The 57,671-nt window shown below is 43.9% G+C and carries 44 protein-coding genes; 31 read left to right on the top strand and 13 right to left on the bottom strand.

Annotated features, from left to right (window positions below; translation table 11 throughout):
- Positions 1 to 114: 114 nt before the first annotated feature.
- Positions 115 to 918 (bottom strand): M23 family metallopeptidase, encoded by an 804-nt coding sequence (locus tag Q0110_RS10000; protein ID WP_297906007.1) that lies wholly within the window; start codon positions 916 to 918, stop codon positions 115 to 117.
- Positions 919 to 1,341: 423 nt separating this feature from the next.
- On the opposite strand from Q0110_RS10000, the gene Q0110_RS10005 reads away from it, so the two are divergent.
- From Q0110_RS10005 to Q0110_RS10020, 4 genes are all read left to right on the top strand, one after another.
- Positions 1,342 to 1,668, top strand: coding sequence for a helix-turn-helix domain-containing protein (locus Q0110_RS10005; protein ID WP_297906008.1), 327 nt, complete (start codon positions 1,342 to 1,344; stop codon positions 1,666 to 1,668).
- A gap of 227 nt (positions 1,669 to 1,895) precedes the next feature.
- A complete protein-coding gene (locus Q0110_RS10010; RefSeq protein WP_297906009.1) occupies positions 1,896 to 2,891 on the top strand; it encodes a TRAP transporter substrate-binding protein in 996 nt (331 codons plus the stop codon).
- On the top strand, positions 2,875 to 3,345 hold the full coding sequence (locus Q0110_RS10015; RefSeq protein WP_297906010.1) for a TRAP transporter small permease: 471 nt from the start codon (positions 2,875 to 2,877) through the stop codon (positions 3,343 to 3,345). The genes Q0110_RS10010 and Q0110_RS10015 overlap by 17 nt, the downstream gene beginning before the upstream one ends.
- A 12-nt stretch (positions 3,346 to 3,357) precedes the next feature.
- Positions 3,358 to 4,656: a TRAP transporter large permease gene (locus Q0110_RS10020; protein WP_297906011.1), complete on the top strand. Its 1,299-nt coding sequence runs from the start codon at positions 3,358 to 3,360 to the stop codon at positions 4,654 to 4,656.
- A gap of 178 nt (positions 4,657 to 4,834) precedes the next feature.
- Here Q0110_RS10020 and uxuA read toward each other — a convergent pair whose 3' ends face one another.
- Genes uxuA through Q0110_RS10040 form a run of 4 tightly spaced genes read right to left on the bottom strand, consistent with a single transcriptional unit; the run spans position 4,835 to position 8,585 of the window.
- Entirely contained in the window at positions 4,835 to 6,013 is a 1,179-nt protein-coding gene (gene uxuA, locus Q0110_RS10025; protein ID WP_297906012.1) for a mannonate dehydratase, read from the bottom strand.
- 37 nt (positions 6,014 to 6,050) lie between these two features.
- Positions 6,051 to 6,863, bottom strand: a complete 813-nt coding sequence (locus tag Q0110_RS10030) for an SDR family oxidoreductase (protein WP_297906013.1) — start codon at positions 6,861 to 6,863, stop codon at positions 6,051 to 6,053.
- Positions 6,863 to 7,924 carry a LacI family DNA-binding transcriptional regulator gene (locus Q0110_RS10035; protein WP_297906014.1) on the bottom strand — a complete coding sequence of 354 codons (1,062 nt, stop codon included), beginning with the start codon at positions 7,922 to 7,924 and terminating at the stop codon, positions 6,863 to 6,865. Before Q0110_RS10035 ends, Q0110_RS10030 begins: the two co-directional genes overlap by 1 nt.
- A 34-nt stretch (positions 7,925 to 7,958) precedes the next feature.
- On the bottom strand, positions 7,959 to 8,585 hold the full coding sequence (locus tag Q0110_RS10040) for a hypothetical protein (protein ID WP_297906015.1): 627 nt from the start codon (positions 8,583 to 8,585) through the stop codon (positions 7,959 to 7,961).
- 295 nt (positions 8,586 to 8,880) lie between these two features.
- Between Q0110_RS10040 and Q0110_RS10045 the strand changes: the two genes are divergently transcribed.
- The 7 genes from Q0110_RS10045 (at position 8,881) to deoC (ending at position 17,853) form a co-directional block, all read left to right on the top strand.
- On the top strand, positions 8,881 to 10,092 hold the full coding sequence (locus Q0110_RS10045) for an efflux RND transporter periplasmic adaptor subunit (protein WP_297906016.1): 1,212 nt from the start codon (positions 8,881 to 8,883) through the stop codon (positions 10,090 to 10,092).
- Positions 10,093 to 10,124: 32 nt separating this feature from the next.
- Complete coding sequence (locus tag Q0110_RS10050) at positions 10,125 to 13,364, top strand: efflux RND transporter permease subunit (protein WP_297906017.1); 3,240 nt, start codon at positions 10,125 to 10,127, stop codon at positions 13,362 to 13,364.
- Positions 13,361 to 14,752: a TolC family protein gene (locus Q0110_RS10055; RefSeq protein WP_297906018.1), complete on the top strand. Its 1,392-nt coding sequence runs from the start codon at positions 13,361 to 13,363 to the stop codon at positions 14,750 to 14,752. Before Q0110_RS10050 ends, Q0110_RS10055 begins: the two co-directional genes overlap by 4 nt.
- Before the next feature lie 19 nt (positions 14,753 to 14,771).
- Positions 14,772 to 15,536: an acyl-ACP--UDP-N-acetylglucosamine O-acyltransferase gene (gene lpxA / locus Q0110_RS10060; RefSeq protein ID WP_297906019.1), complete on the top strand. Its 765-nt coding sequence runs from the start codon at positions 14,772 to 14,774 to the stop codon at positions 15,534 to 15,536.
- Between the two features lie 204 nt (positions 15,537 to 15,740).
- Positions 15,741 to 16,172, top strand: a complete 432-nt coding sequence (locus tag Q0110_RS10065; protein WP_297906020.1) for a hypothetical protein — start codon at positions 15,741 to 15,743, stop codon at positions 16,170 to 16,172.
- Between the two features lie 39 nt (positions 16,173 to 16,211).
- Positions 16,212 to 16,922 (top strand): GntR family transcriptional regulator, encoded by a 711-nt coding sequence (locus Q0110_RS10070; protein WP_297906021.1) that lies wholly within the window; start codon positions 16,212 to 16,214, stop codon positions 16,920 to 16,922.
- Between the two features lie 223 nt (positions 16,923 to 17,145).
- Positions 17,146 to 17,853, top strand: a complete 708-nt coding sequence (gene deoC / locus Q0110_RS10075; RefSeq protein WP_297906022.1) for a deoxyribose-phosphate aldolase — start codon at positions 17,146 to 17,148, stop codon at positions 17,851 to 17,853.
- Between the two features lie 98 nt (positions 17,854 to 17,951).
- On the opposite strand, the gene mdh is transcribed toward deoC, so the two are convergent.
- The gene (mdh, locus tag Q0110_RS10080; protein ID WP_297906023.1) at positions 17,952 to 18,893 is read right to left on the bottom strand and encodes a malate dehydrogenase; all 942 of its coding nucleotides are present in this window, start codon (positions 18,891 to 18,893) and stop codon (positions 17,952 to 17,954) included.
- Between the two features lie 269 nt (positions 18,894 to 19,162).
- On the opposite strand from mdh, the gene Q0110_RS10085 reads away from it, so the two are divergent.
- Complete coding sequence (locus tag Q0110_RS10085) at positions 19,163 to 21,940, top strand: SusC/RagA family TonB-linked outer membrane protein (RefSeq protein WP_297906024.1); 2,778 nt, start codon at positions 19,163 to 19,165, stop codon at positions 21,938 to 21,940.
- A 12-nt stretch (positions 21,941 to 21,952) separates the two neighbouring features.
- Positions 21,953 to 23,578: a RagB/SusD family nutrient uptake outer membrane protein gene (locus tag Q0110_RS10090; protein WP_297906025.1), complete on the top strand. Its 1,626-nt coding sequence runs from the start codon at positions 21,953 to 21,955 to the stop codon at positions 23,576 to 23,578.
- A 53-nt stretch (positions 23,579 to 23,631) separates the two neighbouring features.
- Here Q0110_RS10090 and Q0110_RS10095 read toward each other — a convergent pair whose 3' ends face one another.
- From Q0110_RS10095 to Q0110_RS10105, 3 genes are read right to left on the bottom strand one after another with little or no spacing between them, the layout of a single operon-like run.
- Complete coding sequence (locus tag Q0110_RS10095) at positions 23,632 to 24,816, bottom strand: class I SAM-dependent rRNA methyltransferase (protein ID WP_297906026.1); 1,185 nt, start codon at positions 24,814 to 24,816, stop codon at positions 23,632 to 23,634.
- A complete protein-coding gene (locus tag Q0110_RS10100) occupies positions 24,817 to 25,398 on the bottom strand; it encodes a 3'-5' exonuclease (RefSeq protein WP_297906027.1) in 582 nt (193 codons plus the stop codon). It abuts the gene before it with no gap.
- Positions 25,395 to 25,943: a DUF5063 domain-containing protein gene (locus Q0110_RS10105; RefSeq protein WP_297906028.1), complete on the bottom strand. Its 549-nt coding sequence runs from the start codon at positions 25,941 to 25,943 to the stop codon at positions 25,395 to 25,397. The genes Q0110_RS10100 and Q0110_RS10105 overlap by 4 nt, the downstream gene beginning before the upstream one ends.
- A 412-nt stretch (positions 25,944 to 26,355) precedes the next feature.
- Here Q0110_RS10105 and Q0110_RS10110 point away from each other — a divergent pair, with 412 nt between their 5' ends.
- The 18 genes from Q0110_RS10110 (at position 26,356) to metH (ending at position 48,634) form a co-directional block, all read left to right on the top strand.
- Complete coding sequence (locus Q0110_RS10110; protein ID WP_297906029.1) at positions 26,356 to 27,741, top strand: aldo/keto reductase; 1,386 nt, start codon at positions 26,356 to 26,358, stop codon at positions 27,739 to 27,741.
- A 21-nt stretch (positions 27,742 to 27,762) separates the two neighbouring features.
- Positions 27,763 to 29,283, top strand: a complete 1,521-nt coding sequence (locus Q0110_RS10115) for a 4Fe-4S binding protein (protein ID WP_297906030.1) — start codon at positions 27,763 to 27,765, stop codon at positions 29,281 to 29,283.
- 156 nt (positions 29,284 to 29,439) lie between these two features.
- Complete coding sequence (locus Q0110_RS10120; protein WP_297906031.1) at positions 29,440 to 32,001, top strand: DNA translocase FtsK; 2,562 nt, start codon at positions 29,440 to 29,442, stop codon at positions 31,999 to 32,001.
- A 2-nt stretch (positions 32,002 to 32,003) separates the two neighbouring features.
- Positions 32,004 to 32,678: a LolA-like putative outer membrane lipoprotein chaperone gene (locus Q0110_RS10125; protein WP_297906032.1), complete on the top strand. Its 675-nt coding sequence runs from the start codon at positions 32,004 to 32,006 to the stop codon at positions 32,676 to 32,678.
- 43 nt (positions 32,679 to 32,721) lie between these two features.
- Positions 32,722 to 33,675: a thioredoxin-disulfide reductase gene (gene trxB, locus Q0110_RS10130; protein WP_297906033.1), complete on the top strand. Its 954-nt coding sequence runs from the start codon at positions 32,722 to 32,724 to the stop codon at positions 33,673 to 33,675.
- 161 nt (positions 33,676 to 33,836) lie between these two features.
- Positions 33,837 to 34,613, top strand: coding sequence for a glycerophosphodiester phosphodiesterase family protein (locus tag Q0110_RS10135; protein WP_297906034.1), 777 nt, complete (start codon positions 33,837 to 33,839; stop codon positions 34,611 to 34,613).
- Positions 34,614 to 34,627: 14 nt separating this feature from the next.
- The gene (locus tag Q0110_RS10140; RefSeq protein ID WP_297906086.1) at positions 34,628 to 36,115 is read left to right on the top strand and encodes a family 10 glycosylhydrolase; all 1,488 of its coding nucleotides are present in this window, start codon (positions 34,628 to 34,630) and stop codon (positions 36,113 to 36,115) included.
- Positions 36,116 to 36,163: 48 nt separating this feature from the next.
- Positions 36,164 to 36,592 carry a hypothetical protein gene (locus Q0110_RS10145; protein WP_297906035.1) on the top strand — a complete coding sequence of 143 codons (429 nt, stop codon included), beginning with the start codon at positions 36,164 to 36,166 and terminating at the stop codon, positions 36,590 to 36,592.
- Between the two features lie 117 nt (positions 36,593 to 36,709).
- Positions 36,710 to 38,947: a TonB-dependent receptor gene (locus Q0110_RS10150; RefSeq protein ID WP_297906036.1), complete on the top strand. Its 2,238-nt coding sequence runs from the start codon at positions 36,710 to 36,712 to the stop codon at positions 38,945 to 38,947.
- Positions 38,948 to 39,038: 91 nt separating this feature from the next.
- Positions 39,039 to 39,371: a heavy-metal-associated domain-containing protein gene (locus tag Q0110_RS10155; RefSeq protein ID WP_297906037.1), complete on the top strand. Its 333-nt coding sequence runs from the start codon at positions 39,039 to 39,041 to the stop codon at positions 39,369 to 39,371.
- Positions 39,372 to 39,559: 188 nt separating this feature from the next.
- On the top strand, positions 39,560 to 40,087 hold the full coding sequence (locus tag Q0110_RS10160; RefSeq protein ID WP_297906038.1) for a sigma-70 family RNA polymerase sigma factor: 528 nt from the start codon (positions 39,560 to 39,562) through the stop codon (positions 40,085 to 40,087).
- A 6-nt stretch (positions 40,088 to 40,093) separates the two neighbouring features.
- Entirely contained in the window at positions 40,094 to 41,359 is a 1,266-nt protein-coding gene (locus Q0110_RS10165) for a porin family protein (RefSeq protein ID WP_297906039.1), read from the top strand.
- A 60-nt stretch (positions 41,360 to 41,419) separates the two neighbouring features.
- Positions 41,420 to 42,178 (top strand): hypothetical protein, encoded by a 759-nt coding sequence (locus Q0110_RS10170; protein ID WP_297906040.1) that lies wholly within the window; start codon positions 41,420 to 41,422, stop codon positions 42,176 to 42,178.
- A gap of 126 nt (positions 42,179 to 42,304) precedes the next feature.
- A complete protein-coding gene (locus Q0110_RS10175; RefSeq protein ID WP_297906041.1) occupies positions 42,305 to 43,066 on the top strand; it encodes a hypothetical protein in 762 nt (253 codons plus the stop codon).
- 5 nt (positions 43,067 to 43,071) lie between these two features.
- The gene (locus Q0110_RS10180; RefSeq protein ID WP_297906042.1) at positions 43,072 to 43,824 is read left to right on the top strand and encodes a hypothetical protein; all 753 of its coding nucleotides are present in this window, start codon (positions 43,072 to 43,074) and stop codon (positions 43,822 to 43,824) included.
- 33 nt (positions 43,825 to 43,857) lie between these two features.
- Positions 43,858 to 44,424, top strand: a complete 567-nt coding sequence (locus tag Q0110_RS10185) for a YIP1 family protein (RefSeq protein ID WP_297906043.1) — start codon at positions 43,858 to 43,860, stop codon at positions 44,422 to 44,424.
- Between the two features lie 14 nt (positions 44,425 to 44,438).
- The gene (gene smpB, locus Q0110_RS10190; RefSeq protein ID WP_297906044.1) at positions 44,439 to 44,900 is read left to right on the top strand and encodes an SsrA-binding protein SmpB; all 462 of its coding nucleotides are present in this window, start codon (positions 44,439 to 44,441) and stop codon (positions 44,898 to 44,900) included.
- A gap of 38 nt (positions 44,901 to 44,938) precedes the next feature.
- Positions 44,939 to 48,634, top strand: coding sequence for a methionine synthase (metH, locus tag Q0110_RS10195; RefSeq protein ID WP_297906045.1), 3,696 nt, complete (start codon positions 44,939 to 44,941; stop codon positions 48,632 to 48,634).
- Positions 48,635 to 48,869: 235 nt separating this feature from the next.
- Here metH and Q0110_RS10200 read toward each other — a convergent pair whose 3' ends face one another.
- The 4 genes from Q0110_RS10200 to Q0110_RS10215 all read right to left on the bottom strand — a co-directional run bounded on the left by Q0110_RS10200 (position 48,870) and on the right by Q0110_RS10215 (position 56,873).
- Entirely contained in the window at positions 48,870 to 50,414 is a 1,545-nt protein-coding gene (locus Q0110_RS10200) for an arylsulfatase (RefSeq protein WP_297906046.1), read from the bottom strand.
- A gap of 192 nt (positions 50,415 to 50,606) precedes the next feature.
- On the bottom strand, positions 50,607 to 52,163 hold the full coding sequence (locus tag Q0110_RS10205; protein WP_297906047.1) for a M81 family metallopeptidase: 1,557 nt from the start codon (positions 52,161 to 52,163) through the stop codon (positions 50,607 to 50,609).
- Positions 52,164 to 52,181: 18 nt separating this feature from the next.
- The gene (locus Q0110_RS10210; protein ID WP_297906048.1) at positions 52,182 to 53,693 is read right to left on the bottom strand and encodes a RagB/SusD family nutrient uptake outer membrane protein; all 1,512 of its coding nucleotides are present in this window, start codon (positions 53,691 to 53,693) and stop codon (positions 52,182 to 52,184) included.
- A gap of 12 nt (positions 53,694 to 53,705) precedes the next feature.
- Entirely contained in the window at positions 53,706 to 56,873 is a 3,168-nt protein-coding gene (locus tag Q0110_RS10215) for a TonB-dependent receptor (RefSeq protein WP_297906049.1), read from the bottom strand.
- Positions 56,874 to 57,671: the final 798 nt, after the last annotated feature.

Raw genomic sequence — 57,671 nt, forward strand, 5'->3', positions numbered from 1 at the left:
TAGAAAGCAAATTAGTTCCTCGTTTGGACGAGAGTTCGAATCTCTCCATCTCCACGAAAAGGAAAAAGGTCTTACGGAATTTCCGTGAGACCTTTTCTTTTTGTTGTAACCTCCTTATAAAGAAGAGGGTGGAACATATGGACCAGCCTTTTGATGAGGTAATATATCAACTGATTTGACGATTACATTATTTCCTTTTTGAGTACAAACCAGACATTTTGAGTGTAATTTCCTTTTAGCCATGTCGAAGATGATATTCGGGTTGAAATGAACTCCGTTTATACGAGTCTCAAAATGTAAATGCTCGGTAGTAGCTCTGCCTGTACGTCCGGTTAGGGCGATGGCTTGCCCGGCGAGGACGCGGTCTCCAGGTTTAACCAAGTTTTTGGAGTTATGACTGTAGACGGTTTCTAATCCATTATAGTGCCGGACAACGATAACGTTGCCATAGGCAGCAAATGGTTTCGCCATCCGGACAATACCATCAAAAGCAGATACGATCGTATCATTAGCAAAAGTCTTGATATCCACTCCGGAATGGTGCCTTCTTTTTCCTTTATAAGGAGAAATCACGTTCCCGTTAGGAAGTGGAAACGCGTATTCATTGGCAGGGATCAGGGATAGATCAATAATTTCCGTGTTATTTTCATTGAATAGTTTGGGATCTTTGACCGCTATCAAGCTTTTATCACGAGATGTAAAGTCTTCCGTAATATCTTTCCTGGGAGAATGACAAACCTCTAGTTTCGGAACTTCTGGCAATATGAATTTGAAATCCTTGGCAGGAAGGGGAACATACGCTGTAGGGAAATCTACTATATCGAGAGTATCCGGACGTGGAGTAGTTTTTTGTGTACAGCAAGACGCAAATAAAATGAGCGCAGAGAAAAGTGTTCCATTATGTATTTTAGATGTCATTAGATATTGTTTTATTACAAAAGTATAAAAAAGCCCTTTTCAACAGTCTATATTTCCGATATGTTTATACTTCTTTTTATTCTTTGTGTTTTTTCAGATACTCGAATTTGTCTACCTTTGTAAAGGTAAAATAGAGATATTACATAATGATTGAGAGATAAGCTTGTCTTTTTGATCAAGTGAGATGAAGATATTGTATTTGCTGGTATTTCTCTAAACTGAAAACGACCAATTTTTAAGTACACAGAGAAATAGACAATGCGAATACACCTGTATTTGGTGTGTTCCTTTGCTTTATTTCTGTTGTGTACAAGGCATTTGGTCGTGCCGCAGTTTGACGGGTTTAAGGTAAAGCGTAACACACCTTTTCTAAGATGTGGATTTGTTCGTGAAATAAGATTACCTTAAAAACAGCTTTTGTATATGGGAGAACGGAAGGAAATACATATCGGTTCATTAATAAAAGATAAAATGGAAGAACGGGGGCTTTCGGTTTCCGATTTTGCTCAAGCGTTACATTATGAACGTACCAATATTTATAAGATATTTAAGCGAAGCAGTATAGACGTTGATTTACTACTGCGAATATCGGAAGTCTTGGCTTATGATTTTTTACGGGAAGTGTATCTTGCGGATGATTCCCGGCGTTATTCAATCACTATAGAAGCGGACAAGGAAGACATAGAAGAAATACGTAAATGGCTATTAAAGAAAAGAGGTGTGAATAAGTTTCACGATTTTGTGAAATAAGATCACGGCTGATGTAAGGCCGGGCACTTATATAGTTTCTACATTTGACCGTCTCGATGTTTCATCATAACATTAGAGAAATAGGTTAAATCAAGGCCGTACTCTTCTTGTTCCGTATGTGAATATAGGCAGGAAGAAAGCGGCCACTTTTTTCTTCTGTGTACGTGCACAATTTGATTATTTCCCTTATATTTGTCGGTAAACAATGAATTGTTAACGTGTCTAATATGAAAATTCTAAAAAACGGTCTGTTATTCCTGATGTGTATATCTCTTTCTTTTTCGTGTAAGGAAGGAGCGAAGGATGTAAGGGTGCTGAAATTGGCACATGGATTGCCGCCCAGCCATTCTGTCCATTTGGGGTTGATTTATATGAACGAACGTTTGAAGGAGTTGTCCGAGGGGAAAATGAGCATGGATATCTATTCTTCTGCTCAATTGGGAGCCGAGAATCAATGTATAGAGTTACTTCAAATAGGGAGCCTTGATATCACGAAAGTCTCTTCTGCCGCATTGGAGGGGTTTGCCGATCCTTTCAAGGTATTTGGTATACCTTATTTATTCCATTCCCGTAATCAGTTTTTTGAGGTATTGGATGGTCCGGTAGGTAAACGGATATTGGAGTCGACCGAGCCTTATTGGTTTAGGGGGCTTGCTTATTTTGATTCGGGAGCCCGTAGCTTTTATACGGTAAACAAGCCGGTTTGTACTCCCGAGGATCTAAAAGGCTTGAAAATCCGTGTACAAAAAAGCCCGATAGCCGTGGAAATGATGAAAACTTTCGGAGGCTCTGCTACTCCCGTGGATTGGGGGGAGCTGTATACCGCTTTACAAAGTAACGTTGTAGATGGTGCCGAGAATAATACGCCTTCTGTGACAACCGCGTTCCATCATGAGGTCGTAAAATACTATTCGGTCAACGAGCATACGATGTGTCCGGATGTAATCATTATTAGTTTGGCTACTTGGCAGAAGTTGACGGAGCAAGAGCGTGATTGGCTGCGACAGGCCGCTGATGATGCGGCTGTTTACCAACGGAAACTTTGGGCAGAGCAAGAGAAACAATCACTTAAGGAGATGGAAGAACATGGTGTGGAAATTATTTACCCAGATAAACAGCCGTTTATGGATGCCGCGGCCCCGATGATTGAGCGTTTTAAGAATAATCCGGTTTTTCATGATTTAATAGATCAAATACAGAATACCCATGAGAAAGATAATTGATAAAGGATTGGAGCTATCATTGATTTCCTTGATGGCTTTTTTAGTCATAGATGTGCTATGGCAGGTATTAAGCCGGTATATACTGGTTTCTCCGAGTTCCGTGACAGACGAGTTGGCTGGTTATTTATTAATTTGGGTAGGATTGTTAGGAGCTGCTTATGTATCAGGAAAAGATGAGCATCTGGCGATTGATTTGTTACTTCAACATATTCCTGCTTCCCGAAGAAAGCTTTTGCGGCTATTTATCTTTTTGATCGTGTTCTTGTTCGCTGTATTTGTATTGATTATAGGAGGGACTTGGTTGGTGTATACTCGTTTTTATTTGGGAGTTACTTCTGCTTCTCTAGAGATTAATTTGGGATATGTGTATTTGGCATTACCGCTAGGGGGATTACTTACCGCTTATTATGCGATAGATAATGCTATATCCTTATTTCGTTCTTCTATTCCTTAAACGATTGATGATATGGATATTATAGGTATACTCGTATTAGTGATAAGTTTCTTTTTCTTGCTAGTGGCCGGAGTCCCGGTAGCGTATAGCATCGGTGTGGCGGGTGTATTGACGATGCTCGTGAATATAGATTCTCTTCCCGCCTTTACGACTTATGCGATGCGTATGGCTTCGGGGCTGGACAGCTTTGCTTTATTGGCGATCCCGTTTTTTATATTGGCGGGAAATATCATGAATAGCGGAGGTATCGCTTTGCGTCTGATAGATTTCGCTAAGGTATTGGTTGGGCGGTTACCCGGTGGGTTGGCGGTGGTCAATGTCATGGCGAATATGTTGTTTGGAGCGATCAGTGGCTCTGCCGCTGCAGCAGCCTCGGCTATAGGGAGTATTATGGCACCGGAAATGAAGAAGGCTGGTTATGATCCGAATTTCAGTGCTGCCGTAAATATATCCTCCGCTACGACGGGAATGACGATACCTCCAAGTAATGTCTTGATTGTTTACTCTTTAGCGAGTGGAGGAGTCTCTGTTTCCGCTTTGTTTATGGCTGGTTATCTTCCAGGGATTCTTACAGGGATAGCTATCATGATCGTGGCTGCGATGTTCGCTGCGAGAAAAGGGTATCCGGTTGGTATACGTGTTCCGTTCTCGGAGGCGACAAAAGTGTTTTTTAGGGCGATACCTAGCTTGATGTTATTGGTGATCGTGATCGGTGGTATTTTGATAGGATTGTTTACCGCTACAGAGGCTTCTGCGATCGCCGTGTTGTATGCGTTGGTTCTCGCTTTTATCTATAAGGAACTTACATGGTCTAAATTACCGAAAGTGTTATTACAATCGGCTAAGACAACAGCTATTGTTCTTCTTTTGGTGGCGACCTGTACAGGGTTGTCTTGGATCATGAGCTATGAGAACATTCCTCAGACGGTAAGTAATGCTCTTTTAAGTATAAGTGATAATCCTGTCGTGATTTTGGTGCTTATTAATGTGATCTTGTTGATTGTCGGGATTTTTATGGATATGACACCTGCTGTCTTGATCTTTACTCCTATTTTCCTGCCGATAGCGACGGGGCAATTAGGGATGGATCCTGTGCATTTTGGGATCATGATGGTACTGAACCTTTGTGTAGGATTGTGTACTCCGCCAGTGGGTTCGGTATTGTTTATCGGCTGTAGTGTGGCTGGGGTAAAGATTGACCAGGTGATCCGTCCGTTGCTGCCGATGTTTGCGGCGATGGTTATCGTCTTGTTCTTGGTGGCGTTCTTGCCGGATTTAAGCTTATTGATTCCCCGTTTGTTCGGTTTGTGATGTTCCCCCATTGGGTCGGAGTAGCCTTGTGCTATAAATAGGGTAGTACTCTGTACGGAGTATTCCAGTACTTACGTGCTGAGTACCACAATACTTCGTACGGAGTACTGTCGTACTTTAGTCACGGTACTGCGGTACTTCGTACACAGTACTGCGGTAACTGTAAGACTCCGTCTTTTCAATGTCTTTTGAACAGGGATAAGGCGATACCCATCTCCAATCCCCGTAGCTCGGCCAGCCCTCGTAAGCGTCCGATACAGGAGTATCCCGGGTTAGTTTTCTTCTTTAGATCATCAATCATTTGATGTCCATGATCTGGTCGCATGGCGATAGAGCATTTCCTACGTTGTTGCAATTCCAGTAAAGCCTTCATGACACCATACATATCTACATCACCTTCTAGATGGTTCGCCTCAAAGAAATTACCCTCAGAGTCTCGCCGCGTACTACGGAAATGGACGAAATCAATCCTGTCTCCGTAACGTTCCATAATTCCAACCAAGTCATTATCGCTTCTAACTCCTAAAGAACCCGTACATAAACAGAGTCCGTTACTCGGGTTTGGTACAGCCTCTATCAATTTTCTGAAATCCTCCTCTGTGCTTAAGATACGGGGGAGCCCAAGGATAGAGTAAGGGGGATCATCCGGGTGGATGACAAGTTTAACGCCGGCCTCATCTGCCACGGGAGTGATTTCTTGTAGGAAATAGATCAAGTTCGAGCGAAGTTTCTCCGCGTCGATATTTTTGTAACGCTCTAATGCTTCCCTAAACTGATCAATCGTGAAACTTTCTTCCGATCCGGGTAATCCGGCAATCATGTTGCGAACTAATAAGTGGCGTTCCTCCTCACTCATTGAATCATAGCGAGCCTTGGCCTTCGCTTTGTCGGCATCTGTATATTCGGATTCAGCCTCCGGTCGTTTCAATATAAATAAATCGAACGCCATAAAAGCCGCGCGTTCGAAGCGCAGGGCCTTGGAACCGTCTGGCATCGTGTAGGCCAAATCAGTCCGGGTCCAATCCAATACCGGCATGAAATTGTAAGTAACGACCCGGATACCGCAGGCCCCTAGGTTACGAATGCTTTGTTTGTAGTTTTCTATATAAGTTTGGAAGTTTCCTGTTTGCGTTTTGATATGCTCGTGTACGGGCACACTCTCAACGACACTCCATCTTAATCCGGCAGATTTGATCAGTGCTTTTCTTTTTTGAATCTCTTCCGTGGTCCAAACTTCCCCATTCGGAATATGATGTAACGCATTTACGATACCGGTGGCACCCGCTTGACGGATGTCCCAAAGGCTGACAGGATCATTCGGTCCGTACCAACGCCAAGTCTGTTCACATAGATACATCTTTGATTTATAGTTTATAAATTATGATTTATGTTTGTTAGATCGAGAAGGCATCGAACCCTCCGTCTATAGGTATTACGGTACCTGTTACGAATGCGGAGGCATCGCTTGCCAACCATTGCAAAGTACCGAGTAACTCTTCCGGTTTTCCTAAGCGGCGGAACGGTGTGTGCGCGACAATCGTTTGGCAACGGTCGCTGGGCGATCCGTCCGGATTACTCATCAATACCCGGTTTTGGTCGGTAAGGAAGAAACCCGGGGCCATGGCGTTCACTCGTAATCCTTCTCCGAATTTGATAGCGAGTTCTCCCGCGATATATTGCGTGAAATTATTGATAGCTGCTTTTGCGCATCCGTAACCAACCACACGGGTCAATGGCCGTAGAGATGATTCTGATGAAATATTGATGATACTACCTTTTCCCTGTTTCACCATGACCTCGGCGAAGACCATTGTAGGCAGTACCGTTCCGAATAAATTCAAATCCACGACAGTCCGGAAAGCATCGACATCCAGGTCAAAAATACTCTTATCGGGAGGGATGGTCGCCCCGGCCAGGTTACCTCCGGCCAGATTAACTAAAACGTCAATCCTTCCGTACGCTTTCAAGATCTCTTGTTTGTTTTGCTCTAGCGATGTTTTATCTAGCACGTCTGAAATCAAGAATAAAGCCTCGCCTCCTTCTGCCTTTATCTCACGGGCCAATTCGGTTCCTTTTTGTTCGTTTCGTCCTAGGATTACGACGTATGCACCTTCCTTTGCCAAATGTTTGGCCATGCAGGCTCCTAATATACCATAGCCTCCGGTCAACAGAATTACTTTCTCTTTTACGCTAAATAAGGAATTCATTATATATAATTATTGTAGTATTGTATATTTTCCTTTACCAAGATATCGATCGGCATATAATTGACCGGCTCTATTTTTTCCTTGAGAATCAAATGCCGGAAAAGGGCCTTGATACAATGATACCCTTGTACCTCCGGGCGTTGAGCTATCAAATGGGTGATCAATCCGTTTTTCAGATAACGGACATTGGGTTCTATCACGTCGTAGCCAAGTAGCTTGAAAGGATGATCTGGCCGTTCGCTGCTTAAATAATCTCCTAAAGAGTAGGCCCTGGAATTAAATATGATACCGATTTTTACTTGGGGGTATTTCTCGAAAAAGGTATTCAGCGACCTCTTGTTTTCCTCTCTATCATCCGCATGAACATGCAGCAAATGAATTTTTCCTTTAAACGGGGTCTTGGCAAGATAATCCCGAAATCCTTCCTCACGCCTCTGTACCTGTGTAGAACAAGAATCTCCCTTACGGGTGAAACGGAAGATCACTATATCGTCCTCTTGACGGATTTGCTCGAATAAAAGACGTCCTGCTATGTAACCGGAATCATACGAGTGCGTTCCGTAATAAGAAATACAATTAGTGTGATCAATAAAAGAATCGATTAATATATATGGAATGCCTTTCTGGTCTAATCGTTGTGTCAGGGCCAATACTCTTTCTTTAAATAACGTGGCGATGACGACCCCTTGGCAATCGGTTGTCTCGATTTTAGGAATCGATTCGTTAAAGCTGTTGCTATCATATTGATCAAAGTATATTTGTTCGACATCGATGTTATAGCTGGACAACTCCCGTTCCGCTTTCTCGATCCCCTGACTTAGTTTTGCCCAATATTCCCCTTCCCGGAAAGAGGGGATTAAAGCGATGAAATGATACCTTTTTTTCAACGCTAAAGAACGTGCGATCAAATTGGGTTGATAGTCGATCTCTTTTAAGACTTTCTCCACTTTTTTCCGTGCTTCTTCCGATACCTTTCCTCGCTCATGTAAAATACGATCTACCGTACCGGTCGATACACCTGATAATTCAGCGATGTCTTTTATTCTATAATTTTTGTTCATGGTATGGATTGTAGAGTGCTTTTATCCTCTCGGTTTATTCGAGTATTTGAAGGGGCGTATTCAATTTACGGAAAACGTAGCCATACATCATATATATAAGGGGAATAGCGACGAAAATTCCGATACCGAATAAAATACATCCTAATATCATGATCCCGATCATGGCTAACGCCAAGATGAGCAGAGGCAATACTTGCCCTTTCGTAATGTCCCAGCTTTTATGCAAAGATTCGATAATTCCGGCGTTTTCCTCTATAATAAAAGCTTGGAAAAACTGAAGACGTAGCGCTAGATAAATACCGGGGATGATAAAAAATAGAATACCTGCCAGTACGACAAATCCCATGATAAGACTCGCTAAAAAGTAGGTAATGATATTTTTTGCTTGTTGCCCGTATGCGGAAAACTGGGGTTCTTCTCCATCTAACGCTTGAAATATGTTTTTCATATATCCTAAGGAGAATATGATGGAGAATAACGCGCTAATCACATTTACGATGATTTTGCCGATAACAGAACTTTGCATAGGCATGGCGAACGCGGCCAACGTGAAAGACAAGATACAATATCCAATTAATAATCCTGCTAATATCCACAACTGCGACCTCGTTCCCTTCCATGCGGTACTGAATACTTCCGGCATTATAAATTTAGGTTCCATAATTAATATTTGTTTATTAGGTGTGGATACAAATATAAAATATATTGTTGAAAAAAACAATTTTATTTTCGATTGAAACCAAAAGTGATGAATTCCAATATATACTTCCTTTTAAGTGCTATTAATTTAGGTGAAAAAGATAAGTAAGAAACAGAAATCGCATAAAAAGTTCCTACATTTGTAGAATGAAACAGCGAGTAAAGACCCTCTTGTGTGAATAAATGTGAAAGATCTCCATTGGGGGTAGAGAAAAGGAAACTGGAAAACAGCCTTGAATATATAATTATATACAAATATGGATAAACGAATGCTGAAAATTACGATTACTCAGTTAAGGCAGATCGCGTTGTTTGCGGTTGGTGCGTCTTTGTTAACTGCCTGTGGAAACAGTCAGAGTGGTATGAAATTGGGGGATGGTGAATTTGCTGTTATGGCGGTTAGTTCAACTACAAGTGACCAGACGACCTCCTATCCGGCTACGATTAAAGGTACGCAGGATATTGAAATTCGTCCTCAAGTTTCAGGTTTTATTACAAAATTGTGTGTGGATGAGGGAGCTACGGTCCGAAAAGGGCAAGCTTTATTTAAGATTGATGACACTCAATATTCAGCTGCTTACAGACAAGCACAAGCTGCGGTGAAAATGGCAGAATCTAGTGTCAGTACCGCTACATTGACTGAAAAGAACAAGAAAGTCTTGTATGATAAAAAGATCATCAGTGATTTTGAGTATCAAACGGCCGTGAATAATTTATTGTCGGCAGAGGCTAGTTTAGCCCAGGCTAAAGCGTCCTTGATTAGCGCGAAGCAAAATCTGGATTTCTGTACGGTTACGAGTCCTTCGGACGGCGTTATAGGTACTTTCCCGTATCGTGTGGGAAGTCTGGTCAGTGCCTCTATCTCGGAACCCATGACAACGGTTTCTGAAATCAAGAACATGTATGTTTATTTCTCGATGACGGAGAAGGAGTTGCTTCGCTTGACGAGAGCGGGAGGAACCTTGAAGGAGCAATTGGAGAAGATGCCTGAGATACAGTTGCAGTTGGCGGATGGCTCCATGTATCCGGAGAAAGGGAAGATCGATGCGGTAAGTGGAGTTATTGACCAGACTACCGGTTCTGTCAGTATGCGCGCTATTTTCCCGAATAACCAAAATATCTTGAGAAGTGGTGGTATGGCCAATGTCATTTTCCCATATTCGATGACTGATATTATCTTGATCCCGCAATCGTCTACGATTGAGATACAGGATAAGAAGTTTGTTTATGTCCTTCAGCCGGATAGTACGTTGAAATATACGGAAATCCAGATCTCCGACTTGAATGACGGGCAGCGTTATATCGTGACGGGCGGCCTGAATGTTAACGACAAGATTGTTGTGGAGGGCGTTCAGAACTTACAAAACGGACAGAAGATCGTTCCTATTTCCCCGGAGCAAAAGGAGGCCAAATACCAACAAGCCTTGAAAGACCAACGGGAAGGAAACTTGAAGACTGCCTTTAATTAATTATCTTATCGAATTAATAATTAGGATATAGAATGAAACTAGATAGATTTATTAACCGTCCGGTGCTATCAACTGTAATTTCTATTTTGATAGTCATCTTGGGTGTGATTGGTTTGACAACGTTGCCGATTACCCAATATCCGGATATTGCGCCTCCTACCGTATCGGTAAGAGCCACATATACGGGAGCGAATGCTACCGCCGTGTTGAACTCTGTGATCGCTCCGCTGGAAGACCAGATCAACGGTGTAGAGAATATGATGTATATTTCTTCTACGGCTTCAAATACGGGTTCCGCCGATATTAATGTTTACTTTAATCAGGGAACGGATCCGGATATGGCGGCGGTCAACGTACAGAACCGTGTCTCTATGGCACAAGGTTTGTTGCCTGCGGAAGTTACCAAGGTCGGTGTGACCACACAGAAACGCCAGACTTCTATGTTGATGGTATTCTCCTTGTATGATAAGGAAGATAAGTACAACATTGAGTTTATTGAGAATTATGCCAATATTAACTTGATTCCGGAAATCAAGCGTGTAAGCGGTGTGGGTGACGCGAATGTGTTGGGTCAGGATTACTCTATGCGTATCTGGTTAAAACCGGATATCATGGCGCAATATAAACTCGTACCGAATGATGTAGCGTCGGCATTGGCGGAACAAAACATCGAGGCGGCTCCGGGACAATTTGGCGAGCGTGGAAAACAGACGTTCCAATATACGATTCGTTATAAAGGACGTTTGCAAAAGACCGGTGAATTTGAGGATATCGTTATCAAGGCATTGCCAGATGGCGAGGTTTTACGCTTAGGTGATATCGCGGATTTGGAATTAGGACGTTTGGCCTATACATTCAACAATACGGTAAATGGCCATAAGGCTGTATCTTGTATCGTTTACCAGATGGCGGGAACAAATGCTACCCAGACAATCTCGGACTTGGAAGAGGTTTTGGCGAATGCGGAAAAGTCATTGCCGGAAGGTTTGGGTATCAATATCGCGCAGAGTGCCAACGATTTCTTGTTCGCTTCTATCCATGAGGTAATCAAGACTTTGATCGAGGCCTTTATCTTGGTGTTTATTGTTGTTTATATCTTCCTGCAAGATATGCGTTCTACGTTGATTCCGGCGATTGCGATTCCGGTTGCGTTGATCGGTACGTTCTTTGTCTTAAAGCTGATCGGTTTTAGCTTGAACTTGTTGACCTTGTCTGCCATGGTGCTGGCTATTGCGATTGTGGTCGATGATGCCATAGTCGTCGTCGAGGGTGTCCATGCGAAGCTGGATCAAGGATATAAATCGGTTAAGCAGGCATCCATCGACGCTATGAGTGAATTAGGTGGCGCTATCGTGTCTATCACTTTAGTCATGATGTCCGTGTTCGTCCCCGTGAGTTTCATGGGTGGAACCGCGGGTACATTCTACCGCCAGTTCGGTTTGACAATGGCTATTGCCATCGGTTTCTCGGCGTTGAACGCCTTGACGTTGTCTCCGGCATTGTGTGCGATTTTCTTGAAACCTCATTCGGAGGAAGAAGGACACGGGAAAAAATCCTCGTTTATCAATCGTTTCCATACGGCGTTCAACGTGGCTTACGACAATCTTTTGAATAGTTATAAGAAACGTGTTGTCTTTTTTATCCAGAAGAAAGTTTTATCTTTTGGAATCGTGGTAGCCTCAATCGTTTTGTTGGTATTCTTGATGAATACGACGCCGACAGGTATGGTGCCGAATGAGGATACGGGTACTATCATGGGAGCGGTGACATTGCCTCCTGGAACTTCTCAGGAACGAGCTTTGGAAGTGTTAAATAAGGTGGACAGCCTGATCGCTGCCGAACCTGCGGTAGCTTCTCGTACGGTGATCTCCGGTTTCGGATTTATCGGAGGACAAGGCCCTTCTTACGGTTCCGTCATTATTAAGCTGAAAGATTGGGAAGAGCGTTCCTTGATGCAAAATTCAGACATTATCTATGCCTCTTTGTTTATGCGTGCTCAGAAGGTTATCAAGGATGCCCAGGTATTGTTTTTTGCTCCTCCTATGATCCCGGGTTATTCCGCGTCTAGTGATATCGAGTTGAACATGCAGGATAAGACAGGTGGTGATTTGAACAAGTTCTTCGAGGTAGTCCAGAATTACATGGCAGAATTGGAGAAACGTCCGGAGATTAACTCCGCTCGTTCTACGTTTAACCCGAGTTTCCCGCAGTATATGTTGGATATTGATGCCGCCGCTTGTAAAAAAGCGGGTATTAGCCCAAGTGATATCTTGACGACTATGCAAGGATACTATGGCGGTCTTTATTCTTCCAACTTCAATAGTTACGGAAAGATGTATCGTGTGATGATCCAGGCAGAACCGGAAGCGACCAAGAACTTGGAGTCTTTGAATAGTATTAAGGTTCGCGGTAGTAACGGAGAAATGGCTCCGATCACTCAGTTCGTGTCTATGAAGAAAGTATATGGCCCGGATGTTATCAGCCGTTTCAATTTGTATACCTCTATCAAGGTGATGGTTGCTCCGGCTTCAGGTTATACTTCAGGCCAGGCATTGCAGGCTATCGCGGAGGTTGCCCAGCAAAACTTGCCTACAGGTTACGCTTATGAGTTAGGTGGTATGGCACGTGAGGAGGCTGAGACCAGCGGTGGAACAACGGCTATTATCTTTTTGCTGTGTTTCGTGTTTGTTTATTTGTTACTTAGTGCCCAATATGAAAGTTATATATTGCCCTTGGCGGTATTGCTTTCTGTTCCATTTGGTTTGATGGGTAGTTTCTTGTTCGTTAAAGGAATGGGAGCTCTTGGAAGTATTCAGGCATTGAAGATGATCTTGGGTACGATGTCTAATGATATCTATATGCAGATCGCTTTGATTATGTTGATGGGTCTGTTGGCGAAGAATGCTATCTTGATTGTAGAGTTCGCCCTGGATCGCCGGCGTATGGGTATGAGTATCACGTGGGCTGCCGTATTAGGTGCTGCCGCTCGTTTGCGTCCTATCTTGATGACGTCTTTGGCTATGATTATCGGTTTGATTCCATTGCTGATCGCGACGGGTGCGGGTGCGCATGGTAACCGTACGTTGGGCGCTTCCGCTATTGGTGGTATGTTAATCGGTATGATTTTCCAGATATTTATTGTTCCGGTATTGTTCGTAGTCTTCCAGTATTTGCAAGAGAAGGTTAAACCTCTGGAATGGGATGATTTGGATAATAGCGATATGAATACGGAAATAGAACAATATGCACAAACTCAAATTAAAGAGAAATGAGGATGAAAAAGAATATAATATATATAATGTGCGCGACTGCTTTTTTGAGCAGTTGCCACATTTACAAAGCGTATGATCGTCCGGAGGATATAAACGCCGATGGTGTATTCCGTGATCCTATATCTGTATCGGATACATTGGCTGTCGCGGATACGACTAATATGGGAAATCTGCCGTGGCGGGAGATTTTTAAAGATCCGCGGCTACAATCGCTGATAGAGGAAGGCTTGGCTAATAATGTGGATTTACAAGCCGCTATCTTGCGTGTAGAAGAAGCGAAAGTGTTATTGACATCGGCTCGTTTATCTTTTTTGCCATCTATCAATTTGGCTCCGCAAGGTACTATCACGAAGATGGAGAATACAGGTTACGTAAAGTCTTATACTTTACCGGCAGCGGCTAGCTGGGAGGTCGATTTATTCGGAAAGCTTCTGAATGCCAGCCGGAGTCAAAAGACAGCCTATTTACAAAGTCAATATTCTCAGCAAGCTGTACGTTCACAGATTATCTGCGGTATCGCTAATATTTATTACACCTTGTTAATGCTAGACCGGCAAGTACAGATTACTTCCGATAATGTCGATATTTATAAAGAGAACGTGCGGGTGATGGAAGCCATGAAGATTGCGGGAATGGGTACGGAGGCTGCTGTCGCTCAGTATCGTGCGGCTTATCATCAAGCACAGGCTTCTTTGATAAATTTGAAACGTCAGGTGCGGGAGACAGAGAATTCTCTATCCGTATTGTTGGCTAAGGCCCCTCAGCATATAGAGCGCGGAACATTGGAGGAACAGGTAATGCCGGAGAGCCTCTCGGTGGGAATCCCGTTGCAGTTGTTGGCTAATCGCCCGGATGTGAAAATTGCCGAGATGACTTTGGCGAGTGCTTATTATTCTACGAACCAGGCTCGTGCCGCTTTTTATCCAGGGTTGAATATCACTGCGACGGCTGGTTGGACGAATGGTTCCGGGGTAACGGTTTCAAATCCGGGGCAATTTATGTTTCAGGCGTTAGCTTCTTTGGCGCAACCTATTTTTAATAATGGAAAGTTGGTAGCGAACTTGAAGGTTTCTAAGGCAGAGGAGAAGATCGCTAAGATGAATTACCAGCAGACTATCCTTGAGGCAGGACAAGAAGTAAGCGATGCGCTTCATTTGTATGATGCGACGGGTAAGAAACTTGTTCAAGATCGTTTGCAAATCGAGCAATTGAAAAATGCGGTAGCTTACACGCAAGACCTTTTCCAGAGCGGAGATGCGACTTATTTGGAGATATTGACCGCTCAACAAGGTCTTTTAACTGCTCAATTAACAGAAGTATCAGACAACGTCCAATGCCTACAAGCGGTTATCAACTTGTATAGTGCGTTAGGGGGAGGAAGAGAATAACCTTTTAATAGATACGTTTATGATTAGTCCATTAGCTTATGTCGATGCAGGAGCGAAATTAGGAAAGAATGTTGTAGTTCATCCATTCGCTTATATTGATAAGAATGTTGAGATCGGTGATGATTGTGAGATCATGCCCTATGCGAGTATACTAAGTGGTACGCGGATGGGATGTAAGAACCGGGTTTTTCAACATGCGGTGTTGGGGGCTGAACCTCAGGATTTCAAGTATAAGGGAGGGGATACCTTGTTGGTTATCGGTAACCAAAATGTCATTCGGGAGAATGTCGTGATAAATCGCGCCACTTCCGATGGTCAAACCGAGATCGGAAACGGGAATTTTATCCATGAAGGTGTCCATATCTCGCACGACACGAAGGTTAGCAACCATTGTGTGATTGGTTATGGCAGTAAGTTATCCGGAAATTGCTTGCTGGAGGATTATGTGATATTCGGTGGCAACATTTTGGCAAGTCAAGCTTGCCGGGTAGGTTGCTGGTCTATTGTTCAGACAGGATGCCGTTTCCGTCAGGATATTCCTCCCTATATCATAGCGGCAAAGGAACCGGTAGCTTATTATGGGATTAACGCTAAGATATTGGAGCATGAAGGATTCTCCGAAAAGGTGATTAAACATATGAGTCATGCTTACCGTATTATTTATCAGGGTAATACGAGTATATTTGATGCGTTATTGATGATAAAAGACCAAGTTCCGATGAGTGAGGAGATCCAACATATCATTGATTTCGTAAATGGTTCGAAATTGGGTATTATCAGATAAAATTCTATAGATTTAATTTTTATGAGAGAGCCGGGGAGACTGTAGTTTTCTTGGCTCTCTTGTTTGGATATCACGTTTTTTTGTTAAATAATGATATATATGCAGCGTTTATTTCTTTTTAGGTATCTTACTATAAGATAGCGCACAATAATATTTAAATAAGGGAAGTTAAATATGAAAAAGTCATTTTTATTATATCTTGTTATGTCAGTCTTTCTCATCAGTTATTGCGCTTGCGATAATGAGGAGGAAAATTTTGATACAGCTACTACTGTACAAGTAATCAAGGTTCCGGATGATATCAAATCTTTTGATTCGGTTACGAAGGAAATTATTTTTGAAGAGAATGTTTCTATCAAGCAAGATGTGCAAGGAAATGAGATCGTTGAATTCCGGATAGCGGGAAACAGTCATTTCATGGTAGGTAGTATTCCTTCGATAAGTTCTGTTATTTATAATGCTCCTGTTCTATTGGGCGATAATCAAAGGTATTATCTGTATGATGGATATCCTGTTGTTGATGTTCTACAAAATGAGGTAAGGAATCAAGAAGAAAGAGATGAAAACATGCAAAAGATAGAAAAGGCTTGGAATAACTTCTTGAAAGTCTTGGATAAGTCCGGGAAATTAAAATAATGTCATAGATATATTACCTTGATCTTTTAACATAAGTCAATGGAGATTCCCCGTTATAGACAGATACAGGAAATATTGAAGAAGCAGATCCAACACGATGAATACGAGGTGGGGGATTATCTTCCTTCCGAGAACGAGCTATGCGCTACATACCAGATTACGCGTACGACAGCTCGAAAAGCTTTGGAAGAATTGCAGAAGGAAGGCTATATTATTCGTTTACATGGTAAAGGTAGTCAGGTCTGTGAACGGCGTCGCTCGTTGGGATTATTGACTGTCAAAGGCTTTTCGGAAGCGGTTAGTTTGAACATCAAAACTGAATTTTTACAAATGCCTCATATTGGCTCTTGGGATAAAAGTTTATCTTTTCAACCGACTGATCAAGAAAAAAAGGGCCAATACGTGCATTTCTCCCGTTTAAGATATGTTGATAGTTTTCCGGTGATGGTAGAGGATAACTGGCTCGGAGTTGCAAAAGTTCCGGAATTCATTAAAAAAGATTTTGTACAAGGTTCTTTCTTCAAGACATTGAGCCAACGCTATCTTATTGAGATCATAGGATCAGAACAGGAACTACGTTCACTTCCGGCAAACAAGACAATCGCTCCATTGTTACAAGTGGAAAATGGATCTCCTATATTGCAGATAACGGTCAAATATCTTACAAACATCCCTAATTATTATATCTATAGCCAATTATGCTGTAATACAGATAGATATCCGATTGGTAACAGTTATTTCCTAAAGTAGAAGGTAACTTGCCTTTACTGGTTTTCCTTAATTAATGTTATAGAAATGAAGGTTGTTTTTGTACGGCTTGTACGTACAAGTTGTTGTATGTATCTTTGTGGCACCTAGGAATTATTTTTTCTTTTTTTACTTGTACGTACATGTTTATAGGGATTCTTGTACTTTTAAAGTATGGGAAACGAGAATGTATTATTGTAATAATTAAAGAATAAATCAAATTCGTATGAAACCATTAAAGAAAGCAAGTGAAATGTCGGTCAAGGAATTGGCTGCTTACATTGATCAATCCGTGTTGAAACCTGAGTTTACGCAAGACGAGATCCGGAAATATATTCAAGAAGGTATTGATTTCGGGTGTAAGACCGTCTGTATAAATCCCTCCTCGCTTCCAATAGCCAGAGAACTTTGCAAGGGTACCGATACGAAAATCTGTGTTGTTTGTGATTTTCCTTTTGGGTTATCAACAACAAGATCCAAAGTCATGCAAGCCGAAGAATATTGTAAGGATAAAGATATTTTCGAGTTGGACATTGTGGCGAATTATGGTTGGATTCGAAGTGGCATGTGGAAAGAAGTAGAAGAAGATATCAAGGCGGTATGTGATGTCTGCCATAAATATGGTACAGAAGTAAAAGTAATCTTTGAGACGGATGCCTTGACCATCGATGAGGTGAAGAAAGCGACAGAAGTCGCGATTGCTGCCGGGGCCGATTTCGTAAAAACATCTACAGGCTTTTTCACCGGAGGAAAGTGTGAGGGGGCTACAATAGAGGTTATCAAAGCTATGATGGATACCGCGAAGGGAAGAGTGAAAATTAAGGGTTCCGGGGCGATTCGTACCCAAGAGCATTTTTTCGAATTAATTGATATGGGAATCGATAGGATGGGGATTGGCTACAAATCCACTCCCGTTGTATTGAAAGGGCGATAAAGTCACGGTACGGTTCACGTTAATCAGTGAGTCATATAAAAAGAAGAGGCCGCTCCGCGATGGATCAGCCTCTTTTATCATTTTGATAGAATTTCAAATTAAAGTGCGCCAACTTCTTTCAAAGCCTCGTTAGTCTTGTGAACTGCGGCAGCGCTCTTAGCGAACAATTCTTTCTCCTCTGCGTTCAATTCCAGCTCAACGATCTTCTCGATACCGTTCTTGCCAAGGATAACAGGTACGCCGATGCAAAGATCAGATTCGCCGTACTCACCTTCCAAATAAACAGAGCAAGGAATCATCTTACCTTGGTTGTGGATGATAGACTCAACCACATAAGCTCCGGCAGCACCCGGTGCGTACCAAGCAGAAGTTCCTAACAATTTCGTCAATGTAGCGCCACCAACCATTGTGGAAGCAACGACTTCTTGCAATTTCTCTGCGCTTAACAATTCGCTAACAGGGATACCTTTGTAAGTAGCCAAGCGAGCCAACGGAATCATTGTCGTGTCACCATGACCACCGATTACCATACCCTCAACCTCGTTAGCGTTGCAACCTAGAGCCTGAGACAAGAAATATTTGAAACGAGAGCTATCTAAAGCGCCACCCATACCGATGATACGGTTTTTCGGCAAGCCTAAAGCTTTCAATGACAAATAAGTCATCGTATCCATCGGGTTAGAGATAACTACCAAGATTGCGTTCGGAGAGTATTTCAAGATGTTTTGAGCTACGCTCTTAACGATACCAGCGTTAACACCGATCAGTTCTTCGCGAGTCATACCCGGTTTACGAGGAATACCAGAAGTGATAACTACAACGTCAGAGTTAGCAGTCTTCTCATAATCGTTTGTGCAACCTACAACCTTAGTATCGAAACCAAGCAATTGAGCGGTCTGCATCATATCCATCGCTTTACCTTCGGATACGCCTTCCTTAACGTCTAGCATTACAACTTCGTCTGCCACTTCATTGAAGGCAAGAACATTTGCGCAAGTAGCACCTACATTACCGGCACCAACAACTGTTACTTTTGACATAATAAATAAGTTTTAGTATGTTATTACTTAATAATACGCTATTTTTTAACGATGACAAAGGTACAATCTATTACGGAATAAAGAAATATTTCCGTATATATTTTTGCCGGACATTATTAAATATCGCTAAAGTCTTATCGAGCTTTTTAGACCACTTGTACGCTTTTATTTTTAAGATCTTAAGGAAATGTTGTATCTTAGAAGCGAACAAAACTTAACCGAGAGAAGTTTTATTTATAAGGGTGATTAATCTTAAATCCAATATACTTATGAAAGTGCTTAAATATATCCGAGAGGTCTTGTTATTGTTTCTCTGCGGACTTTTGTCTCTTCCTTACAGCTATGGCCAAGAGTTACCGCTTTTGCCGGATACGATCAAGATTCTCTTACCGGACTCCGGTTTGGTAGACGAGTTGATTACTGTCGGATACGCTACGGGTAATCGCAATACTTTATCTGGTTCCGTTAACCGGGTGAATGAAAGAGGTATGAATGAGGGATTGGTCTCTACGCCTTTGGACGCTCTCCGCGGACGGGTATCTGGCGTGAGCATTCCGGTAGGAGGAAATAGCGCTGCCGCTTTAGCTGCTGTCCGGGTCCGGGGTACGACTTCCTTGACAGGGGGTAATGACCCTTTGGTGATTATTGACGGGGTTTTCGCTGATCTCGATTTACTTAGTTCGATCTATCCAGCGGATATCGAGAACTTCACGATCTTGAAAGATGCCTCGGAGACTGCTCAATATGGTTCCCGTGGCGCCTCCGGCGTTATTGAAGTGACGACAAAAAAAGGACAACAGGGAGCTTTTAGTATCAGCTATGATGGCAGTTTCGGTGTGGAGGCAGCCTATAAAAGTTTGGAAATGTTATCGGCAAATGCTTTCCGGAAGCTGGCAGAAGAGCGGAATATCGGTATTTTGGATTTAGGGAATAATACGGACTTCCAAGATGAGATCACCCGGCTGGGATTGGTACAGAACCATCATATCGCTTTTGGTGGTGGAACGGAGACTTCCCGTTATCGTGCTTCTCTGGGATTCGTGGAGAGGGAAGGTGTTATCCGGAATACGAGTTCACGTAATTTTACGACTAAGTTGAATATTACTCAACATGCGTTTAATGATCTTCTGGTTTTTGATTTAGGTATATTCGGTTCTTTGTTGAAAAATGCTTATTTGAATGATATACAGAAGATGTTTTATTCTGCCGCGACGTTTAACCCGACATTTCCGGATCATAAAAATACAGAGACTGGCAGTTGGGATCAAATAACCAACGCAAGCCAGATTACGAATCCCTTGGCATGGTTGGAAGTGAAAGATGATGATTCGAATGCCCATATCAATACGCATTTAAAACTGGTCTTTAACTTGAGTAAGTACTTGATGTTTACGGCTTTTGGTTCTTATACCTATAATATAATAGATAACGCCCAATATCTCCCGACCTCGGTTTGGGCACATGGGCAAGCGTATCGGGGAGAACGGAAAACAGAAGCTTTGTTGGGAAATCTCATGTTGTCGTATAAGAAAGATTTTGGTTTGCATCAACTGAATTTATTGGGATTGGCAGAGGCCCAGAAAATGATAACGAGAGGTTTTTATACGACCGTGACGAATTTCAGTACCGATCGTTTTGGTTATGATAACTTGCAGGCCGGTGCGGTACGTTTATGGGAGGGGACAGGGTCTTATCATGAGGCGCCTCACTTGGCTTCTTTCCTCGGACGTGTGAACTATATTTATGATGAAAAGTATATCGCTACCGTGAATGCGCGTGCGGATGCTTCCTCGAAGGTAGGGGTGAATAATAAATGGGGATTTTTCCCGTCGGCCTCTATTGCTTGGGTGTTGACCGAGGAAGAATTTATGGAAAGTCTCCCATGGATGAGAAATCTGAAGATTCGTCTGGGATATGGTCTGTCCGGAAATCAAGATGCTATCGATTCTTATAATTCTTTACAATTGATGAAACCGAATGGGGTTGTTTCCGTAAATGGTGCGCCTACCGTTACTTTGGGTACGATCCGTAATGCGAATCCGGACTTGAAATGGGAGGTGAAACGTACGTTTAACGCTGGTATCGATGCCGGGCTTTTCGACAATCGTTTTATCTTGGCCGTAGATTATTATAATTCCAAAACGGATGATATGTTATATTTATACGATGTAAGTGTTCCTCCTTTCGCCTATAATAAAATGTTGGCGAATCTGGGATCGATGCGGAATAGTGGCGTGGAATTAGGCATTGGTGTTACACCTCTGCGAACGGGAGATATGGAATTGAATATAAATGTAAACCTGACTTTTCAACGGAATAAATTACTTTCTTTGAGTGGTTATTATAAGGGAGAATATATGTCTGCCCCGGAATATACCAGTATCTCGGATTTAAATGGAGCAGGCCTGCATGGAGGATATAATCATATCGTTTATCAAATGGTCGGACAGCCTTTGGGTGTTTTTTACCTGCCGAAATGTACGGGGTTGGTTTCCGATGGAAATGGTGGTTATAAGTATGAGATTGAGGACTTAAACGGGAACGGGATAAGCTTGGAGGATGGTGAGGATCGATATATCGCGGGGCAAGCTATGCCGAAGACGCTTTTAGGTTCGAACATTAGTTTCCGGTATAAACAATTCGATTTATCATTACAGATAAACGGAGCTTTCGGGCATAAAATTTATAATGGGACATCGTTAACTTATATGAATATGGATATATTCCCGGATTATAACGTATTGCGGGAAGCCCCTTCCCGCAATATCCAAGATCAGACGGCTACGGATTATTGGTTGGAGAAAGGGGATTATATTAACTTTGACTATTTGATGCTGGGCTGGAATATTCCTCTTGGTAATTTAAGGAAATATGTAAGAAATGTACGTTTTTCGGTTTCCGTAAATAATTTGGCGACAATTACAGGTTATTCGGGATTGACTCCGATGATAAATAGTTCTATCGTCAATAATACGTTGGGTATTGATGACAAGCGCTCTTATCCGGTGGTTCGTTCCTATACGATGGGACTGAGTTTTAATTTTTAAAAAAGAATCCGTATGAAAAAGCTATCTATTTTATCTTATATATTTGCAAGCCTGATATTTTCGTCTTGTGGCGGTTATTTGGGAGAGGATCCCCGCGACCAACTTTACCCGGAGGATGCGTACGACACCCCTCGGAATGTCTATTTAAATACGGTTGCTTCCTTATACAATTATATAGGAGGATATAGCGATAGCCAAGGATTGCAAGGAACGTACCGGGGAGTCTACGATTTGAATACCTTCACGACCGATGAGGCTATGCTCCCGACTCGTGGCGGCGATTGGTATGATGGTGGTTTTTGGCAAGGCCTTTTCTTGCATAAATGGGGAACAAATAGTGACGCTATCCAAGCAACTTGGGAATATCTATATAAAGTGATCGTATTGAGCAATCAATCTTTGGAGATCTTGAGCGAGTTACGGCAAGAGACGGATTATAAGGATTTAGATCGATATGAGGCCGAGGTCCGGTCCTTACGTGCGATGTATTATTATTATTTAGTCGATATGTTTGGGCGTGTCCCTTTAATCGTCTCTTCTTCTATTCCGGTGAAAGAGGTGCGGCAGAGTGACCGGAAAGAGGTTTTTGATTTTGTGGTGAGGGAATTGCAAGAGGCCCTGCCGCTGTTGAGTACGGCACATGCAAATTTACCGGGAGACTATTATGGACGGATCACGAGACCGGTGGTTTATTTCTTATTGGCGAAGTTGGCCTTGAATGCGGAAGTGTTTACGGATAATGACTGGACGGATGGCGTACGTCCGAATGGACAGGAAATTTATTTTAGGGTAGGTGAGAGAAAAATGAATGCGTGGCAGGCTGTTATGGCATACTGTGATTCGATAACCAATCTGAATTATAGCTTATCTCCTAGCTATGCGGATAACTTTTCAGTATTTAATGAATCGTCTGGCGAGAATATTTTTACGATCCCGATGGATAAGAACCTGTATACAAACCAGATGCAGTATCTTTTCCGTTCCCGTCATTATAATCATGCGAAGGCATACGGTTTGGGAGGCGAGAATGGTTCTTGTGCGACGATAGAGGCCCTACGTACTTTTGCGTATGGAACGGACTCAGTCGATACCCGGTTTTACGAGAATTATTACGCCGATACGATGTTCGACCTGAATGGTGATACGATCCGGTTAGATGATGGAACACCTTTAGTATATTTACCATTGGAGGTTCGGTTGGATTTGTCTAGGTTACCTGCCGAGAAAACGGCGGGTGCCCGTATGAGGAAATATGAGATTGATAAGATGGGGACGAAAGATGGAAAGTTATCGGATAATGATATCGTGTTATTTCGTTATGCGGATGTATTGCTGATGAGGGCAGAAGCGAAGGTTCGTAACGGAGAGAATGGAGATGAAGAATTGAACGCCGTCCGTCTCCGGGCGGGAATGCAACCTCGTAAGGCGACATTAGAAAATATTTTGGCTGAACGTCAGCTTGAATTGGCTTGGGAAGGCTGGAGGCGGCAGGATTTGGTACGTTTCGGACAGTTTACCCGTTCTTATACGGATCGTCCTCAGTTACCTGATGAATCAAATGGATATACCACCGTTTTCCCCATTCCCGATAAAGTTCGTTCCCTGAATCCGAACTTGACACAGAATCCGGGGTATTAGCTTTTAAATTTCGGGTGAAAACAAAGAATCAGTTTTCACCCGAAGAGTTTATCTTATTCTACATACAGTACTAGCCCTTTCAAATATTCCCCTTCCGGATGGTAAATATTGACCGGATGGTCCGCAGGCTGGGTCAACTGATGCAAGATTCGAACGTTACGACCGGATTGGGCGGCTGCGCTGAATACGGCTAGACGGAAATTCTCTTTGCTAACCACCTGGGAACAAGAGAAAGTAAACAGGATACCTCCCGGCTTGATCTTTTCAAAAGCGATTGCGTTTAATTTGCGATACCCTTGTAAAGCATTGCGTAATACATTCTTGTGTTTAGCGAATGCGGGAGGATCTAGAATAATTAAATCATAATTACTCCCCATTTTCTCCAAATATTTGAATGCGTCCTCTGCGTATGCCTCATGACGGGGATCTCCCGGGAAGTTCAACTCGACATTCTTTTTTGTCAAGGAAATTGCTTTTGCGGAACTATCTACGGAGTGAACTACCTTGGCACCTCCTCTCATCGCATAAAAAGAGAAGCCCCCCGTATAACAGAACATATTCAATACGGAACGATCTTTAGCGTAATGCTCCAGTAACGAACGATTTTCCCGTTGATCTACGAAAAAGCCGGTTTTTTGGCCTTTCTGCCAGTCTACATAAAATTTTAATCCGTTTTCTATAGCGACATCCTCTACTTCACCCCCGAATAAATAACCATTTTCGCTACCTAAGTTCGCTTTATAAGGCAAAGTCGCCTCCGATTTATAGTAGATGTTTTGCAAAGTATCACCCAATACCGCTTTCAAAGCCTCTGCGATCTGATGACGGGCATAATGCATACCTACGGAATGCGCTTGCATAACCGCTGTATGTGCGTACATATCTATAACCAATCCCGGTAGGTTATCACCCTCGCCGTGAACCAGGCGGAATGTATTATTATTTTCTATCCCGGCTAGCCGTAAGGTCTTTCTGAGTTCATAAGCGATACGGATACGTTCAATCCAAAAAGCGTTGTCGATGGTGATCGGGGTAAAAGATAACACACGTACGGCGATACTGCCTACTTGATAATGGCCGATCGCCAAAAAATGCTGGTTCGCTCCGTATACCTCTACCAAGTCACCCTCTTCCGGGTCGCCTTCAACAGATTGGATCGCTCCGGAAAACACCCATGGATGGAAACGCAATAGCGATTCTTCTTTCTTAGGCTTGAGAAAAACTTTACAATACTCCATTTATGCTTGATTCAATAAATTATATATTCTTAGGCAAGCCCAAGCGTCGAGGGCTGCGTATTTCTTCTGAGAGTCGGTCAATACATCTGCCTCCCAATTGGTAAGGCGTTGTCCTTTAGATATTTTTTTCTGAAAAAGTATCGCATATATCTTTTGAAGACTTGCGTCTTCTATGCCGAACTGACCTACGTAATTTTGTAAATCAAGGAAATTAGCGGGTTCTATGTCCGAACGTTTCCGTATCGCCCCGAAATCATCTCGTAGGGATAAACCGATTTTCAAGGTCGAGCTGCTTTTCAGGAAATTCTCCAGGGATTCCGGTATACCGATATGGTTCAAACGAAACAAGAAGCACGTATCCTCTGTCGAGATTTGCATCAATGAGATTTTGTAACGTTGCCCCTTCTTAAAAGAGGGACGGGTTTCCGTATCAAAACCGACAATAGGAAAGCGTAGCAAGTACTCTACGGCCTTGTCTGCTTCCTCTTTACTAAGGATCGTGATGATACGCCCCTTGAATTCCTCTACGGTAAGTTTTGCTATTTCCTCTTTAGTTATTGTATGTGTAAATTGTTGTATCATTCTTCCTCATCATTCTTTTCCAGAGCCTCATCACCACTGTAACGTACAGCATGCAACGCTTTCAAGGCATTCAGTAATTGCTGTCCCCAGTATTCTTGGAAGTTCATACGGCATAAAGCGATGGCCTCTAACATTACTTCCTCGTTTCCTTGGCGGAATAAAGACACGAAATTCCCCGTATCTTGATAGACATCAGCCAGATTCTCTGAGATAAACGCTACGATAGGAGTATCACTATACCGCATATCCGCATGAAACGTTTCCAGATAAGAGTCTCGCTCGCCAAGCAAACCGGCTATCCGTGAACGGACCGACTCATACATGTCTTCTGTGACCGAAAGCTCTAGTTCAGCCTCCTCCTCAGATTCCACCTCGGGCAACAAACTGGCCTTTAAGTATAAAAGAGGCAGGAGTTTTATCGCTTTATCTACGAAGTCGAAAAGTCCGGTATTTCCGGCAGCCTCGACAAAGGTACAATATTCCAGCGCTACCGTGACAAATTCTAGCGTGTTATGTTCGTATATCGGATTTTCTTCTTTTCCCATGTGCCCGTTAGTCTAGTCATTCTTAAATAACAATTCGCAAAAATACAACAAAAATCCGTTTTTTCGTAAGTAATCGGATAAATACAGAGTAACCTCACCAAATTTTACTCATACCTCAATAAAATGACTATCGTATAATTTATAGAGACGTAACGTGCGGCGTCTCCCTTTTGTTTTAGTCGTTTCTTATTCTCAAACTTGTTAAATATATCGTGATTTTCGCAATGTTAGTTAATTTAATCGGTATGGTCATATACTCGTTTTTTCGTGATAAATCCCCTATTATTCTTTTTGGTCAGTGATTGTTCTCCTGTTATTACCTGTTTTATTATTTTTGTACAATCAATAGAAAGGATGTTAGCGTCAGGCTAATATTGGATATACTAATAGGATAAAAAAAACCGATCAAGTTATGAATTCATGTGAAAAGAGTGATAACCGTCAAGAAATGAATCGTCGTAAATTCTTGAAGGTTTTTGGGGGTGGGGCTGTGGCCTCTTCAGCGGCGCTTTATGGTTGTGCTCCCAAGAATGAGCCGGGGGCGGCTGCGGCGTTAGGCGAAGTCCCGACCGATAAGATGACCTATCGCCAACACCCCACGAATGGAGATAAGGTTTCTATTTTAGGATATGGCTGTATGCGTTGGCCCCTGAAACAAGGGTCGGATGGTAAAGACCAGATTGACCAGGAAGCCGTGAATCGCTTGGTGGATTACGCGATAGAGCATGGCGTGAATTACTTTGATACCTCTCCTGTCTATGTGCAAGGTATGTCCGAGAAAGCGACCGGTATAGCGTTGGCACGCCATCCGAGGAAATCATATTATCTGGCTACCAAATTGTCAAATTTCCAGAATTATACGAGAGAAAACTCGTTGGCGATGTACCGGCAATCTTTCCGTGATTTGCAAACTGATTATCTGGATTACTATCTGCTTCACTCTATTGGTGGAGGTAATGGCATCGAGCTTTTCAATGACCGTTATATAAATAACGGAATGCTTGATTTCTTGGTGAAAGAACGGGAAGCGGGACGTATTCGTAATCTTGGTTGGTCTTTTCACGGAGATGTAAAAGTTTTTGATCATGTGCTGGATATGGGCTTGAAGTGGGATTTTGTGCAGATACAGCTAAATTATCTGGACTGGAAGCACGCCTCTGGACGTAACGTAAACGCTGATTATCTATATGGAGAGCTAGAGAAGCGAGGAATCCCGGCGGTTATTATGGAGCCTTTATTGGGGGGGCGTTTATCGAATGTCCCAGACCATATCGTAGCTCGTTTGAAACAGCAACGGCCTGAGAATAGCGTCGCTTCATGGGCATTCCGTTTCGCGGGTTCTCCGGATGGTGTCTTGACGGTATTGAGCGGTATGACCTATATGGAGCATTTGCAAGATAATATCCGTACCTATTCCCCGCTTATCCCGGTAACGGACGAGGAGAAAGACTTTTTGGAAGAGACCGCTCAGCTTATGATGAAATACCCGACAATACCTTGCAATGATTGCAAGTATTGTATGCCTTGTCCGTATGCGTTGGATATTCCGGGTATTCTTTTACATTATAATAAATGTGTGAATGAGGGGAATGTTCCGAAAAGCACTCAAGATGAGAATTACGCGAAAGCCCGCCGTGCCTTCTTGGTCGGTTACGATAGGAGCGTACCTAAACTTCGTCAGGCGGATCATTGTACGGGATGTGAGCAATGTAATCCTCATTGTCCGCAAGGTATCGATATTCCCAAAGAGATGCGACGTATTGATAAATTTGTGGAAGAACTGAAAGTGAATGGTTAACCTTTAAACAAACGGAAAATTATGTTACGAAAGATAAGAATATTCGCCGCTGCCTTTTGCTTTGTGCTGATAACCCTGTTATTCCTTGATTTTACGGGAACGGTTCACGCTTGGTTCGGATGGTTGGCAAAGATACAGTTTTGGCCTGCGCTGTTGGCTTTGAATGTCGGCGTTGTAGTAGGGTTGGTGATCTTGACCCTTTTACTAGGGCGTGTATATTGTTCCGTGATCTGTCCTTTGGGAGTTCTGCAAGATATCGTTTCGTGGATCGCCGGTAAACGGAAGAAATACCGCTTTTCCTATTCGCCAGCGTTGAGATGGGTACGTTATGGAACTTTGGTCGTGTTTCTTCTGGCTTTTATCGCGGGTATCGGTTCCTTGGTCGCGTTAATTTCACCCTATAGCGCTTACGGGCGTATTGCCTCGAATTTGTTTGCGCCGGTTTATCTGGAGGGCAATAATTTGTTGGCCTATTTTGCGGAGCGTATGGATAGTTATGCGTTTTATTCGGTGGACGTATGGGTACGTAGCTTAGCCACGATGGGTATCGCTATCTTCAGTCTTGTTATACTTGCGGTTTTGGCTTGGAGGAATGGACGTACATATTGTAATACGATCTGTCCGGTAGGTACGATTCTCGGCTTCTTATCGAGATATTCATTGTTAAAGCCTCGTATCGATATCGATAAATGCAATGGTTGTGGGTTATGCGCACGTAAATGCAAAGCTTCTTGTATTGATTCTAAAAATCATGCGATTGATTACAGTCGTTGCGTGGCTTGTATGGATTGCTTGGATAATTGCCGCAAAGGGGCGATCTCATATACGATGGCACGTAAAGCGGATAAAGTAACCCCGGTAAAGGAATCCCCGGTAAAGGATACCACGAATGTTTCTCGCCGCAGAGCTTTGTCGGCTACCGCTTTGGTCGCTATGTCTTCCGTCTTGCATGCTCAGCAGAAAAAACTGGAGGATTATGTAGAGATGAAGAAAGACGGCGGCTTTGCCCCGATAAAAGAGCGTAAAGAACCCAATCGTTTGGCTCCGCTGGTTCCTCCCGGATCTTTAAGTATCGCGAACCTCGCACGTCATTGTACGGGATGTCAGCTCTGTGTGTCAGTCTGTGAGAATCATGTGTTACGTCCGTCTGCGGATCTGATGAAACTGATGCAACCGGAGATGGCATTTGATAAGGGATATTGTCGTCCGGAATGTGTAAAATGCTCGGAGGTTTGTCCGACTGGGGCGATCAAGCCTATTACGAAAGAAGATAAATCCGCTATTCAGATTGGTCATGCCGTGTGGGTCAAAGATCTTTGTATCGTCAATACGGATGGCATGAGTTGCGGTAACTGTGAACGACATTGCCCGACGAAGTCTATCCAGATGGTTCCGAAAGATCCGGCAGATCCAAAGTCGCTGAAAATCCCGGTTGTCAATACGGAGACCTGTATTGGTTGTGGCGCTTGCGAACACCTTTGCCCATCGCGTCCTTATAGTGCGATTTATGTAGAAGGACACGAGATGCATAGGACTATTTAATCGTATTTAAAGCTACCGGAAAAACACGTACGTGTTTCTGGAAAAATATGTACGTGTTTCTCAAAAAACACGTACGTCTTTTTTTCAAAGGTTCGTCAGACTCAATTTTTCTATGTACATTTGCGAGTTATAAAAGGGAAAATCGAGAGACAATTTATGGCAAAGAAGACAACAACAACGAAACAAAATCATACAAGACTAAGCTGGTTCGCGGCTTTGAAGACATTTTTAACGAATGAACGGACTCGTTTCATTACAGGTTTGATCATCTCTATACTAACTATTTACGTAGGGCTTTCCTTAATATCGTTTTTCTTTACGGGAGCTGCCGATCAAAGTAAGATCGAGAATGTGCCTTTAAGCGACTTGTTGATCAATCGGGGGGCCGTGGAGAATTGGACAGGGGTACGAGGCGCGTATTTGTCTGATCTGTTGATGAATCGTTGGTTCGGAATATCCTCTTTTATGCTCCTGTTTTTCTTGGGGTCGGTGGGAGCGAAACTCATGAACTTGAATAAAGTATCGCTGTTGAGGCGTTTTTTGTTCAGTGCTTCGGTGTTAATCTGGGGGTCTGTGTTTTTTGCGTTCGTATTTATTAAGGGATACGAGGACACGTTTATTTACCTAGGCGGTCAGCATGGGTATTATATATCGGAAATGCTTATTACCAATATCGGAATCCCCGGTACGATCTTGCTCCTGCTAGGTTCATTTTTGATTATCGCTATTTTTACCAGCAAAAAGACAATCCCGTTTTTGCAGCGTGTATTCTCTTTGGGTTGGGTAAAGAATCGTTTGAAGCGTGAAGGCAAGGAAGAGGAGGCTGAAATCGAAAATGAGAATGAACCCGAAAATGAAATCGAAACAAGGCAACCGAATGAGAATATAGCCGCTTCTCAGGTAAAAACTATCGTAGAACAACCGGATGAGCGGCCGAAAACAGACGATTACGAGGAATTTGGTACGGATACCGAATTGTCGAAGGCCGAAGGGAATGAAAATCGTAAGCCGGTACCGGAATATAAGGTGAAGGATGTTGTCGATGATGATTTGGTGGTTACGATCGCGAAAGGAGATGACGAGCCGATGGATGATGAAAGGCCAGGAGAGATAAATCCCCCGGACGTTGAGAACGGGGAGGATCCTGCGTTTACGGTGGAAGTGGCCGCCGGCGATGATGAGACCTATGATGCTTCGGCTTTAGGTAAGTATGATCCTCGGTTAGATCTATCCCGTTATGTATTCCCTACTTTAGACTTGCTAAAAGCCTATGATAGCGGAAATATGGAGATCAACCGGGAGGAACTGGCAGAAAACCAACGCTTGATCAAACAAGCTTTGGAAGATTTCAATATACGGATCGCTTCGATCAAAGCAACGGTAGGGCCTACGGTTACACTTTATGAGATTGTACCCGAGGCTGGTGTCCGCATTTCTAAGATCAAGAACTTGGAAGATGATATCGCGTTGAGCCTATCCGCTTTACAGATCCGTATCATTGCTCCGATGCCCGGGAAAGGAACGATCGGTATCGAGGTTCCGAATAAGAACCCGCAGACCGTATCCATGCAATCGGTCATTGCGTCGCGCCGGTTCGTTGAGGGAAAGTATGAGTTGCCCGTGGCGATGGGTAAGACGATTACGAACGAGGTGTTTATGTTCGATCTTTGTAAGACCCCGCATTTATTGGTGGCCGGTGCGACGGGACAAGGTAAGTCTGTTGGCCTGAATGCGATTATAACCTCTTTATTATATAAGAAGCATCCGTCTGAATTGAAATTCGTGATGGTAGATCCGAAAATGGTAGAGTTCAGTATCTATTCCAAGATCGAGCGTCATTATCTGGCGAAGCTTCCGAATGCCGAGAAACCGATCGTTACGGAACCGGCCGACGCTGTCGCTACATTGAACTCGTTGGTGATCGAGATGGAAGACCGATATCGTTTACTCGTGAACGCGAATGTGCGTAATATAAAGGAATACAACGCAAAGTTTATCGAACGCCGGTTGAACCCGCAGAAGGGACATCGCTTTTTACCGTATATCGTGGCGGTGGTAGATGAGTTTGCCGACTTGATCGCTGTGGCCGGACGTGAGATCGAATTGCCTATCTCTCGCATAGCGGCAAAAGCTCGTGCCGTGGGTATCCATATGATCTTGGCGACACAACGGCCGGATACGAAAGTGATTACCGGTACGATCAAAAGTAATTTCCCCAGTCGTATCGCGTTTAAAGTAGCTTCTATGATCGATTCTCGTACGATCTTGGATGCCCCGGGCGCTAACCGCTTGATCGGACGGGGTGATATGTTGGTTGTCGTGGCAGGACAAGAACCGGTTCGCGTACAATGCGCCTTCGTGGATACGCCCGAGGTGGAGGATATCGTGGATTATATCGGTGAGCAAACCGGTTTTCAAACAGCCTATTTGCTTCCGGATTATGTGCCGGAAGGAGGAGAGACCTCAGCTTCGGGAGCGGTGGATTTATCGGATCGAGATCCTTTGTTTGATGAGGCGGCTCGGTTGATCGTGATCCAACAACAAGGTTCCACCTCTTTGATTCAGCGAAAATTCGCCATCGGTTATAACCGGGCCGGACGTTTGATGGATCAATTGGAGGCGGCTGGCATTGTCGGCCCGTTTGAGGGAAGTAAAGCCCGCCAAGTATTGGTGCAAGATGAGTATTCGTTGGAGCAAGTGTTAAATGCTTTGAAATAAACATGAGAAGAGAGTATAAAATGAAAGTGTGGCGGTGTATCGCGTTTATCGGATTGGTTTCGTGTTTGATATTCGGGTTCGGAATAGGGGCTCGTGCCCAGGATGCGAATGATATCTTGGGGAAGGCGGCTGCCGCTTATGAGAATTCGAATGGAATAAGCGCCTCGTTTACAATGTTCACCCGTTCTGCCGGTCAGAATGCGGGAGAGAGCTTTGAGGGAACGATCCAGATGAAAGGAGATAAGTTTACGTTGGTTACGCCGGATGCGTTGACTTGGTTTGATGGTACGACGCAATGGACGTATGTGGAACGGAACGATGAGGTAAACGTGACGAACCCTACGGGCGAGGAACTGCAATTTACGAATCCCGCTCTTTTATTGAATAGTTATAAGAAAGGATTTACGGCTGTTTATAAAGGCGAGAGTACGGCTCCGAACGGGAAAGCCGCCTACGATGTGGAGTTGGTTCCGAGGAAAAAAGGGGATATCGTGAAAGTGGAGCTGCAAATTGAGAAATATTCCGGTTTTCCGGCTCGTATCACGGTAACTTCCAAAAATGGAGTTAGCACTACGATCCGGATCAGCCAATTGAAAACGGGTATAAACCAACCGGATAGTTTTTTTGTTTTTCAGGAAGAGGAGTATCCGGATGCGGAGGTGATAGACCTGCGGTAATTGAAAATAGAGGATTGAAAATTAAAAATTAATACTTTTTGTTATGAGCGATTCTGTGAATGAGAAAGTACGTTGCCTTATTATAGGTTCAGGCCCGGCTGGTTATACGGCGGCTATTTATGCTTCCCGTGCGAATTTATCTCCGGTGCTTTATGAGGGAATTCAGCCGGGTGGCCAATTGACTACGACCACGGAGGTGGAAAATTTCCCGGGGTATCCGGATGGTATAACCGGTCCTGAGTTGATGGAGGATTTAAAGAAACAAGCGGTTCGTTTCGGCGCTGATATCCGTTTTGGTATCGCTACTGCGGCCGATTTGGGCGAAGCTCCTTATAAGATTACGATTGACGGAGAGAAAGTAATCGAGACGGAAACCTTGATTATCGCTACAGGGGCTTCCGCGAAATACCTAGGGCTTCCGGATGAACAGAAATATGCGGGTATGGGCGTGTCCGCCTGCGCTACTTGCGATGGTTTCTTCTACCGTAAAAAGACGGTAGCGGTGGTAGGCGGTGGAGATACGGCTTGCGAGGAAGCCATTTATTTGGCTGGTTTGGCGAAGCAAGTTTATTTGATCGTACGCAAACCGTATTTACGGGCCTCAAAGGTAATGCAAGATCGTGTTTTCAAGACTCCGAATATCACGGTTCTTTTTGAGCATAATACGTTGGGCTTGTTTGGCGAGAATGGCGTGGAAGGCGCTCATCTGGTAAAACGTATGGGAGAGCCGGACGAGGAAAAAGTGGATATCGCTATCGATGGCTTTTTCCTGGCGATCGGCCATAAGCCGAATTCGGATATCTTTAAGCCGTGGCTGGAGACTGACGAGATCGGTTATATCAAGACGGTCCCGGGAACTCCTCGAACGAAAGTTCCCGGAGTGTTTGCCGCCGGAGATGTCGCCGATCCTCATTATCGCCAGGCTATTACCGCAGCGGGTAGTGGTTGTAAGGCTGCTATCGAGGCCGAACGTTATTTATCGGAGATCGGAAAATAATCCTCCTGAAATAATCCTCAGTTGTAGAGACGTAGCGTGCTACGTCTCCCACTGTCTGATAGTATCTCTAGGTTACTATTTTGAGGGGATGAGACGTAGCACGCTACGTCTCTACAACTAATTGAAATCTTGTTTTTTATTTGGATTAACATTTATATACCATGAATTTAAAATCTACTCTTCTTTTGCTGCTTTGCCTGATGATGGCTGGAATGGTAACGGCGAAGGATAACACGAAAGTGATCGCCCACCGCGGCTATTGGAAAACAGAAGGCTCTGCGCAAAACTCTATCCGCTCTTTGGAACGGGCCAGCGAGGTTGGTGCTTATGGCTCGGAATTCGACGTGCATCTTACGGCAGACAATGTTTTGGTCGTATTCCACGATAATGATATCCAAGGTAAGCATATCCAATCTTGTACTTACGAAGAGTTGAAAGATTTACAACTGAGTAATGGCGAGAAGCTTCCTACCTTGAAACAGTATTTGAAACGTGCGAAAAAATTAAAGAATATCCGGTTGATATTTGAGTTGAAATCTCACGATACCCCGGAGCGTAACCGGGAAGCGGCGAGATTGTCTGTAAAGATGATAAAACGTATGAATTTGGCAAAACGTACGGATTATATATCTTTTAATATGGACGCCTGTAAAGAGCTTATCCGCTTGTGCCCGAGATCAGAGGTCTCTTATCTGAATGGTGAATTATCTCCGAAGGAATTGAAAGAGCTTGGTTTTGCAGGTTTGGATTACCATTATAATGTATTGCGATCTCATCCGGATTGGGTGAAGGAGTGTAGGGCCTTGGGCATGACCTCGAATGTCTGGACCGTGGATGATCCTGAGTTGATGGAGGAGATGATAGATCTAGGTGTTGATTTTATCACGACTGATTTACCGGAGGAAGCTCAAAAGATACTACATTCGCGGGCTCAATAAGGTGCATATAAATGATGAGAAAGTATTGTCTGTTGTTTGTCCTGTCATTTTTTTTACCCGCTTTTTGCCTATTACATGGGATAGAACCTCCCAAAAAGGAAATCCGTGCGGTTTGGTTGACTACGGTTTACGGCTTGGACTGGCCTCATAGACCGGCTACTACCGAAGCCGGGCGAAAAGCTCAGCAACAGGCTTTACTTGATATCTTAGACCGCCTTCAAGAGGCGAATTTTAATATGGTCTTCATTCAAGCTCGTTTGAGAGGAGACGTGATTTATCGTTCGGCAATCGAACCTGCCAGTAAAACATTTTCCGGCAAATATGGGGAGCTACCGGGATATGACCCGCTCGCTTTTGTGGTTGACGAATGTCATAAACGAGGAATGGAGTGCCATGCGTGGTTCGTGACTTTTCCGCTTGGAACGGAGAAAAGCGTGAGGGAGCAGGGAAAGCTTTCCGTAGTAAAAAAGAGGCCGAAGCTTTGCAAACGACATAACGGGGAGTGGTTTTTAGATCCGGGTGTACCGGAGACCGCTGATTATATCTTATCTTTGGTCAAGGAGATCGTGAATGGCTATGATATAGATGGTATCCATTTTGATTATATTCGTTATCCGGAGGAAGCGAAAACGTTCCCGGATAAGGCGCTGTATAATAAATCCGGCAAAAAGATGTCTTTGGCGGATTGGCGCAGGGAGAATATCAACCGGATGGTTTACCGTATTTACGATTGGGTGAAACAAACGAAACCTTGGGTACAGGTGAGCAGTTCTCCGTTAGGGAAATATAATCGTATTGAACAAGTGCCTAATGCGGGATGGACCGCTTATGAGAGTGTCTTCCAAGATCCGAAGAAGTGGATGAGGCAAGGCAAGCAAGATATGATTGTACCGATGATGTATTACTTGCATAAGAATTTCTTTCCTTTCGTGGATAATTGGGTGGAAAATAGTAATGGGCGCCTGGTTGTACCCGGCCTGGGGGCTTACCGTATGGACAAGAGCGAGGCAGACTGGACCGTGAACGATATAACAGACCAGATCGATTATAGCCGGTATTACGGAGGCGCCGGTTGCGCGTTTTTCCGTTGCGGAAATGTCTTGTATAACGATAAGGGCCTATATAAAGAATTGAGAGATAATTACTATAAATATCCGGCTCAATTGCCTCCGTTGACTTGGTTGAACGATTCGGTTCCCGCCGCTCCGGAAGGTATCAAAGTAGAACGTCGGGATGATGAGTTGCGTTTAACGTGGGAGAAACCGGCGTTGGAAAAGCAGGATTTAACTTATACGGTTTATTATTCATTGACGGACTCTATCGATACGACCTCGGCTAAATCTATATTAGCTACCAATATTTATGGCAATGAGCTTTTCCTCCCGATCAATGTAGAGGATGAGTGCGGATATACATTTTCCGTGACGGCTTCCACCCGCTACCGGATAGAGAGCGAGCCTTCGCCGGATACCTATTATTACCAGTCTAAGTTTGTTAAGTAAAGCGAGGGTGTTTTTGAATTCAAGTTTTTTTGTTTATTTTTGCGGCATATGAGACGACTCGCTACATCTCTGGTTCTTGTAGTCCTTGCATCCTTGATCTTTTATGGGGGAGCGGGGGTCAATTTTGTGTCCTATTGTTGCGGCATTTGCGAGGAAGAGGGGGTGGAAGCTTTGTTGGAAGCTAAATGCTGTGAGATACATAGACCGGATCAGGGGCGTGAGGGCCTTGCGGGGAATGGGACGGATTGCTATAGTATGAACTGCTGTGGTATCGAACGTATAGACTTTGACTGGAATGCCGTGAATATACAGGTTCCGGATTTGCAACCTGTCGTACACGATTTGTTCTTTTCCTCTGTTTTCGAGAGCTCACAGATCGTTTCTTTATTTACTAATTCCTATGATATCAGGGTAGTAGGGCCACCTGTTACCTGTCCTCGTGTTTATCTTTCTTTATTGACTACACTTTTGATTTAATTGTTATCCATAAGGGTAGAGAAGTTGTTCACTGAATACCCATCATCGGTTTCGGGGTAGAGAATCTCTATTCCGGCAAAGGCATATATTTAATGATTCGATCAAATAATAACGATAATGCTAAGACAATTATATCTGATATTTTTACTCGCTTGTATGACTTTCGCTTTGGCTTGGGCCGAAAATTCCGGCGGGAAAGTGAAAGGACGTGTATATGATGAAAACAAGCAACCTGTCATCGGGGCGAATGTGTATTGGGAAGGGACTCAATTCGGGACTACTACCGATGCGGATGGAAATTTTGAGTTGGAACGAAAAGGCGATGCCAAGAATTTGGTAGTTAGCTATATCGGTTATGTAACGGAGGTTACTCCTGTGGATGAGGAGAGCGAGATGGTACAAGTTGTTTTAAAAGGCGAGATCGCTCTGGATGAGGTAGTGGTCAGCGAGCGTAAGATGGGAACCATCGCTTCCCGTACGAGCGTGTTGCAGACCCAGAAAATCACGTATGATGAGATTTGTCGTGCGGCCTGCTGTAATTTAGCGGAGAGCTTTGAGACAAATCCATCGGTTGACGTATCATACTCGGATGCGGCGACAGGTGCCCGGCAAATCAAGTTGTTGGGGCTGGCGGGAACTTATGTGCAAATGTTGACCGAGAATTACCCGAATTTCCGGGGTGCCGCTTCCCTATACGGTTTGGATTATGTTCCGGGAGCTTGGATGGAAAGTATCCAAGTATCTAAAGGAACCTCTTCGGTTAAAAATGGTTATGAGGCATTGGCCGGACAGATCAACGTGGAGTTTAAGAAGCCCCCTACGGCAGATATTTTCTCTGCCAACGTATTTGCGAGCGATGCCGGGCGTTATGAAGGGAATGCGGACGCATCCTGGCATATCAATGATAAGCTGTCTACCGGTTTGCTGGTACATTATTCGAATGATAAAATGCAACATGATGGCAATGATGATGGTTTTCTCGATACGCCTTTAAAAGAGCAAGTGAACATAATGAACCGTTGGTATCATAAGTTAGACAAGTATGTGGCTCAGTATGGTATCCGGTATTTACATGAGGGGCGTACCGGAGGACAGGATACGCGACACCATGATTTCACCGATCCTTATCGGGTTCATTTAAACACCAACCGGGCTGAGTTATTTACGAAGCAAGCCTATATTATCGACAAGGAAAAAGTGGAGAGTGTGGCTTTGATACTTTCCGGTTCTTATCATGAGCAAAAATCAAGATACGACCGTACGCCCTACAACGTGTATCAGGAAAATATATATGCCAGCTTGCTGTACGAGAAGGAATTTACGCCGATGCATAGCCTGAGCGCCGGATTGAGTATGAATTATGATGGTTTCGACGAGAATCTGGTTCAATATGTGGAAGGTGCGCCGGTTCGCCATGCTTACGACCGTACGGAAATCGTACCGGGAGCTTATGCCCAATATACGTTCAACCTGAATGATAAATTGATCTTTCTGGCTGGTGTACGTGCCGATTATAGTACCTTGTATGATTTCTTCGTGACTCCTCGCGTACATATTAAATATAATCCATTCGAGTGGTTCCATATCCGGGCCTCGGCGGGTAAGGGGTTTCGGACAGCGAATGTGCTGGCAGAGAATAATTTTTTGTTAGCCAGTAGCCGGAAAATGTATATCGCCGATGATCTGGATCAAGAAGAGGCATGGAATACCGGTTTGAATCTGTCTTTTTATATACCTTTGTTCGGGAAAGAACTGAGCTTGAACGGTGAATGGTATTATACCGATTTCTTGAAACAGGTCGTGGTGGATATGGATAGCGATCCTCATGCGGTTCGTTTCTACAATCTGGAGGGCCGTTCCTATTCGAATAGCTTCCAGGTGGAAGCCTCCTATCCTTTTTTCCGTGGATTTACGCTGACGGCAGCTTATCGCTATACGTCCGCGAAGACTGATTACCGGAATGAGCTGGGAGTGACACGCCGGTTAAAAAAGCCGTTGGTTAGTGATTATAAAGGCTTATTGACCGCCTCTTATCAAACCCCGTTGAAAAAGTGGCAGTTCGATTTGACAGGGCAATTTAACGGAGGAGGCCGCATGCCGACACCGGATGCGTCTAATCCGTTATGGGGACCGGATTTTGAGGCTTATACGGTAGTCAACGCGCAGATTACGAAATATTTCCGTAGGTGGTCTATCTACGTAGGGGCCGAGAACTTGTTTGATTACAAACAGCCTAACCCGATTATCGATGCGGCCAATCCCAGAGGGGATAATTTTGATGGCTCTATGGTGTGGGGACCGGTACACGGACGGAAGATTTATGCGGGAATCCGCTTTAATATAAGCAGGGATTAATGTATATAAATACGTATATGCCGCCGTGATTTTGAAGGTATGTATGAATGGATAATTAGAAGTTGTTATATTTAAAAAAAAACGATTGATTATGAGACAATTGATTATGTTATTGCTTTGTACCGTGTTTACGGTATCGATCGCGTCTGCCCAGGATGCGAAAAAGAAGAAGGAATCGGTGACATTCTTTATCGAGGCGATGGATTGTGACCATTGCATCAAGAAGATCGAGAAAAATATCGCCTTCGAGAAAGGGGTTACCGACTTGAAATGTGATCTCACCACTCGCACGGCCGTAGTGACCTACAAGACCGCTAAGACCTCCAAGACCCGTCTGGCCGCGGCCTTTAAGAAAATAGGTATGGAAGCGGTTCCGGTAGACGATGGTGCAGGATGCCCGGTACCTCCGGCGAAAAAAAAGTGAGCATACTCACGCTCATTAACATGGAAATTCATAAGAACATCTTATCTTTGCGGATGTTCCGTGGGGGCGGGCCTGTGTGTCCGCCTTGTTTGTGAAATAAATTTTCTGCGGAATGCAGCATTTGTTTAATTATTTACATCCTAATATTGTACAGTTTCCGGAAAGGGAGACGTTCAAGGCACGACTGAATGAATGAGCTACAACTGATAGAGGGTTGTCGGAAGGGGGAGAGAAGGGCTCAGAAAGAGCTTTATGATGTATATTCCCGGAAAATGATGGGAGTTTGTCTTCGTTATGTTAACGACAGGGAAACGGCTCGCGATTTGTTGCAGGATGGCTTCGTGAAAATTTTTACCAGTATGGATTCCTATACGGGAAGTGGCTCATTCGAGGGGTGGATGCGGAAGATCTTTGTTAATTGTGCGTTGGAATATCTGCGAAAGTCGGATGTGTTGCGCGAGGCGACAGATCTGGATAATACGGCGGAACTGGTTCAGCCCGATAGTTCGGCTATCTCGGACATGTCGGCGGCAGAGCTGATGAAACTAGTGAAGGAGTTGCCGGTTGGTTTCCGTACCGTATTCAATATGTTCGCGATAGAGGGATATTCTCATAAGGAGATCAGTGAGATGTTGAATATAACAGAGAGTACTTCCCGTTCCCAGTATACCCGTGCCAAGCAGTTATTACAACGTAGAATTAACGCATTGTATTAAGATAAGATGAGTGAAAAGGAAAGAGATATATGGGATGACGCTATCCGGTCGAGACTAGAGGATTTCGAGGTGGATACGCTGCCCGGCGACTGGGAGGCTATAGCCGATCGATTGCCCGGAAAGGCTCCGGTTCCTTTGCGTCGCACGCTTCGCTACTGGGTTGCCGCCGCCGTGATCTCCTTATTGGTCGTATCCGGTGGAATCTATTTATACGATAGGGAGGTGGAGGATCTGCCGGTGGCGCAAGAGATGCGATCTTTGCGAGAGCCGATGCCTGCGGACATCCCGGTTGTCCCGGCAGAGAAAACGATGGAGCAAGCGCCGGTATTGGCGACAGCCCCTGCCGTTGCAAGCGTAAGGCCAAGTGCCGTATCCGGTGCGGTTAAGCGGGAAGGTCGGGCTAGAATGGCTCTATTCCTGGGTAATAGGGAGAATGAAGAGAATCGATCTGTTTCCGATGCAAAGGTAATGTCTGCCAATATGCCTGAGGATGAGAAGGCGGTCGTAAGGCAAGATATAGAGAAGAAGGAGGATGAGGTCGTTGTTTTAAAGAACGAGGTGCTTGTCGCGGATGTTACCCCGGTTGTCCCAAAGAAGTCTGAGAAGGCTTCCCGGAAATGGGGATTCGGCATGGGAGGTGGAGGCCTCTCCATGGGAGCGGATAACCTGGTTCCTCAGTATGTGACGAACAGTAGCGTGCTTAAAAGCGAGAACCTGATGAGCTTAAATTCGTTCGACACGGAAAAGAAAGATCCCGCTAAGACGGATATCCATCATAAGACACCGATCGGGGTAGGGATCTCGGTCAGCCGTTACTTGAATAATCGCTTTTCTTTACAGACTGGATTGACTTATTCTTATTTGAGATCGGAATGGAGTACGAATAACACGTATCATATAGAGAATGACCAGCGATTGCATTTTATAGGGATTCCGTTGTCTTTGACATATAAGATCGCGGAATGGAACCGTTTTATGGTATATGCCTCAGCCGGAGGTATGACGGAGGTAAATGTCGCGGGTAAACGCAGGATGAAATTATTCTCGGATGAGGTAGAGATCGCTAAGCAAAGCGAGCATACCCGGATGAAAGAATGGTTGTGGTCTGTAAATGCCCGTGCCGGTGTGAGTTATCCGGTTATCCGCTTCGTGAGCGCTTTCGCGGAGGCCGGGATTTGCTATTATTTTGATAATGGCAGTGAGATAGAAACCATCCATTCGGAGAAGCCGTTGAACGTGAGCCTTCAATTCGGATTCCGTTTTGGTTTTTAATGACTCTATGAATTGTGACAATGTAAATACAAATACTTAAAAAAATAGAAAATTTGAATTATGAAAGCATTTAAATTGGTGGGAGCGGCTACTGCTGCTGCATTGTTGTTGTTAACCTCTTGTTTGGGTGAAGGGAATAATAGTTTCTCGAATTCCGGCTTTGGAGTAGGAGGTGTCTCAGAGAAATCATACAAAACTATTTTGAATACAGCTTATGGTGCTTTATATTCTCCGAATGTCTCTATCATGCCGGATGTTTGCTATTTGGCATCTTTTGAGGTAGACTTAAGTTCCGAAGAGAATGTCAACGCCGCGGCGAACGGTTATTATATGGCTACGATCTCAGGCTTGCAGGAAATAACAAAAGGAACCACGGATTTTTATAGCACGTCGGATACAACCGCTTTGCTGAATAATGAGGTGGTTGTAAAGAATATGATCTTCGGTTCTTATATAGAGAAATACATATTTTTAGGAATGGCGTACAATGCGCATAAGAATCAGGTGAACCGATATACCTTATATTGGAATCAAACGGCGACAGACTCGGTTCAGGTAGAAGATGGAGTTTCTACTTATAGCCTGTTCTTACGTGCGGTGAGAACAAATGAAGGAACGGGCGAGACTTTAAGTTCTACTTCTGAGTATCAGGCGTTTAAAGTTGGTGATGTGTTAGAGTCTATCATGAAGAAAGAGGGTATGAAAGAAGCGGATAGCTTTAACCTGAAAATTCATTATTTGAGTAATATTAATGAGAAAGACAGTACGGATCTTACATGGAGTTCCATAAATGTTCCTTTCGCTACCATTAAAGAGTAGTAAATGTTTAGACAAATCGGGTAACGATAAGAATTCTCAAAAGTTTTCTACGGAAACTTTTGAGAGTTTTTTTATGTATATGGGTAAAGATCGTATCTTTGCGTACTTTAAGAGGAGTATTGTGAAATGAAATACAAGAGTTTAATAGGGTTTGTCTGGGGAGTGGTTATTGTAAGTATGTTTACTTCTTGCCTGAAAGACATAAACAATATCTATAATCCGGGAACGACCGCCGCTGTAGTCCGCCAGCATGGGGATAGTGCGTTGATGATGGCCAATACCCGTTTCGGTTGGATTTATGCGACAGGGTTGAGTTCGTATTCGGAGGGTAAATGCCTATTGGTGAGCTTTGATTACGATCCGAGCCTGCCGGAGAATGCGGATGCTGAACAGAAAGGATATTATACGGTGACCTTGCAAGGAGGAACGGCTGTCGACCAGCAAAATGCCAAGAGCCCTCTTACGGATACGCATAAGTTATTGACAAATGAGCAACCGGTACTTGCGGTCAATCCGTATGACTCTGTTTTATATATCAAATTAGAAGATCATTTGTTTTTACCGTCGGCCTGCCGGACGACAGAAGGGCGTACCCTGAGCTGGCAACTGACTTATGACCCGGCCCAGCAGCCTGTTGTTGAGGATCAGAAATCAGTTTATTCCTTATATTTACGAGCTGCCGCTACAACCGGGAAACCGGAGGATAAGGCAGAAGAGATTATCGGGGTTATTAACGCCTTTAATTTGTCGAATTTTATCAAGGATATGCGGGAACAAGGAGGAAGCGACGCAGACATGTATATACAGATCCATTATATCGATCAGATCAATCCGGAAGATAGTACCCAGTTCACATGGGGAGTAACAGATCCTTTACTTATAAACTAGAGAAGATGAGAGCGCGAATTTTATATGGCTTATTTTTATCCCTGTTTTTAGGCATGATGACCTCTTGTATGGGGGATGGAAGTAATTCTATCAATTATCATCGGGTAGGAGTTATACGTGAGAACCCTATGCGATGCATCTATACGGCAGATGAGGATGGAAATATTTTTATCGTCTCTTCCGCTGAGTTTGAGAACCGGACGGATTTGAAAGACGGGGATTGCTGCCTGGTTGATTTTAAGACGAATTTTAGCGAGGAACTGGGTAATGGCGTTTACAACGCTGAGATTTATAAGTACGATTCGGTCGCCGTATGGCCTTTGCATGAGACATTGACCGATACCACGGTTATCTTGGACAAAGAACGCCTGGTTACGCTTGATTTTAAGAAAAGCATCTACCTGGAGGGACGTTTCTTTTTGCAAACCCAGCATACGAATCACCAAGTCGATCAAAAAGACATATTCAACTTATCGTATGATCCTGACCAGGAAGTGGAAAAAGACGATGACGGGCAACGTATCTATAATCTATATCTCCGGGTAACCCAGGAAGGTGGGACCGGTGATTCCGCTAAATGGGTCAACACGACCGCTTTTACGATTGATAAGTTTTTGGACCAAGCTAAAGCGAAAGAAAGTAGCGAGGGACAAGACGCGATAAATTTTAAAATAAATTATGCCGAGCGTTATAACGCAGATACAACCGCATGCGTTTGGGGGGCAACCGATGTGTTTACGTTGCGTTTTACGAATTAAATATATACTTTTGCTATTTAAAAGAGAACAGAGATGTATAAGGAGATATTTAGATGGGTAATCGCTATCATCTCACAACCGGCGAAGGCGTGGGTTTTGTTAGTGAAAAAGGAAGAGAAGCATGAGGAGTTCTTATCTCGATTCGTGTATCCATTGATCGGCTTCGTTACCGTAGCGGCGTTTCTGGGCGTATTGTTTACGCGAAAGGAGTTTGATTTGGAGCTGGCGTTGAAGTCGTCTATCCGGACATTTGTGTCTTCGTTCGGAGGTTTTTATCTCGGGGCTTACCTGATGAACGAGATATGGCAAGGTCTATTTAAACGGGAGAAGGATTTGAAATTGTGGTTGCGTTTCGTTGGATATTCCTCGTCGTTGATGTTCGCTTTGAATATCATATTGATGTTGCTACCCGAGTTTTTCTTCTTGCGGATATTTATTCTTTATACGTTCTATATTGTCTGGGAAGGTGCTGGCCCGTATATGGGAGTCGAGGAGAAGATCCGTCTGAAATTTGTTGGATTTACAACCGCCATTATATTACTGACTCCGGCTGTTATCGAGATCTTGTTGTCGATGCTGATGCCCGGTTTGAGTTTTTGACAGAATAACACAAAATGAAAGAGAAGATTAGTTATAACATACAGATAAAGAATAAACGGGCGACGTTCGATTACGAGTTGCTCGATACTTTTACGGCTGGGATCGTACTGACCGGGACAGAGATCAAATCGATCCGTTTAGGGAAGGCGAGCTTGGTAGATACGTTTTGTATCGTGGAAAAAGGGGAACTGTGGGTGAAGAATATGTATATCGCCGAGTATTTTTACGGTACGTACAATAATCACAACGCACGGCGAGACCGGAAATTACTTCTTACCAAAAAGGAATTACGAAAGATCGATGGCGCCGTTCGTGCCAGTGGCTTTACGATCGTTCCCACTCGTTTGTTTATCAACGAGAAAGGTTTGGCGAAGGTCGTAGTAGCGATCGCACGAGGTAAAAAAGAATACGATAAGCGAGACTCTATCCGCGAACGAGATGACAGGCGGGAGATGGATCGTGCTTTCAAACGATAATTTTTCCTCCTGCGCATAAGTAAAGGTAAAACAGATTTATGAATAAGGAACGATTTCTGCGACTCTTGAATGAGCGCATTTTGATCTTGGATGGTGGTATGGGTACCATGATCCAAAGTTTCAAACTAAACGAACAAGATTACCGAGGCGAACGTTTCGCCGATTTTCCGGGACAACTGAAAGGTAACAATGATTTATTGTGCATCACCCGTCCGGACGTAATCCAGTCTATTCATCGTCAGTATTTGGATGCGGGAGCGGATATCTTCGCTACGAATACATTTAACGCGAACGCTATATCCATGGCAGATTACGCGATGGAGGCTTATGTGCGTGAGATAAATCTTGCCGCCGGGCGATTATCGAGGGAGGTTGCGGATACCTATATGGCAGAGCATCCGGACCGTACGATTTTCGTGGCCGGCTCGATCGGCCCTACCAATAAGACGGCTTCCATGAGCCCGGATGTGAGCGATCCCGCTTATCGTGCCGTAACCTACCGAGATCTGTACACGGCTTATAAGGAGCAAGTTGAAGGACTGGTTGACGGCGGGGTAGATATCCTCCTTTTCGAGACCACATTCGATACCTTGAACGTAAAAGCAGGCTTGGAGGCGGCTGAGGTCGTGCTGGAAGAGAAAGGAAAAGATCTTCCGGTTATGTTGTCTTTGACTCTGTCCGCGCAAGGCGGGCGAACATTCTCCGGACAGACTTTATTGGCGTTCTTGGCCTCCATACAGCATACGCATATTGTTACGGTGGGCTTGAACTGTTCTTTCGGGGCGGCAGACATGAAACCCTATTTGCAAGAGTTGGCGAAATATGCCCCTTATTATATCAGCGCTTATCCGAACGCCGGATTGCCGAATAGCTTTGGAACCTACGACGAGACTCCGGATAAAATGGCCCAACATGTGAAACCTTTCGTAGAGGAAGGCTTGGTGAATATTATCGGAGGCTGTTGCGGAACGACTCCGGCGCATATCTCTAGATATCCGGAGTTGGTGAAAGGTGCTAAACCTCATGTCCCGGCCCCAAAGCCGGATTGTTTGTGGTTGTCGGGCTTGGAATTGCTGGAGGTGAAACCCGAGAATAATTTCGTGAACGTAGGTGAGCGTTGTAATGTGGCCGGTTCGCGAAAGTTCTTGCGCCTGATAAAAGAAGGAAATTATGAGGAAGCGTTGACCATCGCCCGTAAGCAAGTGGAAGATGGTGCCCAAGTGATCGACATCAATATGGACGATGGCATGTTGGATGCCGTGAAAGAAATGAAAACTTTCTTGAACCTGATCGCCTCCGAGCCGGATATCGCCCGTGTGCCTGTCATGATCGACTCCTCCAAATGGGAAGTGATTGAGGAAGGTTTGATGTGCGTGCAAGGTAAGGGTATCGTGAATTCTATCTCTTTGAAAGAGGGTGAGGAGGTATTCCTGAAACATGCCGCTCGTATCAAACGATTGGGGGCCGCCACGGTTGTAATGGCTTTCGACGAGAAAGGACAAGCAGATACCTATGAGCGAAAGATCGAGATCTGTGGGCGGGCCTATCGCCTGTTGACCGAGAAAATAGATTTTAATCCGCAAGATATTATTTTTGATCCGAATGTGTTGGCGATCGCTACCGGTATGGAAGAACATAATGGCTATGGTTTAGCTTTTATCCGTACCGTTGAGTGGATCAAGAAGAACCTGCCGGGCGCAAGGGTGAGCGGTGGGGTAAGTAATTTATCTTTCTCTTTCCGGGGAAACAATTATGTACGTGAGGCCATGCATTCCGTATTCTTGTATCATGCGATCGGGAAAGGAATGGATATGGGGATTGTAAATCCATCTACCTCGGTACTTTATGAGGATATAGAACCGGGGTTTCGCACGTTGTTGGAAGACGTGGTCTTGGCACGTCGTCCGGAAGCTGCCGAGGAATTAATTGCTTATGCCCAAAATTTGCATGTACAAGCTTCCGGAGAGACTCCGGAAAAACATGAGGCTTGGCGTGAGCTTTCATTGAAGGAGCGTTTGGAGCATGCTTTGATCAAGGGGCTTGGAGATTATTTAGAAGATGATTTACAAGAAGCGCTACGGATCTACCCGCATGCCGTGGATATAATTGACGGCCCGTTGATGAGCGGAATGAATAAGGTAGGCGAATTGTTCGGTGCCGGAAAGATGTTTCTCCCTCAAGTAGTGAAGACCGCACGCACGATGAAAAAGGCCGTGGCTATTTTACAACCCGCTATTGAGGCGGAAAAGAAAGCTTCCGGTTCGGCGAAGGCTGGTAAGGTTATTTTCGCTACGGTAAAGGGTGATGTACATGATATTGGCAAGAATATTGTTTCCATCGTATTATCTTGTAATAACTATGAGGTAATTGATTTAGGGGTAATGGTTCCGGCAGAGGTGATCGTAAAGAAAGCGATCGAAGAGAAACCAGACTTGGTCTGTCTGTCCGGCTTGATAACTCCTTCCTTGGAAGAAATGGCGCATGTGGCGGACGAGATGCAGAAGGCGGGGCTTACGATTCCGATCATGGTGGGTGGCGCTACAACCTCTAAATTGCATACGGCGGTGAAGATCGCCCCGCATTACGATTATCCGGTGATCCATGTGTTGGATGCCTCCCAGAACCCGTTAATCGCTGCCAAACTGTTGAATCCGGATACCCGCGACGCTTATATCATGGAGCTGGAACAAGAACAAGAGGCTTTACGCGCTTCTTTAGGACAGAGTAAAGGTGTACTGGTTTCTCTTTCGGAGGCCCGTAAGCATCCTGTCGAGATAGATTGGAACGGATATGTACCGGTTATCCCTACCCGGGAAGGTATACACGTCATTCCTTATATCCCATTGGAAGAAGTGATTCCTTATATCCATTGGACTTTCTTTTTTAGCGCATGGAAATTGAATGGTCGTTTCTCGGATATTTCTAAGATACATGGTTGCGATTCTTGTCGTGCGTCTTGGTTGGCAAGTTTTCCGGAGAAAGATCGTGCGAAGGCTGCGGAGGCGATGCGGTTGTACAAGGATGCTACCAAGCTTTTAGACCGGTTGGTCGATATGAAAGCTGAATATTGTAAAGCTATTTATGGATTTTTCCCTGCGAATAGCGAGGGAGATAATATCCGGATGGGAAATATTATTTTGCCATTATTGCGACAACAGGCGAAAAAGGAGGAAAATATCTATAAATGCCTGTCGGATTATATAATGCCGGCTTCTGAGGGACGGACCGACTATGTGGGTGCTTTTGTCGTTACAGCAGGGGCAGGCGCAGAAGAGTTGAAGGATGAATTCGAGCGAGAAGGTGACACTTATAGCTCGATGTTACTGCAAACTTTGACCGATCGTTTAGCGGAAGCGACAGCCGAGTATCTTCACGAGAATGTGCGGAAAGAATATTGGGGATATGCTAAAGATGAATCTTTGTCTATCCCGGAACTTTATAAAGTGAAATACCAAGGAATCCGTCCGGCCATCGGTTATCCTTCCTTGCCGGATCAATTGTTGAATTTCACGTTGGATGAATTGCTTGATATGTCCAAGATTGGCGTTCGGCTAACCGAGAATGGAGCCATGTATCCTACGGCTTCCGTAAGTGGAATCTACATCGCCCATCCCTTTTCTCAATACTTCATGGTTGGTTCTATCGACGAGGAACAGATGAGAGATTATGCGACTCGCCGGAACCTAACCGAGGAACAAGTCCGAAAATTGTTAAGTAGGAACATTAATGGATAATTTATAAGACCGTAATTCAAACTGTGTCAATTTCTAGTTTCTTTGTTGAAGTATGTTTTTTGTTCTTGAAGATATAAATATCTGAATATTAATTAAAAACAATATTTTATTAACCCCAAAAACAAGTCATGACACAGTTTAAATTACGTTCCCTAATTTGGTGCGGATGTGCCAAGATCGCCAATCATTTTTTCGTGTCATTGCGGGTCTGTTCGCAACCACATATGATCGTCGTTCACTCTTCCATCCAACCCAGTTGCTCCCAAACTTCCGGTCCGTCATTTTTCTGCGGTATCCCAGGAGTGCTTCGACCGTCCTTGATGTATTTTATCATCAACGCCCTCAGCTCTTTTACGATCTCCGGATGTTCGGCGCACACATTATTGGTTTCTGACGGATCCTCCTTCATATTATATAACTGAACCTTTGGCAGTGTTTTGATCACTTCGTCATCCCTCCCTGGCCTCGGGAAGCTCCAACCGCCAGAACTGGGAGATAACAACAATTTCCATTCTCCTTTGCGGATCGTGAAATCACCATCTATCGAATGATGAACGGTCGCCTCGCGGATCGTACCGCTTTCCTTTTCATTCAATAATAAAGGCCGGATGTCGTAACTGTCTTCCCCTTCTGTATCTTTCAACCTGTAATCGGCGATGGCAGCGAATGTGGCGAAAAAGTCCGTTAGGCAAATAGTCTGGTTCACTACGTGAGGCTTGATTCTTGCTGGCCATCTTACCACGCAAGGGACACGATGACCTCCATCAAAAAGATCTGCCTTATGCCCGCGATAGATATAGCTGGGGGAATGCCCTTTCTCTTGGAGCAAATTGAAATTCGCTTCCGGGCTGCAACCATTGTCTGTGCTAAATACGATTATCGTATTCTCGTCCGCTCCTGTATCTTTCAACGCCTTCATTACCCTGCCAACCATATCATCCACCATCAGTACGAAATCTCCGTATGGATTTAGGCCCGACTTACCCTGATATTCCTTAACCGGCAGAATCGGAGTATGGGGAGCCGGAAGCGGAAGATATAAATAAAAAGGTTTGTTGTTTCCCGACTTTTCCCAAATATACTCTACCGCCTTATCCACCAAATGGGGAAGCGTTCTCTCATGTTCGAAATCCGCGCCAGTCGGACCTTTACGCCACCAACCATATCCCCCCTTATTCTCCGTGATGCGATCAGGCAAAGCGGTTACCTTATCATTTTCCACATACACGTAAGGAGCCATGTCCAAAGAAGCGGCAATCCCATAATAATAATCAAAACCTCGAGAAGTCGGTCCGTTTGCGATCGGTTTACTGAAATCCACGCTATCCTTACCGGCCTCGATATTATTCCAGTCCCACCCCAAATGCCATTTGCCGATGGCGGCGGTTTCGTATCCACAATCTCTCAACACGTGAGCTATCGTCCGACGATCTTCCCTGATAAGAGCTTTGCTATATCCGTTTAACACGCCGAACTTCTCGGTGGAACGCCAGTTATACCGCCCGGTCAACACGCTATACCGTGATGGAGTACTGACAGAAGAACTGGAGTGAGCATCCGTAAAAATAACACCCTCATGGGCGATCCTGTCGATGTTCGGGGTTTGTAATTTCGAGTTTTCATTCAACGCCGATACATCCCCGTATCCCATATCATCCGCGAAGATGAAAACGATATTCGGCTTCATCGCATCCAATGGTCGCTGTTGGGCACAACCACTAAAGACAAGTAGTCCCCCCAAGGAAAGAGACAATCCCTGTTTTTTGTTTAAATGATCCATAACCTCTTTTTATTTATAACATTAGGAATACGCAAATATGCTAATTATTTAATAAAAGCGCTCATTTACGTGTTCTGTGCGTATTAATTTTGACGTATCCTCGTTGTAACACCTGTATGGTAATACTGCAATACCTATTGCGGTAGCACCGCATAGATATTGCAGTAAAAAGATAAAGCTAATCAATACGATCTATCTGCCATAGTAGTGCTTGGCGGAAGGAACCATGATAACGTTCAACTCCGGATCGGCCATGTCTGGATCGATCGGAAACATCGGTCTCACGATATTTTTATAGGGAAGCTTCTTGAAATCCTGATCCACTCCTCCTCGTGTAAAAGCCATTACCCAATCCGCTTGTATATTGTACCATTGGGTTACAAGGTAACCTTGTTTGACCATTACGATATCCATTTCTTTCGGATCGATTCCTGAACCTTCTAGGTTTGGTGTGGGAGAGGATGTACCTACTACCACATAAACACTTCCTGTTTTTACGATAGCGATATTCCTTTTACGTCTCCAAGATTCCATATTCTTATCTTCTTCCGGGCTGACATAAATGACGGTACCCGACAATTTCACAGGACCCTCGTAAGAATTGTCTACCGTAGCGCCTACCATGCCTTCTACGTGCCCGCCTACGCCAACTTTACGTGCCTGTTCAACTACTTCTTCTCCCGGGATAGAGCAATAAAGAACACTCTTACCTTTATCGGTCTGGAATTCCGGACGTTTCAAGAGTCTCGCCAAAGTCCAGGTAACCTCACCAGAACCGCCTCCACCAGGGTTATCTCCCATATCACTGATAAAAAAAGGTTTCTTTTTACTCGCTATTGCCAGATCTATACATTTTTCGAGTGAATATCCCGGAGCCTCCAGCGAGAATTGCTTACGGACATCCCAGAATTTCCGGGCGAGTTTCTTCGCCCCGGCTTTTACCTGTTCCTCGTCGTCACCGTAAACCATCACGACTCCTTGGTTCCGCGGGTTGTCTCCCCAAACATAACCAATCCATATCCCCGCATCTATCACTCCGGGCATGGCTTCCACCTCGGGAACCAATGCGTACAGTGATTTCGCAGGCTCGACACGGGTACTCGACCATTCTCCGGATACCAAGACTGGAACGGCAACCCATGCCTTGTATGCCGGACGTCCTTTCCCCGATTCAAGACGTTCCAACAAATTGACGACCCCTCGTCTGTGCGACTCTCGAGAATCTGCATGCGGTGCTTGGCGATATGTCGTAATCAAATCGGAATTGAGAGCCACCAACCAAGAAGTATTTCCGTGAAGATCCATCGTGGTGGTGACCAAAACATCGTTTCCTATCAAACTACGTACCTTCTCCATAAATTCACCTTCTGGATCAGCCACACCTTCCACACTACAAGCTCCGTGGTTATAAAACCAGAAAGCATCGTATGGCATATTAGCCTTGATCATCTCCAGAGTTTTTTCCACAAACGCATCGTACGACTCTTTTGTCACGGGGCCTCTTCCACCACCGTATCCAATCTGGGCGGGAAGCCAAGTGGCCGCCTGTCCCATTGCGGAGTCCGGGCTCAGATAATCCGGCATTCTTACGGGATGTCCTACGATAGGCTGTCTATTCGGGACGAACACGCTGTTTTCTATCTGTATACCGGCAATGCCGATACGAGGTTTTTTCTTCTGCCCGAAGGCCTCTCCAACGAATGATACGGCCAAGAGACAGATTCCGAGCAACCAAAAATTTCTTTTCATGTTGTTATTTTCTTATAATTAATTCGTAATCAAACCACCGCTAATATCAATCTCCGATTGAGGTATAGGCAATACTTCTGCACCTGCATGGAAAGGATTCATAGCATATTCGCCATACTTAACGACATGACTAAACACTCGCTCGCCCCATCCTACACGAACTACATCAAAGAACCGAAAACCTTCCATTCCAAACTCCAGATGACGCTCGTTCATGATATCCTCAAACAATTGATCCCCGGAGTTGTTCTTGGGAGCCAAATTGACACGGCTTCTTACCTCGTTCAGATATCTATGTGCGTTTGTGATGTCACCGGTGAAATAGCAAGCCTCTGCATAGTTTAAATAAACTTCTGCCAAACGAATTAGGCGCAAGTTCGTAGGCTGGTTGTTACCTCTATTCTCCTCTCTTTCTCCGGGTTTGAGATACAATTTACGGTTATACCAACCGGTTCGATCATCCGTAATTGGAGCCACCTCGCCTTTTGCCGCCACTTCGATTTCGATAGCTTCTTCTCTGGAAAGAAGTGTGGTGTTCTTACGGATCACATCTCCCTCGGCATCATAAGCGTCTGCCAAGGCTTGAGTAGGTTGTGCGCAACCAAAGCCGATCGTCATATTTCTAGGCATTGACATCAATACGTGACGGTTACCGTTATTGACATTATATGAGCTTTGAGTGGTAGAGTTATACATATTTATTTCCAAGATAGATGCAGAACAGTGTTCCCCATCCAACGAGAATTGCCAAGCGTATTGATCCGGGCTGACCAAACTGTACTCATCACCACATTCGTTCTGGAATTTCTCGAACGCCCTCTTTACCTCATCGTATTTTTTCTCATAAAGGTAAACACGGGTTTGCATGGCAAGGGCTGCACCTTTAGTGATTCTTCCCGCATACTTTGTTTCATAGTTTGAAATCTCGCTCTTCTTTGGTAAGACAGCGACTGCGTCATTTAAATCTTGCTCAATCACAGCATACACATCCTCAACGCTTGCACGTCCGAGCCGTTCATGATCAAGTTCCAAAACTCCCGTGTAACAAGGAACGCCACCAAAGGTTTTTACGAGTTCGAAATAGGTGTAGGCACGGATAAATTTCGCCTCTCCAATCATCTGCTCTTTGTTATATTCTGAAAACAAAGCGTCATCTGCTGATTCCATATCCCGTATAAACAAATTGGCCTTATTGATACACATGTAGGAATAGGTATATTTGTCTGAGATTGCGGTATGATCCGCTGGATATTGATAATTCTCCATCAAGGTGAAGCCGGCCGCATCATTCGAAGAACCGCTAAACGTTGCATCTTCTGATAATACATCTCCAAAACATTGCATTGACCATGTATAACGGAAGTCTTTCATGCCAGAATAGACAGCCGCCAAACGCAAGAATGCCTGCCGTTCTTCCGATATTTCTCCAGCCTCTGGGCTACCTAATGGATCCAAATCCAAATTCGCACAACTACTGAACCCTGTTAAAATCGCAAGTGCAATCCCTATGATATATTTGCTTTTAAACATAATATTATAAATTTAGAAAGTAACATTGATACCACCTGTGAATGAAATGGATTGAGGGTAGATACCATAATCTATACCTCTTGATAAAGAACTTGACTGACCGACCTCAGGATCCATACCCGAGTAATTGCTGATCGTGAACAAATTTGAACCGCTGACATAGAAACGTACCCGTTGCAACTTAATCTTTTGTGTCGCAGAAACGGGCAGGGTATAACCCAATTGTGCATTTTTCAAGCGAAGATACGTACCATTCTCTACATACATATCGGAGAAGCGGTCATTATCATTTACGTCCGTGGGTGTTAGACGAGGAATGTCCGTATTCGTGTTGGTCGGTGTCCAATAATTCAAAATCGCTCGATCCTTGTTCGTGATATCGTTCGGGAAATAAGTGTACCAACGCATTGCATTAAAGATCTCGTTACCGATTGTTCCACTAAACTGCAAATTGAGGTCGAAGCCTTTCCACGCCATACCCACGTTGATACCATAGATGACATCTGGAATCGGGTTACCGATCATACATCGATCGTTTGCGTCTAACTTGCCATCACCGTTCGTATCTACGAACAAGACATCGCCTAGCTCGGCGTTAGGCTGGAAATCTGCCCGCTTCACAGCATTCAATTGTTCTTGTGTCTGAATCAATCCGTCTGTCTTGTAACCCCAGAACGCTCCGATCGGCATGCCTTCGTTTGTATAGGTCAGATACATACTACCATTACGGAAAGGCCCGTCGGAAATCGGTGTACCACCATTTAACTTCGTCATACGGTTGCGGATGGTGGACATATTCACGCCAATGTTGTATTCGAAACCACTTTCGGTCTTATCTCGCCATTCGAGGTTCAGCTCTATACCTCGGTTACTCGCCTCACCGATGTTTGTAAATGTGTCATTCATATATCCCATATAGATGGGCATCGGAGCTGCTAGCAGCATATCTTTTGTGGTCTTGTTATAATACTCGAAATTAAGCATCAACCGGTTGTTGAAGAAACTAGCATCTATACCGATATTATAAGACTCCGTGGTCTCCCACTTGATATCCGGATTGCCTAATCGTGCCACAGCGATACCTTGATATAACGTTTCGTTCTCTCGTGCTCCGAACAGCGCACCGTAAGAAGTGTTCAATGAAAGCAAACTGCGATCTACGTAATTGGTGATTTTCTCGTTACCAATCTGTCCCCAACCACCGCGGAGTTTCAAGGAAGATACCCATTGAGCATTCAAATTCTTGAAAAACTCCTCATTATCAAGTCTCCAACCTAATGCGAACGAGGGGAAATTACCCCAACGGTTTTTGGAGGAGAATTTAGAGGAACCATCTCGACGGAATGTGGCCGTAACAAGGTATTTATTATCGTAGTCATAATGTACACGACCCAAATAAGACATCATACCATATTCCGTAGCACTGTTACTCGCTGTGGTCTTGTTCTTATCCAAGGTAGCGTCAATATAGTGTAGGTTCTCCGACTCGCCGATAAGGTCTCTCGCATCAGCGCTTAAGGTTTCTTGTCCCCCCCATTCATTGGTATAGCCAACGATAGCGGAGACTGTGTGTTTCTCGGCGAACGTATTATCATATGAGAGGGTATTCTCAAACGTATAGTAATGACCTTTCACCTGCGATTTCGTTAAGCTGCTCTCCAAGTTCCGCTGGCTGGATGATACTTGGTAAACTGGCGAGAAAGTCTTTGTATCTATCCTTCGAATTTCCGCTCCGAAACTGCTCTTGAACTTTAGCCCTTTGATAATCTGCCACTCGCCATACATATTGCCGATGAAAGCAAGTTTCTCTCGTTTATTGTCCCGATACATGATACTTGCTAACGGGTTATAGTAGTCAATATAAGGAGAGTAACCGTATGAACCGTCTGCATTTTGGGCGGGAGTTACCGGATCTAAGCGGATCGCATTACTTACGACACCATAGTCGGAGTCGTACACGTTACTACTGTTGCGCTCACTAATACTTGCGTCGGTAGATCTTGCGATCGATGCATTAGTACCCACTACCAAATGATCTTTGATCACTGTTTTTTCCGTACTTTGACGGACACTGAATCGTTCGTAGTTGGATTTCTTGATTGTTCCATCTTGGTTGATATAGTTCAAACCCAGATTAAATTTATAGTCATCCGCTTTACCTCCGCTGATACCCACGCTGTAATTATGCATAAAGGCCGTCCGGGTAATCTCGTCCATCCAATTGGTATTCGTGTTACGATTAACGAGACTCAAGTCAATAGGAGCACTACGCAAGGTGTTCAATTGCTCTTGATAATCGTACCATTCCGGACCAGACATTAAATCAAGGTTGTTTAACACTTTATTCATACCCCAATACGCATCGAGTGTAACGGTAGTTTTACCGACCTCACCTTTTTTCGTGGTAATCAAGATGACACCGTTTGCACCGCGAGAACCGTAGATAGCGGAAGCGGAAGCGTCTTTCAACACCTCTATGGATTGGATATCGGACGTACTCAAATAATTGATATCTGTGACTGGCATTCCGTCTACGACGTATAACGGCTCTGCGTCGTTTACCGTACCGACACCACGAATACGAATCGTTGCGGCCTCACCTGGAGAACCGGAACTAGATGTAACAGATACACCGGTAGCCAAGCCCTGTAACGCCGAGGAAACATTGGCTACGGGTTGGCGAGCAATGCTTTCCTCGCTTACGGACGAGATTGCCCCTGTGATATCACTTTTCTTCATCGTTCCGTAACCAACCACTACCACTTCGTCCAACTTTTGTGTATCCTCCTTCAAAGAGATACTTAAAACAGATTTATTGCCTACTAAAATTTCTTGGTTCATATAACCGATATAAGATACTTGTAGAATAGCATCTTTGGCTATTTCCAGAGTAAATTTTCCATCTATGTCTGTTATTGTTCCGTTCGTTGTCCCTTTTACCATGACATTAGCGCCGATTATTGGCATACCGGCGGCATCAATCACGGTTCCAGTGATCCTGCGGGTATTCTGTTGCGGGATAGATACGGTTGATGGCTCCTTCGTATACATATTGTGAGTGTGTACTGAAGCGTATACTCCTGTGGTGAAAACAGATAGTACGATTGAGGTTAACTTCACGGCTCTACCCAATTTATTTTTGTGTTTAATCGGGGTATGGAACTTACAAATTTTATTCATACATTTGTAATGATTTTAATATTAGTACTAATTGATTTAAACGTATTTCGGTACTAAACCTAACCAGGGAATGTTGTCGCATTTTCTAGTCTATTTCCCTACTAGATATGGCTCATGATGGTTCTTGTTTCATAGGCTCTTCTTTTTAAGGTTAACAACTTCTATCTATTTTTATATAGTTTGTTAATGATTCGTTGACATAGCTGAAAACTGCGTTTAGAAAGTTTTATATATAGTTTAGTGAACTAAAAATATTTGATCATCTGATTTATAACAGATATACGCAATACTCGTGATTTTTTTCGATATATGCAAGTCTGTAGTAAATATTTTAGTTAATGAATTATTGCTTTTCTATTAAAATATTTTAATTCCTTATTGTTTTAACGTTATTTTGTGTGCGAAAATGTGAAAGTACCGCTACGGTGTTTCTTTAAATCTGAAGTTATTAATGACTTGGATCTCTTTTAAGAAATGTAGTGCAGTTTTATAACCCATTGATATGATACGGAGGAGGCTATGATGTAAGATCATCGGTTATATCTTATTTAGATATTTAGACCTCTATAACAAATAGGAGATGGAGATAAATCGCTTCTATTTTTATATATATTATATCATTTATTCAAAAAACAGAATAAATAATTTCTATGTTTATAAACATATATAATAAATATATCCATTTACTGAGGCTTAATAAATGATATAAATATAAAAATACTTGTTTCTAATTATTTTTTGCTACATTTGCGGCGTGAAATAGGCGTTACCTATCGGGTAGCGTTGAATTACACAAGA

The organism is uncultured Parabacteroides sp., from assembly GCF_947855115.1.
Lineage (GTDB): Bacteria > Bacteroidota > Bacteroidia > Bacteroidales > Tannerellaceae > Parabacteroides.

Coding starts and splice junctions, on each gene's coding strand:
- Q0110_RS10040 (WP_297906015.1), bottom strand. CDS start 8,585: ATGGAACCTAAATTTATAATGCCGGAAGTATTCAGTACCGCATGGAAG.
- metH (WP_297906045.1), top strand. CDS start 44,939: ATGAATAAGGAACGATTTCTGCGACTCTTGAATGAGCGCATTTTGATC.
- Q0110_RS10140 (WP_297906086.1), top strand. CDS start 34,628: ATGAGAAAGTATTGTCTGTTGTTTGTCCTGTCATTTTTTTTACCCGCT.
- trxB (WP_297906033.1), top strand. CDS start 32,722: ATGAGCGATTCTGTGAATGAGAAAGTACGTTGCCTTATTATAGGTTCA.
- Q0110_RS10165 (WP_297906039.1), top strand. CDS start 40,094: ATGAGTGAAAAGGAAAGAGATATATGGGATGACGCTATCCGGTCGAGA.
- Q0110_RS10065 (WP_297906020.1), top strand. CDS start 15,741: ATGTCAGTCTTTCTCATCAGTTATTGCGCTTGCGATAATGAGGAGGAA.
- Q0110_RS10210 (WP_297906048.1), bottom strand. CDS start 53,693: ATGTTTAAAAGCAAATATATCATAGGGATTGCACTTGCGATTTTAACA.
- Q0110_RS10180 (WP_297906042.1), top strand. CDS start 43,072: ATGAGAGCGCGAATTTTATATGGCTTATTTTTATCCCTGTTTTTAGGC.
- Q0110_RS10090 (WP_297906025.1), top strand. CDS start 21,953: ATGAAAAAGCTATCTATTTTATCTTATATATTTGCAAGCCTGATATTT.
- Q0110_RS10095 (WP_297906026.1), bottom strand. CDS start 24,816: ATGGAGTATTGTAAAGTTTTTCTCAAGCCTAAGAAAGAAGAATCGCTA.
- Q0110_RS10100 (WP_297906027.1), bottom strand. CDS start 25,398: ATGATACAACAATTTACACATACAATAACTAAAGAGGAAATAGCAAAA.
- Q0110_RS10070 (WP_297906021.1), top strand. CDS start 16,212: ATGGAGATTCCCCGTTATAGACAGATACAGGAAATATTGAAGAAGCAG.
- Q0110_RS10030 (WP_297906013.1), bottom strand. CDS start 6,863: ATGAATTCCTTATTTAGCGTAAAAGAGAAAGTAATTCTGTTGACCGGA.
- Q0110_RS10155 (WP_297906037.1), top strand. CDS start 39,039: ATGAGACAATTGATTATGTTATTGCTTTGTACCGTGTTTACGGTATCG.
- Q0110_RS10150 (WP_297906036.1), top strand. CDS start 36,710: ATGCTAAGACAATTATATCTGATATTTTTACTCGCTTGTATGACTTTC.
- Q0110_RS10015 (WP_297906010.1), top strand. CDS start 2,875: ATGAGAAAGATAATTGATAAAGGATTGGAGCTATCATTGATTTCCTTG.
- Q0110_RS10120 (WP_297906031.1), top strand. CDS start 29,440: ATGGCAAAGAAGACAACAACAACGAAACAAAATCATACAAGACTAAGC.
- Q0110_RS10205 (WP_297906047.1), bottom strand. CDS start 52,163: ATGAAAAGAAATTTTTGGTTGCTCGGAATCTGTCTCTTGGCCGTATCA.
- Q0110_RS10105 (WP_297906028.1), bottom strand. CDS start 25,943: ATGGGAAAAGAAGAAAATCCGATATACGAACATAACACGCTAGAATTT.
- mdh (WP_297906023.1), bottom strand. CDS start 18,893: ATGTCAAAAGTAACAGTTGTTGGTGCCGGTAATGTAGGTGCTACTTGC.
- Q0110_RS10185 (WP_297906043.1), top strand. CDS start 43,858: ATGTATAAGGAGATATTTAGATGGGTAATCGCTATCATCTCACAACCG.
- deoC (WP_297906022.1), top strand. CDS start 17,146: ATGAAACCATTAAAGAAAGCAAGTGAAATGTCGGTCAAGGAATTGGCT.
- Q0110_RS10010 (WP_297906009.1), top strand. CDS start 1,896: ATGAAAATTCTAAAAAACGGTCTGTTATTCCTGATGTGTATATCTCTT.
- Q0110_RS10005 (WP_297906008.1), top strand. CDS start 1,342: ATGGGAGAACGGAAGGAAATACATATCGGTTCATTAATAAAAGATAAA.
- Q0110_RS10215 (WP_297906049.1), bottom strand. CDS start 56,873: ATGAATAAAATTTGTAAGTTCCATACCCCGATTAAACACAAAAATAAA.
- Q0110_RS10170 (WP_297906040.1), top strand. CDS start 41,420: ATGAAAGCATTTAAATTGGTGGGAGCGGCTACTGCTGCTGCATTGTTG.
- Q0110_RS10200 (WP_297906046.1), bottom strand. CDS start 50,414: ATGGATCATTTAAACAAAAAACAGGGATTGTCTCTTTCCTTGGGGGGA.
- Q0110_RS10115 (WP_297906030.1), top strand. CDS start 27,763: ATGTTACGAAAGATAAGAATATTCGCCGCTGCCTTTTGCTTTGTGCTG.
- Q0110_RS10160 (WP_297906038.1), top strand. CDS start 39,560: ATGAATGAGCTACAACTGATAGAGGGTTGTCGGAAGGGGGAGAGAAGG.
- lpxA (WP_297906019.1), top strand. CDS start 14,772: ATGATTAGTCCATTAGCTTATGTCGATGCAGGAGCGAAATTAGGAAAG.
- Q0110_RS10020 (WP_297906011.1), top strand. CDS start 3,358: ATGGATATTATAGGTATACTCGTATTAGTGATAAGTTTCTTTTTCTTG.
- Q0110_RS10000 (WP_297906007.1), bottom strand. CDS start 918: ATGACATCTAAAATACATAATGGAACACTTTTCTCTGCGCTCATTTTA.
- Q0110_RS10035 (WP_297906014.1), bottom strand. CDS start 7,924: ATGAACAAAAATTATAGAATAAAAGACATCGCTGAATTATCAGGTGTA.
- smpB (WP_297906044.1), top strand. CDS start 44,439: ATGAAAGAGAAGATTAGTTATAACATACAGATAAAGAATAAACGGGCG.
- Q0110_RS10055 (WP_297906018.1), top strand. CDS start 13,361: ATGAGGATGAAAAAGAATATAATATATATAATGTGCGCGACTGCTTTT.
- uxuA (WP_297906012.1), bottom strand. CDS start 6,013: ATGTATCTATGTGAACAGACTTGGCGTTGGTACGGACCGAATGATCCT.
- Q0110_RS10050 (WP_297906017.1), top strand. CDS start 10,125: ATGAAACTAGATAGATTTATTAACCGTCCGGTGCTATCAACTGTAATT.
- Q0110_RS10045 (WP_297906016.1), top strand. CDS start 8,881: ATGGATAAACGAATGCTGAAAATTACGATTACTCAGTTAAGGCAGATC.
- Q0110_RS10135 (WP_297906034.1), top strand. CDS start 33,837: ATGAATTTAAAATCTACTCTTCTTTTGCTGCTTTGCCTGATGATGGCT.
- Q0110_RS10145 (WP_297906035.1), top strand. CDS start 36,164: ATGAGACGACTCGCTACATCTCTGGTTCTTGTAGTCCTTGCATCCTTG.
- Q0110_RS10085 (WP_297906024.1), top strand. CDS start 19,163: ATGAAAGTGCTTAAATATATCCGAGAGGTCTTGTTATTGTTTCTCTGC.
- Q0110_RS10175 (WP_297906041.1), top strand. CDS start 42,305: ATGAAATACAAGAGTTTAATAGGGTTTGTCTGGGGAGTGGTTATTGTA.
- Q0110_RS10110 (WP_297906029.1), top strand. CDS start 26,356: ATGAATTCATGTGAAAAGAGTGATAACCGTCAAGAAATGAATCGTCGT.
- Q0110_RS10125 (WP_297906032.1), top strand. CDS start 32,004: ATGAGAAGAGAGTATAAAATGAAAGTGTGGCGGTGTATCGCGTTTATC.